Genomic DNA, 57,671 nt, shown 5'->3' on the forward strand with positions numbered 1-57,671 from the left:
CGACAAACTGGCAGCCAACTTCCTCGCCATGATCCAACTCGCCTCAATGCGACTGTGGCTTCGCGCTTATGAGTCTACGGCCTAGTTGATCGCCCTGCGCCCACATGAAAAGGAATGAAAACTGCACCCCGCGGCGCTTGGCTTTGGCCCGAATTCCGCGGCTGAGTAGGCGCAGCACCAGCCTCAGCATCAAATTCAGTCCCTTTTCCCTGGCAAATTCGGGATCCGGTGGACCGGAGATGGAGATGAGCTTGCCACCCGGTTTCAGCACGCTCAGGGATTTTTCCAGTGTTTTGGCGTCCTGGCTGTTCAAGACAACGTCGTAGCCCGACAGAACTTTCTCGAAGTCGTCTTTCCTGTAGTCGACGACGACATCGGCGCCGAGACTTTTGACCAGATCGGCACTCGCCGCGCTCGCGGTTGTCGCAACGGTCGCGCCGAGGTGCTTGGCCAACTGAATAGCAAATGTCCCGACGCCGCCGGAACCAGCCTGAATGAAGACCTTCTGTCCCTTCTTCAGGTTTGCCCTTTCGATGAGCGTCTGCCAGGCGGTGAGACCAACCAGGGGAATCGACGCCGCCTCTTCCATACTGAGATTCGCAGGCTTCAAGGCTACGTCGGCTTCATTCACGGCAATGAATTCGGCGAATGTCCCAATCCGGCCATCGCGCGGCCGCGCATAGACCTCGTCGCCGGCTTTGAACTTGCCGACCTTGGATCCCACGCGAACAACCTTCCCGGCCACGTCGTGGCCCAGGATGAAGGGCCGGTGATAGGGCAGGATTAGTTTAAATTCTCCGGTTCTGACCTTGGAATCGAGCAGGTTCACCCCTGCGGCATGGACCTCGATCAGAACATCGCTGTCCTGGAGCTCCGGCTCCGGCATTTCGGCCAGCCGCAGGGTGCCCTTTTTATTATACTTATCGACAACGAATGCCTTCATGGCAGTTACTTTCTAAGAATGTCTGTTGCTGTTCGGGACGAAACAAGCCGAACGTTTTCAGCGCGTAGCCGCCCTGCGGCAAGGCCTCAGCCTCGAGGAAGGATAGGGCTTTCGGGACAAAATCGGCGTAGTTCTGAAACACCCCGCCATGCCCGGCATCCGGATAGATAACCAGATGCGCCCCAGGGATACGCCCGGCGAGATCGTAGGTATTGCTGCTCGGCACCATCCTGTCCTGGTCGCCATTCGCAACCAAAGTGGGAATGCGGATGGCGCTCAGGTCTTGTGGCGGCTGCAGCCCGTAGGCCTTGATCGCCTTGAGTTGCGCGCCGAACGCGCTGAGCGATACCGCCTTGTCCCGGTTATTCCGGCGCTCCTTCAGCCGTCCCAGAAACGCGTTTGCGGCGCGGCGCCCATTCGGCGTCCTTGTGAAGAAGAGATAGTATTTCGGATCCCGCAAAGTCAGTGCGCCCTTGATCATGTCCACGATCGTCAGCTGCGTCACCTTGTCGATGCCTTGCCCACCGGCCGGCCCCGTGCCAGCCAGGATGAGTTTGCGCACAAGCTTGGGCTCAGTCAGCACAATCTCCTGCGCCACGAAGCCGCCGAGTGAAAAGCCGAAGAGATCGACTTCTTCGAACCCCAGCGCCCGGATAAAGGCGATTGCATCCCGCGCCATGCCGGAAATGGTCGACGGAGTTTTGCCTCCCGAAGCGCCGACCCCGCGATTGTCGAAGGCAATCACCCGCCGGGTCGCAGCGAGGCCATCGACAATGCGCGGATCAAAATTGTCCAGCTGAGCAGCCAGATGGTTGAGCAGGATCACCGGCACGCCCGCCCTGGGCCCGAGTTCCCTGTAAGCAAATGCTGTGCCGCCGACATCGATCGAGAGCGTTGGCGCGTCCTGGAATAATGCCGGTGAACGCTGCGACCGATTGGATGTATGTGTCATGTTTGGCGCCTCCGTCTCGTAGGGCCTGGCCAAATGTGTTGTGGTTGCTAGTCGCATGTGCGTGAAATCCTCTGGCTCGCTGTCGTTCAGACCGGCAGTCGGAACTGCTGGCGCAGGCTCTTGTCGAAAATCCCCGCGGGGGCAAAGCGGCGCAGCAGGCTGACCTGGCGCGCTGCCTTGCCAGCGGTATAGCGCCGTCGCGGACGGGCATCGGTCGCTGCCTTGACAACCACATCCGCCACCACTTCCGGCCGATCGGCCTTGGGCATCACATCGCTCAGCAGCGCCTTGAGCCCGGCTCGAGCCCGATCGTATTCCTTCAACAGCGAATCCGGCTCGATGCCGTTCTGGTCGAAGACGGTGCGGACGAATGCCGGCTCGATGACGGAAACGCGGACGTTGAAGGCGCGCACCTCGTGGTCAAGCGATTCCGAATAGCCCTCGAGCGCGTGCTTGACCGCCGAGTAATGAGCTGAGTATGGCGCGGGTACCAGTCCCAGAATCGAGCCGATATTGATGATGCGCCCTTCGCCGCGCCGCCGCATCGACGGCAACACCGCATTGGTCATCCGCATGACGCCGAACAGATTGACGTCGAACAGGGCTTGTACCTGTGCCACCGAGGATTCCTCGGCGCCGCCTAGCAGGCCGACACCGGCATTGTTGACCAGGAGGTCGATCCGGCCGGTCTGCGCGAGCACGGTGGCAACGAGCGCATTGACGGCCGCATCATCGGTCACGTCGCATGCCAGCATGGTCACTCCATTTGGGCCATTACTGGTCTTGCGGCGACTTGTCCCGAAGACAGTGAAACCCGCCCGCGCCAAGACCTCGGCGCTGGCGCGGCCGATGCCCGAGGAGGCTCCGGTCACGATTGCGGTTTTTTCAGAATTCCCATTCATTTTTGATGTTCCAGGTTCGAGAGGTCTAGCTTATTTCCACGAATTGAATTATGGTCGTAATATCAGATTATGAGCATAATGCAATAGCAGGACAGGAAAGACCATGCGCTACGAAAAGGGCCGAAAAGACGCGTCACGCAGCCGGATCATGGAGGTCGCCGCCGAACGTTTTCGATCTGACGGCATCGCGGCGTCCGGGCTGGCAACCATCATGAGCGACGCCGGGCTGACGAACGGCGCCTTCTATCCGCACTTCCAGTCCAAGGCGGAGCTCGTCCGTGAAAGCGTAGCGGCGGCCTTGGACGCTCAGTCGCATCAAGTGCAGGAAGCATTGGCCGCCGGCGGCCCGGAAATGGCCATAGAGACGTATCTGTCGGCCGAGCACCGGGACAATCCTGGAAAGGGCTGCGCTTCGGCCGCGTTGTTGCCGGAAATCGCGCGGCAGCCGCCTGAAACGCGGGCCCTCTACGCCGAGCGCATTCAATCCCTGGTGCGCCAGATAGCCGAAGCTCTGCCGCCGACCAATGATCCCGAGGCCGCTGCGTTGGGCATGTTTGCAACGCTCATCGGCGCTCTTCAACTCGCGCGCGCCGTGGAAGGGACGGAATTGTCGGATCGCATCCTAGCGGCGGGAGCAGATGCCGCGAAAGCGCTGATCCGGCCGGTTCAAGACAAGGTGGCCTCCTGAGGGCAGCCCGGACTATTCGGCCGGCTCGAATCTGCCTTGCACCAAGACTGTCTCCACCGGCCCAAGCGGATTGATGATCCGGCTCTCCAGGACTTCGATAAGTTTGCGTCCAACACCAGCCATATCCACGGAATGAACTCCGATCTTTGCCGGCAGGAAGCGTGCCAGCCGCGTGCTGTCACGGGTGACGATGTGGACGTCGCGGCCTGGTGTAAGACCCCGCTTGCCGAGAGCGTGCAACGCTCCCAGAAGGCCCAGTTCGTTGGCGCACGCCAGGCCCGTTGGCGGATCCGACGACGCCAGCAAGCGATCGAACCAGCCTGCGCTCGATTCCATGGTGAACATGCCATGACCGATCAGCGATGGGTCGATCGGAATACCGGCCTCGGCCATTGCCCTTCCATAACCGGAAAGACGCATGGCGCTCGCCTGGTCCTCCGGAACGAGAAGTTGCAGCGCAATGCGTCGACAGCCCTTATCCATGAGCCGCCGGGTCGCCTCGTAGGCAATCTGTTCATTGTCGACATCGACATAGGGATACGCGATATCCAGGTCGGTTCTTCCAAACGCGACGAATGGCATGCGATTATCCAGCAGCAGCTTGACGCGCGGATCAGCCGACACCAGGCGTGTGATGATCAGGCCGTCTGCGCTGCGCGCCTGAAGCTGCCGCTGCACACTCTCAACGGGATCGTCGTCGGGAGTGGTGGAATAGATGGACAGACTATAACCGGCTTGCCGCGCCGCCAGCGTCATGCCTTCGATTAAAGGAAGCTTCAACAGATCGGACAGATGGTCTCGTGTTTCCATCGGGAGTACGGCAGTCAGCGTCTGCGTTCGACCGGTTTTGAGCGCGCGACCATGATGATTTGGCAAATAGCCGACCCGCTTAGCCGCCTCCTTGACGCGGGCTATGGTCGAGGGCTGCACTTCCGGCCCATCCTTCAGAGCGCGGGACACCGTGGTCACCGAGAGGGAAAGTTCCGCGGCGATCTGCTTTAGATTGGCCATTGTTCGCCCGACTTCATTTGCGAAAGCGCCGGCTGATTTTGCTGACCGCCAACGTTACCGGATTCGACATCCCGGTCAATCCAAACTCCCGTAGGAAGCAGCTTGACTCCAGCGTATTCAGGTGCAATCGTAACGTTACGATTACAAAATAATGGCTCTTTCAAGCGATATTCCATAAAAGTTGGGGAGGAGAACCTATGTCCTGGCTACGCATTTCCTTAACAGCATTCGCAATCTCGGCTGCCCTGCCCGTACATGCGCAAACGGTCACCATCACGACCGCAGGCGGCGACTATGGCAACGCCATAAAGGAAGCCATGTGGGGCCCCGCTGCAAAAGAGCTTGGCTATGATGTCCGCGAGGAGACGCAGAGCGACGGCCTGGCCGCCCTGAAGATGCAGGTTACCTCGGGTGCAGTCACGACCGATATCGTCCACCTGGGTTCGCCGGAAGGCGCGCAGGCTGCCGCACAGTCGCTGCTTGAGCCACTCGACTACAAGATCATCGATCCGAAATCCGTGCCGGAGGGTGCAAAGTCCGACTACTGCTATCCGTTCGACTCCTATGGCACCGTCATGTCGTGGAACACCAAGACCTATGGCCAGAACCCGCCGAAGACGTGGGCGGAATTCTGGGATGTTGCCAAATTTTCTGGCCGTCGCGCGTTGCGCGCCAATGCGCAAGACTCGATCGAGATCGCGCTTCTCTCCGACGGCGTGGCACCGGCGGACGTCTATTCCGTGCTCAGCACGCCGGAAGGGCTAGAACGCGCCATCAAGCGGCTTGAAGCGATCAAACCAGATGTCGCCGTGTGGTGGACCTCGGGAGCTCAATCCGCGCAGTTGCTGAAAGACGGTGAGGCGGATTTGGTCATTACCTGGAACGGACGGGCCCAAACCGTGAAAGCAGATGGCGGCGCGGCTGACTACACGTTCAAGGGTTCGGTCATCGGCACGGACTGTCTTGGGGTGCCGAAGGGAGCGCCGAACAAGGAAGCCGCGATGAAGCTCATCGCAGCGATGACGCAGCCCGCGCGCGTTGCCAAGCTGACCGATTTCATTGCCTACGGCCCAGTCAATCCTGCGGCATATGAGGGTGGCCTTATTCCCGAGGACCGTCTGAAGACCCTTGCGACCGCGCCTGAAAATGCTGGCACTTCGGTGTTTTCCAATTCAGAATGGTGGGTCAAGAATGGCGAGGCTGCCCAAAGAGCCTTCGATGAAATGATGGCCCGCTGACTCTCAGCTCTAATGCATGTCGCGCAAAAATGTGCAGCGCGCGACAACGACATGCATGAAAACAAGAACCTAAAGCGTATCGCGCGAGGCCGGTCGAACGCGACGCGCTTCAAGGCTGGAGCATATGATGAAGTCGCTCGCGATCACCATCGAAAGCGTGCACAAGGCTTATGGGTCCTACGTCGCACTGGATGATGTTTCGCTCGACATTCAGGCTGGCGAATTCCTCACGCTACTAGGGCCATCGGGATCGGGCAAAACCACGTTGCTCATGGCTCTGGCCGGTTTTGTCCGGCCGGATTCCGGTAAACTTTTCTTGGGCGACCGAGACATCACCCGCCTGCCGCCCAACAAACGAGACATCGGCATAGTATTCCAGAATTACGCCTTGTTTCCGCACATGAACGTCCTGGCGAACGTCGCGTATCCGCTGGTGCTGCGCAAGATACCGAGAGCGGAGGCGCGTCAGCGGGCGCTCGATACCTTGGCCCGCGTGAAGCTGGATGGTCTGGCGGAGCGCAATGTTGCCGCACTATCCGGCGGCCAACGTCAACGGGTGGCATTGGCGCGGGCTATCGTCTTCGAACCGCGCGTGATGTTGATGGACGAGCCGCTGTCGGCGCTCGACAAGAATCTGCGCGAGACCATGCAGTATGAGATCCGGCGTCTGCATGATCATCTAAAGATCACCACAATCTATGTGACCCACGACCAGCGCGAAGCGCTGATTATGTCTGACCGGATTGCGGTGATGAATTCTGGCCGCATCCAGCAGATAGATACGCCGCAGCGGATTTATGATCGTCCATCGACCCGCTTCGTCGCGGAGTTCATGGGCGAGGCTAACATTGTGGCCCCGGGCTCAGCGCGCAGAATCGATGGCGCCGAAGCATCACGCGAAACTCTGATGATCCGCGCCGAAAGCTTCCATCTTGATGCGAAGCTCGTCGGGGGAGACGGAGTGGCTCTCGAAGGAATACTGCGCGCCAAAGCGTTCCGCGGCGAGAACTGGCTTTTGACGCTGGCGCTTGACGGCGGGCAAGAGGTTCTTGTCTGCATTCCGGCAGCGCTGGCCGGCGGCTGCGCCGAGCTTGCCGCCGGTCAGCGGATGATTGCATATGCACCAGCAGCGAAGGTACACGCGATACCGGGAGCGATGGCGTGACCGTCGTCCGGGATCCGGCGCTCGCGGCGGATGCGCGGCGCGAGCGGCGGTTTTTTCTTTCACTTTCGCTCCCGGCGCTGTTCATCGTTGGACTGGCGGCGATACTGCCCATCCTTTGGATCATCCGGCAATCCTTCCTGACCACCGGGGGTGAGTACACCGTCGGCAATTACCAGAAGGTCCTTTCGAGCGGACTGACATGGTCGGCGCTCGTCACGACCCTCGAACTGTCCTTGGGTACGCTGGCGGCCTGCATTGTTCTCGGCACCCCTCTGGCGCTGGCTCTGGCCAGCGTCAGACCAAGGCTGGCCAACGTGCTCATGGCGTTCGTCATGCTGCCGCTGTGGACCTCCATTCTGGTGCGTACCTATGGTTGGCTGGTGCTCTTGCGGCGCGATGGCCTGATCAACGCGGCTTTGACCGGTTCAGGCCTGACGGCGGAGCCATTGCCGCTGGTCTACAACTTCACGGGAACGCTCATCGGCATGGTTCACTACATGCTGCCGCTCTTTCTGCTGCCTGTTTATGCTGCGATGCGCGATATCGACCCAAATCTCATTCGCGCGGCAGCGAGCATGGGAGCCACTCTCAGGCAGGTCGTCCGCACAGTCATTATGCCGCTTTCGGCGGGCGGCATCTTCTCGGGTTCGATCATCGTCCTCATCTACGCCATAGGTTTTTTCATCACGCCGGCGGTGCTTGGCGGCGGCAAGGTAAATCCGCTCTCTACCCGGATCGAGCGTACACTATCGACCTTTCAGGACTGGGGGTCGGCGAGCGTCCTGGGCATTCTGCTCCTCGTTCTTATGGCGCTGATCGGTGTGATGTTGCTGGCGGCACGCCGCCTGATGGCCCAGAACACGGTGGAAGCCTCCCATGCTTGAAGCCTATCCGCAAAACAGGCTCGCCCGCATTTTGCTCTGGAGCTTTGCCGCTCTTGTCATGGCATTTCTGATGCTGCCGACGCTCGTGGTGGTGCCGCTTTCGTTTTCGGCGTCGAATCTCCTCGAGTTTCCGCCGCACGCCTACTCGTTGCGCTGGTATGAGAACTTCTTCGGCTCGGCAACGTGGATGGCTGCGCTCAGAACGAGTTTGATCCTTGGGACGTTGACGGCGTTGATCACGGTGCCATTTGCGCTGCTCGCCTGCATTTCGATGAATCGGCTGGGCGGAAAGACCGCTGCGACGATCCAGAGCGTCCTGCTAACCCCCTCGATCACTCCAGGAATCCTGCTTGCGATCGGCCTCTTCTTTGTGTTGGCTGCACAACATCTGATCGGAACGCTATTCGGTGTGCTGGTCGGACATGTGGTGCTGGCCGTTCCGGTCGCCTGCATTGTGTTGCTACCCGCGCTCGCCCGCTTTGACTGGAACCAGGTTCAGGCGGCGCGCAGCCTCGGTGCAAACTGGGCCAGAGCCATTGGCGGAATAATCGTTCCGCAACTTCGGATCAGCTTGCTGTCGGCGACATTGATGGCGTTCCTGACTTCGCTTGATGAGTCTGTGATTTCGATCTTCGTCGCAAGTGGTCGCAACAGCACGATGCCGAAGCTTATGTTCCTGTCGCTGCGCGATCAGATCGATCCGACCATTGCGGCGATATCGACATTGTGGACCGTCATCGTCGTGGCCGTCGTCCTGATTGTGACCCTTCGCCAAAAGTCCTGACCGAGACTGGAAACATGCCCACCAATCACCACGCAGCCGACGATCTGACGGATCATTCGACCGACATCCCTCAGGTAGGGTTGGCCATCATCACCGGGTCGGCAAACTGGGGGCTTGCCTTCCCGGAAGATGTCGAATTCGATGGTGTGCGCACCTTGCGGCGCGACATGAGTTTTGAAACGCCTTTCGGTCGCACCGACAACTGGAAGCTGCTCGAGTTCGATGCGTCGATCACCGCCGAAGGGAGAGCGAAGCGCGCGCTGTGCATGTATTCGCACGGCAATCCCCGCGACCGTATCGACCATTCCTGCCATCGCCGCGCGTTCTGGGTATTGATGCGGGCGGGTGTACGGCAAGTTCTCGCCTGCTCGACTGTAGGCGCCGTCAACAAGGCGATCCAGCCGGGCGACATGGTGGTGGCCGCCGACATCATCGAACTGACGCAGACCCCGTTTTCACTGCTTCCAGACCGCCAGAGCTTCGACTGTTCGGGCAAGCAAATCGTGTGTCCAAGATGTGCGGCGGTTCTGGTTGAAACGGCCCGCCGTCATTGGCCAGCCGAATGCCGCGTTTATGGCATCGAACAGCAGTTGGTGGCTGCCCATTGTTATGGACCCCGACTGACAACGCCAGCCGAAGCCTTGGCGTATCGGGGCATGGGGGCGGATGTACTCAACCATTCCATCGCCCCTGAGGCGACCCTGTCGCGCGAGATCGGCGCGTGTTTCGTGCCTTGCGCATTCGTGACGGCGGGCTTCAACGACTATATGGATCGCAATCGCCAGAAATTGCTGCAGGAGGACGTGCTGCCCAATCTCTCCATGACAGCCTCGCGGGTCGCCCTGGAGACCGCCGCGCGACTTCCCGCTGACCCGGAATGCTCCTGTCACGGCTTGAAGTCGCCTCAGCCGCAAGAACGCTCCAGCCGGTTCTGAGATAACCCTGGTGCGCCGGATAGCTGAAGCTCTGCCGCCGACCACGGACCCCGAGGGCGCTGCGCTGGGCATGTTCGCGACGCTCATCGGCGCGCTTCAACTGGCCCGCGCCTGGAAGGGACGGAATTGTCGGATCGTGTCCTTACAGCGGGAGCAGATGCCGCAAAGGCGCTGATGCGGGCGGGTTCATGACGAAGTGGCGTCCCGAGAGCCGTGGCCAAGGCCCGCGCAACCGAAGCGCAGGCCGCCATGCTCGAGGCGCTCGCCGCCGCCTAACGGCAAAACTCAATTAGCCACCTGCCGCCAATGGCCGAAATGGCCGAAACCTGTCGTTTGAATTGTCGTCAGAAACCATTCAGAGCACCAGGAGCGGACACGCCGTTGCCATCGGCTTCCGGCCCTTTGGCGTACATTGACTTGCCTCCTCCTTGATGGTTTCTGGTTTCCCGGAGGATCGAGATGGGTCTCTCAGCAGTGGTCTACAAGAGCGCCTCGGCTTTGGAAAAAGAGTTCCCCGGATATCACTTTCGGTGTGAACCGACGTCGGGAGAATGCGAGGTTATTTATCCTGACGGTGCACGAATTCCTCAGGATACCGTAACTGCCTGCGAGCGAAGGTTTGGGAACATCTCTCATATTGGAGTACTAAGGGAGACGATATTTGGATATCTCGGCAAGGGATCGGCTTTGGAGCGGCTTGTTCTCTATTCCGGCAGCCATGCCGGGGACGTGATCAAGGGTGCAAGCTTCGACGACCTTGAAGGAGAACTGAGACTTATCGAATCCAGCCCCGAAGCAGGTGTCAGGGAATTCGCCGATGAATTACTGGCGTTGATCAGCATGGCACGGCTTGAACAAAACCCCATCGTGTTTGTGTGAGCCGCCCAGCGTTGCAATCCTCTCAAACCGCTTTTTGACCCACTTGAGCCGTCGAGTGCAGGTTCGTGAATGTCCGCACTGGGTCAACTTGCGTCGCCAGATCAAAAGGTCCGACAAGAGTTCGAATTCGGTCGTTCGCTAAGGCAGCCTGAACCGGTATTCCGTCACATGATGGTAGATCTGGCCCGGCCATAGCGTGGCTTGCGGGAAATACGGCCGGTTCGGCGCATCCGGCCAGATTTGCGGCTCCAGGCAGAAGCCTGAAAACGCCTTGTACTGGCGTCCGCCCAATCCAGGCGAGGACGGCGCCAGATACTGGCCGGTATAGAGCTGGACGCCCGGCTCGGTGGTCCAGAGTTCCATCTCGACGCCGGAATTCGCCCCTTGCGCCCACGACGCCTGCTTCAGCGGACCGCGCGTCGAGGCGAGGCAGAAGTTCTGGTCGTAGGGGAGCTGCTCGCCTTCGGTCTCCATGCGCAGCGGCCGTGCCTGGCGAAAATCGAAAGGGGTGCCGTCGACCGGTTTGACCGTGCCTGTCGGGATCAGATCCGCGTCGACCGGCAGATAGGCGCCGGCATTCAGCATCAGCCGGTGGTCGAGAATGTCGCCGGTGCCGCCGTCATCCAGGTTGAAATAGGAATGCTGGGTGAGGTTGCAGAGCGTCGGCTCCTCGCAGGTGGCGGTCAGTTCGACGCTGAGCGTGCCGGGGATCTTCAGCCGGTAGGTGCAGGTCACGTCGAGCGCGCCGGGAAAGCCCATCGTGCCGTCCGGGTCATGCAGGGTCAGCGTGACAAAATCCCTGCCATGCAGCGAAACCGCCCAGGCGCGGCGCGAAAAACCTTGCGAACCGCCATGCAGCGTGTGCTTTTCGAGGAAATTTCGCTCGGTCTGGTAGCGTTTGCCGGCAAGCGTGAAGCGACCGTCGCGGATACGGTTGGCATAGCGCCCGACGACAGTGCCGAAGAAGGCGGTATCCGTCTCATAGTGCTCGAAACGGTCATAGCCGAGCACCAATGGCGCCTCGTGCCCGGCCAGGTGCAGATCCTGGATGATCGCGCCCAGGCCGATAATGTTGGCGGTGAGGCCGCCGCCACGGATGGTGAAGCGGCGGACTTCCTCGCCCGCCTGCGTCGTGCCGAAAACCTCGCCGTCCTTCATTGCCATGCTCGCAAGTTCGTTGCTCGATGCCAGCCTGGCCTTCCGAAGCGGCCCAGGATCGTTTTCGGCATTACCGCATGAGGCTTCTAGAGACCAAGTCCGCCGATACAGACATATTTGGTGTCGAGATAATCCTCGATGCCCTGATGTCCGCCTTCCTTGCCGAGGCCCGATTCCTTGACGCCGCCGAACGGTGCCTCAGGCGTGGTGATGAGCCCTTCATTGACGCCGACCATTCCGTACTTCAACCCTTCCATGACCCGGAAGGCGCGGCCGAGATCGCCGGTGTAGAAATAGCAGGCCAGGCCGAACTCGGTATCGTTGGCGAGTGCCACGGCCTCTTCCTCGGTCTCGAACTTGAACACCGGCGCCACCGGGCCGAAGATTTCTTCCTTCATGAAGCGCATCTTCGGCGTCGCATTGGCGATCACCGTCGGCTGGAAGAACGAGCCGCCGAGCGCGTGGCGCTTGCCGCCGGCGACGACCTTGCCGCCCTTGGCGGTAGCGTCGGCAATCAGCTCCTCGACCTTCTCCACCGCCTTCTCGTCGATCAGCGGTCCCTGCTGGACGCCGTCTTCGAGGCCGGAACCGACCTTCAGCCCGTTGCTGGCAGCAGCCAGCTTTTCGACGAACTGGTCATAGATGCCGGCCTGCACCAGGAAGCGGTTGGTGCAGACGCAGGTCTGGCCGGAATTGCGGTACTTGGCGGTGATGGCGCCAGCGACAGCCCGCTCGAGGTCGGCATCGTCGAAGACGATGAACGGCGCATTGCCGCCGAGCTCCATCGACACTTTCTTGACGGTCACCGACGACTTCTGGATCAGGATCTTGCCGACCTCGGTCGAGCCGGTGAAGGTGATCTTCTTGACCAGCGGGTTGGCACAGATCTCGTCGCCGATCTCACCGGCGGCGCCGGTCAGGATATTGATCACGCCATTGGGGAAGCCGACTTCCTCGGCAAGCGCGCCCCAGGCAAGGCCGGAATAAGGTGTCTGCGACGCCGGCTTGACCACGGCGGTACAGCCGGCGGCAAGCGCCGGACCGAGCTTGCGGGCCAGCATCGAGGATGGGAAATTCCACGGCGTGATGGCGGCGATGACGCCGACCGGCTCCTTGGTCACCAGGATGCGGCGGTCCGCCCAGGGTGACGGGACGACGTCGCCATAGGTGCGGCGGCCCTCTTCGGCGAACCACAATATGTAGGACGCGGCCGAGCCGATCTCGCCCTTCGATTCGAACAGCGACTTGCCCTGCTCGATGGTCAGCAGTTCGGCCAGCACGTCCTGATTGTCCATCATCGCGTCGTGCAGCTTGCGCAACAGCTTCGAGCGTTCGAGCGCGGTGGTCTTGCGCCATGTCTTGAAGGCAGCGTCGGCGGCTTCGATGGCGCGGCGGGTCTCGGCCTTGCCCGATTTCGGCACGGTTCCGATCTTGAGGCCGGTGGCAGGATTGTTGACGTCGACCGTCTGGCCTGAATCGGCCTGCACCCATTGGCCATTGATGAGATTGGCCTGCCGCATGAAATGGCTGGTTTTCTGAAGCATGATCTCGCCTCCGTTCGGCACCTGGCGGGCCGGTCGCTGATTTCGTGAATGGACGTGCGCGATAGCATCGCTAGAGCCACTGCTCTTAGCCCAGGGCAAGCCCCGCAAGCAATCACAAGATGGCATATAGGGTTTGGGCCAGCCAAAGCGAGAGCGATGCAGCCAAGGCTCCAGGGTATGTTGAGATTCAGGTCAGGCCGAGTCGAGAATGGTGGGTTCCGAGAACCGGAACGGAGCGGACATTGGGTCCGTGAGTACCGGAAGCGCAGGAAACCGCCGTTCGCAGGCCGGCATCACCTGAATATCAACATGCCCTACCCAAAAACATGGACGACCACGGTCAGCCAAAACGCAGTGGTCACGACCGCACAGGCGGTGGCGATGGTCATCTGGTTCGATGCCAGCGCCTGGCCGGTGTTGAACTGCACCGCGATGAGATAGGAATTGATGCCGGACGGCAACGCTGCAACCATGACCGCTACCTTGGCCGTCAATGGCGGCAGGCCGATCAGCCAGACCAGGCCGAGAACCAGCGCCGGCATCAGGAACAGTTTCAGCGCCGACAGCGCCAGCGCCGGCTTTACATTGCCGGAAATGCCGAAACGGCGCAGGCTGAGCCCCATGGCGAACAGCGCCACCGGGGCGGCCGTGCCGGCCAGCGCGTCGCTCAGCCGCGTCGCAAGCGCCGGCAGCGGCGCACCGGTGAAGCGCCACGCCAGCCCAGCCAGTATGCCGATGATCAGCGGGTTGATGAATACCCTCCTGAGAAAGCTCCTGACGACGCGGAGCGGATGCACAGGCTCGCTGCCGCCGCGGCCGAACATCTCGAACAGGATGATCGAGGCCATCATCATCACCGGCAGGTGAATGGAAACGAGCAGTGACAGCACTTCGAACCCGGCCGGCCCGAACACGCCGATGATGAAGGGCGCGCCGAGCAGGACAACGTTGGAGTAGGACGACGACACGCCGCCGACGACGCCGGCGCGGGCGTCTCGCCCGAAGACGCGCGTAATGACCAGATGGCCGGCGGCCCAGGTGAGCGCGACCGCCGCGAAATAGGCGCCCCATAGCGACCACGGCGCCACGCCGTGGAAATCAGCCTTTATCATGGTCTGGAACAGCAACAGCGGCATTGCCACGTTGATGGCGAATTCGGATACGCCCTCGCCGCTCGCCGGCTTCAAATAGCCGGTGAACCCGGCAAGATAGCCGAGCCCGACGAGACTGAAGACGAAAAGGACGGTTTCGGTAAGCGGAGACATTTTTCCCGTGATAGGCGAGCCCTGATCGCGGCGCAATCGCCCTTCCCTGACGAATGTACCGGCCAACAATCCGGCCGCTCGGATCTTGCCCGAATTTGCTCATGGTTGGATGCCAGCGCTATACAGGGCTGTAGGGGGAACACGCGGCGAATGGGCGCTGTCGGAAATCGGCATTTCTTCAAGCAGGGATGGCTGACGGCCTTCGTCGGCGCCCTGCTTTGCCTCGTGGTGGCCTCGGCTCATGCTTCGGAGCCGGCGAGCCTCAAGGGCGTGGCGCTGATCGTCGGCCAGTCGAGATACCAGCACATAGCGGCTCTTCCCAACCCCGCCAACGACGCCCGCGACATCGCCAAGATGCTGACCGATCTCGGCTTCGACGCGCGCAGCGTCACCGACCGCGATGCGGCAAAACTGAAGCGCGACCTCGAACGTTTCGCCGAGGATGCCGAGGACGCCGACGTCGCCTTGATCTACTATTCCGGCCACGGCATCGAGGCCGGCGGCGAAAACTATCTGGTGCCGGTCGACGCCGACGTTTCTTCATTGAAGGACGCCGATCAGGCCCTGGTGCCGATTTCCGCCGTCATGGACGAACTGAAGACGACCGTGCCGGTAACGATCATGCTGCTCGATGCCTGCCGCACTAACCCGTTTCCCGCGGATGCGGTGCTGCGCCGGGCGCCCACGGCCTCGGCCTCGCCGATCGGCGCCGGCGGGCTGGAGCCGGTGCGCGGCGCCAGGGCACTGGCGGACGCGACCGCGACGGAAAATCTGGGAACGGTGATCGGCTTTGCCGCCGAGCCAGGGCGGCCGGCACTCGACGGCATCGTCGGCGAAAACAGCCCCTACGCAGCGGCACTTCTGCGCCACCTCGCGGCAATGAAGGGCACAGAGTTCGGCTCGGTCATGCGCATGGTGACCGAGGAGGTCTATCTCGACACCAAGGCAAAGCAGCGGCCATGGGTCAATGAAAGCCTGCGCCGGCTGCTCTATTTCGGCGTAGCACCGCAGGAACCGACCGGCGACGACGGGCTGATCACCGGCGAGCGGCGGCAATTGCTGCTGACGATCGCCGAGTTGCCGGACCCCAAGCGGGCACAGGTCGAACTGGCCTCGCTGCAGGACGGCGTGCCGCTCGACGCGCTTTATGGCGTGTTGAAGGCGCTCGGCACCGAAAAGATGCCGGAGGACCCCACCGACCTGCAAAAGCTGCTCGATGCTCAGGCCGAGCGCCTGAAGAAGATGATCTCCGAGCGCAACGCGCTGCGCACCGACGACCCCGAGATCAGCCGCCTTGTCGCCTCGGCCGACAAGGCGATCGGCCAGGGCGCTATCGTCACTGCGCGCAACTTGCTCGACCAGGCAGTGGGCCGGGTCGAGCAGGCCAGCGGCGTGGTCGACCAGGCAGAGGATCTGGTCAGGCAGAAGCGTCTTGCCGACGCGGCGATCTATGCCAGGCGCGCCGACGCTTCGGCGCTGGTCTTCGACTATCTGTCGGCCGCCAACGACTACGGCAAGGCCTTCTCGCTGGTCGAGAAATGGGACGACAGACTGCGCTGGAACTACAAGAACCAGGAGGCGGAAGCGCTGAATGCGCATGGCAACGCCACCGGCGACAGGCAAGCGCTGCAGCGCGCCATCGACGCCTACCGTGTCATCCTGAATTTCATCGCCAGTGGCGAGCAGAACCGCGATTGGGCGATCACCCGCAACAACATGGCTGTGGTGCTGCAGACGATCGGCGAGCGCGAGCGCCAGACCGACCGGCTGGAAGAGGCTGCGAAAATCTTTCGCGATTCGCTTGCCGTGTTCGAGCGCGAGAAGGACGATCTCAACTGGGCGGCCGCCCAGAACAACCTGGCCAATGTGCTGCTGAAGATCGGCGAACGCGAGAGCGACCCGAAACGCCTGAACGAGGCAGTGGTGGCGATGCGCGCCACGCTGGAGAAGCGGCCGCGCGACAAAGTCCCGCTGGACTGGGCCGCCTCGCAAAGCAACCTTGGCCTTGCGCTTTACGCGCTTTCGGAACGCGAACCGGGTGGCGAGCGCCTGACCGAGGCCGAGGCCGCCTACCGGCTGGCGCTTGAAGAATACACGCGCGAAAAGGCTCCCGTTCAGTGGGCGATGGTTCAGAACAATCTCGGCAACACGCTGGTGTCGCTCGGCACGCAACGCAACGACAAGGCGAAAATCGACGAGGCAGCCGACGCCTTCCGCGCCGCGCTCGAAATCCGCACCCGCGACACCTTCCCGCTCTCCTGGGCGAGCAGCCGTCTCAATCTGGGTAATGCGCTGAGCAGCGCTGCCCGTTTCGACCTCGGCACCGGCCTGCTCGAAGAGGCGGCTGCCGCCTATGGCGACGCGCTGACCATATTCACACGCCAGCGTTTTCCGATGGATTGGGCTTCAGCGGAGAACAATCTCGGCTCGATCTATCAGACGCTCGGCCAGCGCACCCGCGACGCTGCCAAACTTGAGCAATCGGCCGCCGCATACCGGGCGGCACGGCGGGTCTATACCAAGAAGCAGTTTCCGCTCGACTGGGCGATGACCCATTACAATCTCGGCAACACGCTGCAACTGCTCGGCGGCGTGACCGACAAGCCGGTGCACTATGAGGAGGCGATCGAGGCCTATCGCGATGCACTGCGCGAATACAAGCGCGAGACGACGCCGCGGCAATGGGCGCTGGCGCAGGCCGGCCTCGGCTCGGCGCTGCAATGGCTGAGCATGAGCGAAGCCGATCCCGGCAAACTGGCCGCTTCGATCGCCGCGCGCCGGGCGGCGCTGGAGGTGCTGACCTTCGAGGCCTCGCCCGTCGACTGGGCGAACGCGCAGAACGGCATCGGCATGAGCCTGATCAATCTCGGCAATCTCGAACGGACCGGCAAGTATCTGGACGAAGCCGAAGCCGCCTTCGAGGCGACAATCAAGGTCTTCACCCGCGAAGGCCAGCCGATGCAATGGGCCTTCGAGCAGAATAATCTCGGCGACGTCCACTGGAACCGCGGCAGCTATGGCGGCGGCAATGCCGAATACCACAAGGCGATCGAATTCTTCGAGAACGCCAAGCAGGGCTTTACCGAAGCCGGCTACACAATCCCCATCCCGCTGACCGACCGCAAGATCGATCTGGTGAAGAAGCAGATAGCGAAGAAATAGGCGTTTCGGCCGCAGGTTGCACTCGGCTTGTCTTTCAGCCGGCTTTGCCGTCCCTATATGCCGGTCACCGGGGACCTGCCTGCCGGTCACCCGAAAAGGATGTCTGATGCTTCGATTTGTGCTGGCGCTGCTGTTGCTTGCCGTTTCCGCCACAGCCCATGCGACGGAAGCCGGCTGGGCGCTGCTGCGCGATGGCGGACATGTGGTGCTGCTGCGCCATGCCATGGTCACCGGCACCACCGATGCGGCCAATTTCGACCTCAGCAAATGCGCCACCCAGGTCAACCTCTCGGAGCGCGGCAAGCAACAGGCGCGCAAGATCGGCGCGCTGTTTGGCGCCCGCGCGGCACCGGTCGAGCGCGTGCTGTCCAGCCGCTATTGCCGCTGCCTCGAGACCGCCCGCATCGCTTTCGAAAGCGAGCCGGAGCCGTTCGCACCGCTTGACCTGCTGAAGACCGACGAAAAGGAGAAGGCCGCCCAGATCGCCGCGATCGTAGCCGAAATCCGCGGCTATTCCGGATCCGACAATCTGGTCATGGTCACGCATCTCGAAAACATCAAGGAACTGACCGGCATCTCGCCGCGTGAAGGCGAAGCCGTGATCGTCGAGCCGCAGGGCGACGGCCTGCGGGTACTCGGCCGCGTTACGTTCTGAGGCGTCGTCGCTCCTCACGTCGAGCGAGATAGCTGTTGCCGAAATGCCACTGCCACGAGAAGTCGTGGTTGGATTCCGATCTCATCTTGCTCTGCCTGGGCAGCCAGCCCATCTGCGCGCGGCGTATCAGGCCTTTTCCTGCCCGGAAAAACCGATTAGACAGCGCCAAACACATGCGGACAGATTCCGCCCGCAATCGAAGGAAAAGCCCTTGTCCACCACGTTCGACAAAGTCGCCAAGATCATCGCCGACACCAGCGAGATCGATATCGAGACGATCACGCCCGAAAGCCACACCATCGACGATCTCGGCATCGACAGCCTCGACTTCCTCGACATCGTCTTTGCCATCGACAAGGAATTCGGCATCAAGGTGCCGTTGGAAAAGTGGACGCAAGAGGTCAACGACGGCAAGGCTTCGACCGACGACTATTTCGTCATGAAGAACCTGTGCGCCAAGATCGACGCGCTCGTCGCCGCCAAGAACGCTACCTGAGCACAGCGCTTGACGCGCCCGACCCACAACAGCCGCCCATGAACCCCCACGACGTCGTCATATCAGGCATCGGCCTTGTCTCGTCGCTGGGCGAGGGTCCGGATGCGCATTGGCAAAAGCTTGTCCAGCCGCGCCTTGAGCCGGTTCTGGAGGCCTCGCGCTTCTCGCCCTATACAGTCCATCCGCTGCCGGAGATCGACTGGAACCTGCAGATCGCCAAGCGTGGCGACCAGCGGCAGATGGAGACCTGGCAGAGGCTCGGCACCTATGCGGCCGGCCTTGCGCTCGACGATGCCGGCATCAAGGGCAATGACGAACTCTGCGCGACCATGGACATGGTGGTGGCCGCCGGCGGCGGCGAGCGCGACGAGGCGGTCGACGCGGCCATTCTCGCGGCATCGGAAAGCCGCAACGACCGCGACGTGCTGCTCAACGAGAAGCTGACCACAGAATTGCGCCCGACGCTGTTTCTGGCACAGCTTTCCAACCTGCTCGCCGGCAACATCTCGATCGTCCACAAGGTGACGGGATCGTCGCGCACCTTCATGGGCGAGGAAGGTGCGGGCGTCGCCGCTGTCGAGACGGCGGCCGCGCGCATCCGCTCCGGCCAGTCGACGCATATACTGGTCGGCGGCGCTTTCCAGACCGAACATTCCGACATGCTGCTCGGCTATGAACTGGCCGGCTACCTGCATCGCGGCCCGTGGCGGCCGGTCTGGCAAAGGCAAGGTGCCGAAGGTGGCGGTGTGGTGACCGGATCCGGCGGCGCGTTTCTCGTCCTGGAGCAGCGCGAGCACGCGGAAAGCCGTGGCCGGAAGATCTATGCGGAACTCGGTCCGGTCTTGTCCGGCCGTGCCAGGCGCAGGCGGGTCGAACTCGACGGTGAGATCGCAGCGCTGCTGAAGCAAGCCGCATTGCCGGACGGCGAACTGCTGGCGATCTCCGGCGCTTCGGGCGCCCATGCCGCGACCGTCGCCGAGAAATCGGCACTCGAGGCCAATCCGGCGATCGCCGCACGCGGCTTTTCGACGCTGACCGGCCACATGAAGGAAGCGCAGTTCCCCTTTGCCGTGGCGCTGGCGGCCCTGGCTGTCGACCGCAAGGCCGCCTATCCTGTCTTCGACGCCACAGTCGAAAGACCGTTTGCCGGCGTCCCGAAGACCGTCCTTGCAACGGCGATCGGCTATCACCAATTCGAGGGCATGGCGCTGATCAAAGCCGCCTAGAGCATCGGACAGAAAAGTGTGACGCGGTTTTCGGGCGATCCGATGCTCCAAGAGAAACAGGTTTTTGGACAACAAATGGCCAATCTGAATGACCACATGGGCAGGCCCATCGTCGCCGTCACCGGCATCGGCGTGGTGACGTCGCTCGGTGTCGGCAAAGCCGACAATTGGGCTGCACTGACATCAGGCAAATCCGGCATCCATCCGATCACCCGCTTCCCGGTCGATCATCTCAACACTCGCATCTCCGGCATGGTCGATTTCCTGCCGTCGAGCTCCAAGGGCGCCAGTCTCCTCACCTATGAGCTTGCCGAAACCGCCGCCCAGGAAGCGATGTCGGAGGCGGGCCTCGATGCCGGCGATTTCGGGGGACCGCTGTTCCTCGCTTCGCCGCCGGTCGAGCTCGACTGGAGCGAGCGCTTTTCGCTCTACAATTCCGACACGCACGATACCGGCGCCGAGAGGCTGCTGCGGGTGGCGCGCGGCCTCAGGGAACTCGACATTTTCGAGACTACCCAGTTCGGTTCGATCGCCGACCGGCTTGCCGACCGTTTCGGCACGCGCGGCCTGCCGATTACGCTGTCGACCGCCTGCGCTTCGGGCGCCACGGCGATCCAGCTCGGCGTCGAGGCGATCCGCCGCGGCGAATGCGACAGGGCGCTGTCGATTGGCGCCGACGGCTCGGCGACCGCCGAGGCGCTGATCCGCTTCTCGCTTCTATCGGCGCTCTCCACCCATAACGACATCCCTGAAAGGGCCTCAAAACCCTTCTCCAAGGATCGCGACGGCTTCGTGCTGGCCGAAGGTTCGGGCGCCCTTGTGCTGGAATCGCTGGAGGCAGCACTTGCCCGCGGCGCCACCATTCTCGGCATATTGCGCGGCTGCGGCGAAAAGGCCGACGACTTCCATCGCACCCGCTCCAAGCCGGACGGTTCGCCGGCGATCGCGGCGGTGCGCGCCGCTCTTGCCGATGCCGGCCTGAGCGAGGACGGGATCGATTATGTCAACGCCCATGGCACCTCGACGCCCGAAAACGACAAGATGGAGCATTTGTCGCTGTCGACGGTGTTCGGCGAGCGGATCTCGTCGATGCCGGTCTCGTCCAACAAGTCGATGATCGGCCATACCCTATCGGCTGCCGGTGCTGTCGAGGCTGCATTTTCGCTGATGACGATGCGCGAAAGCGTCATTCCGCCGACCATCAACTACGACAATCCCGACCCGGCGATCGTGCTCGACGTGGTGCCGAACACCAAGCGGAACGCCGAGGTCGGCACGGTCCTGTCGAACTCCTTCGGCTTCGGCGGCCAGAACACCTGCCTTGTCATGGCGCGGGAACCGGTCTAAGCGACCGTTCCGCTCTAGCACTGTTGTCGTGCGCATGGTCCTTTCCGAAACGGTTCTCGGTCCTGCGCAACCTGGGATCTGGCATGCGCGCATTGCAACTTATCGAGGATCGCCGGCTTGAAACGGTGGACCTGCCACCACCGCCGCCGCCTTCGCTCGGCGAGGTGACGCTGCGCATCAAGGCCGTGGCGCTGAACCACATCGACGTCTGGGGCTGGCGCGGCATGGCCTTCGCCAAGCGCAAGCTGCCGCTGGTCGTCGGCGCCGAGGCCTCGGGCGAGGTCGAGGCGGTCGGCCCCGGCGTTTCCAGCCTTGTGCCTGGGCAATTGGTGTCGATCTATGGCGCCCGCACCTGCGGTCTTTGCCGCGCCTGCCGCGAAGGCCGCGACAATCTTTGCGAGCATGTTTCGGGCGTGCACGGCTTCCATCTCGACGGCTTTGCGCAGGAAAAGATCAACCTGCCGGCGCGTCTTCTGGTCGCTGCCCCGCCCGGCGTCACCGAGATCGGCGCGGCGGTGGCGCCTGTCACCTTCGGCACGGTCGAGCATATGCTGTTCGACAATGCCCGGCTGCAGCCCGGCGAGACGATACTGATCCATGCCGGCGGTTCCGGCATCGGCTCCGCCGCGATTCAGCTGGCCAAGAAGATGGGCTGCACGGTCATCACCACCGTCGGCTCGAACGACAAGATTGACAAGGCCAAGGCGCTCGGCGCCGACCACGTCATCAATTACCGCGACGACCGCTTCGAAGGCGTCGTGCGCAAGCTGACGAAGAAGAAGGGCGTCGACGTGGTGTTCGAGCATGTCGGCGCCGACACCTTTGCCGCCTCGATGCTGTGCCTCAAACGCGGCGGCCGGCTGGTCACCTGTGGCTCGACCTCCGGCGTGTCGACACAGATCAATTTGATGCAGTTGTTCCAGCAGCAACTGAAGCTGCTCGGCTCGTTCGGCTGCCGCATGGAAAACATGGCCGACGCTATGCAGAAGATGGCGGCGGGCCTGGTCGCGCCGGTGATCGACACCGAGGTCGGCTTCGACGGCATCGATGCGGCGCTGAAGCGCATGGAAGGCCGCGACGTCTTCGGCAAGATCATCCTGCGCGTCGGCTGAAATGATCGGCAACGCCTTCAGGAAGATCCGCAGGGACGTGGGATTCCGCTATGGCAGGCGGCTTCGCCAGTTCAACTACTGGCTGGTCGCGCGCGTCGCGATGATCATCATCTCCGCGCTGCGCCTGCTGCCGCCCGACAGGGCGGTCAATTTCGCCGACAGCGCTGCCCGCCGCATCGGCGCTTGGGTAGCGCGCCATCAGGTTGCTGTCGACAATCTGCGCAAGGCCTATCCCGAAAAGAGCGACGCCGAGATCGAGGCGATCGCTTCCGACATGTGGGGCAACATGGCTCGCCTGGCCGCCGAATATATCTTCCTCGATGCTCTGTTCGACTACGATCCCGCTGCGACGAAGCCGGGCCGCATCGAGGTCAGGGGCGTGGAGCATTTCGTGCGCATTGCGGGCGAGGACAAGCCGCATATCGTCTTTACCGGGCATCTCGGCAATTTCGAGTTGCTGCCTGTCGCGGCCGCCACGTTCGGCATGAACATCACGGCGCTGTTTCGCCCGCCCAACAACCCTTACCTCGCCGACTACATCCTCTCGACCCGCCGCTCGAGCATGGGATCGCTGCTGCCGTCTTCGACCGGTGCCTCGTTCGCACTTGCGGCCATCCTCGAGAAAGGCGGCAATATTGGCGTGCTGGTCGACCAGAAATTCACCGGCGGGCTCGAGACGACATTCTTCGGCCGCCCCTGCGAGAGCAACCGGGTTCTCGGCACCCTGGCGCGCCACTACGATTGCGATGTCTACCCGGCGCGCTGCGTGCGCCTGCCGAACAACCGTTTCCGGCTCGAAATCGAGGACAAGCTCACCCTGCCGCGCACCGCCGGCGGCAGTGTCGACGTCCGCGCCACCACCCAGCTTCTCAACGACGTGGTTGAGCGCTGGGTGCGCGAAGACCCCGGCCAGTGGATGTGGTTCCACAAACGCTGGGAGATCAGCGGCCGCAAGAAGCGTCGGCCGGCGACAGTGCGCGACAAAGCCGCCTGAGCGGACCATCTTTTTGGGCACAAGCCTTATTTTGTTCTTGCTTTGTGCCGGCAGCTATGCTACTAATCTCGGTATGGTGCATCTCGCGCCGACGAACCCGCCGCTCCGGCGGGTTTTTTATTGCGGGCCGAGGAGCAGGCCCTAATTCGTCACGAGGATCCGCGTATTGCCGAAGCCGGCTTTGCGTACCATCGAATAGAACGCGGCGGCGTTGCTGGGGTGGAGGCGCACACAGCCATGCGATGCCGGGCGCCCCAATTGCCGGATCGCGCCGGTGCCGTGGATGGCATAGCCGCCGCGGAAGAACACCGAATAGGGCATCGGCGACATGTCGTATTTGCGCGAATACCACATCCGGGCCGTCCGCTGTGGACGATAGCTGCCGCGCGGCGTGATGTAGCCTTTGCGGGCGGTGGAAACGCTCCACCGGTAATACGAAAACCCGTATCTTACCGTCATCGTCTGTGAGGAAATATCGATGTTCGCGACCAGGCTGGCCGCCCGGCTCTCGAACGACGAACCGAGCAGCATCGCCATTAATGCCGCTGCCATGAGAACAGTGTTTTTCATGCAATCAAACCCCTTTGATGCCCCTTGCCTGCCCGCTGTCACGCTGTTCTCCAGCGTTTTGATGGCAAGCCAGCGAGCTAACACCTACTCCCTGACGATTTCACCAATCCAAAGCAGCGAATTTGAACGATTTCCCGCAATAGTTGCCGTAACGACACGCAATCGCCCGGCAATTCGCCATTGGGCTTGCAAAATCGCCTCATCCGCTGCTCAATTCACCGAATGACCGAACGGAACGAACGGCTCCTCAAGGCAATCGATGACCGAGCCGATGATCTGGTTGCGCTGACCGCGGATCTGATCCGCTTTCCGACCATCAATCCGCCGGGCGAAGCCTATCGGCCATGTGCCGAATATATCGGCGCGCGGTTGAAGAAGCGTGGTTTTGAGATCGAATTCATTCGTGCCGAAGGCACGCCCGGCGACACTGATCGTTATCCGCGCGTCAACGTCGTCGCCCGCTTCGATGGCCGGGCGCCGGGTGCTTGCGTGCACTTCAATTCGCATATCGACGTGGTCGAGCCCGGCGACGGCTGGAGCCTCGATCCGTTCGCCGGCATCGTCAGGGATGGCAAGGTCTATGGGCGCGGCGCTTGCGACATGAAAGGCGGGCTTGCCGCCTCGATCATCGCCGCTGAAGCCTTCATGGAGGTCTTTCCCGATTTTCCCGGCGCTATCGAGATTTCGGGCACGGTCGACGAGGAGTCCGGCGGCTTTGGCGGCGTCGCGCATCTGGCGAAGCTCGGCTATTTCTCCAGGCCGAAGGTCGACCACGTCATCATTCCCGAGCCGCTCAACAAGGACCGCATCTGCCTCGGCCATCGCGGCGTCTGGTGGGCGGAGATCGAGAGCAAGGGCGAGATCGCGCACGGCTCGATGCCGTTCCTCGGCGACAATGCGGTACGCCATATGGGCGCCGTGCTGCAGGCCTTCGAGGACGAATTGTTTCCGGCGCTCGACCGCAAGATGACGCGCATGCCGGTCGTGCCCGAAGGCGCAAAACGCTCGACCATGAACATCAACTCGATTCATGGCGGCCAGACGGAGGATTTCCGGCCCGGCCTGCCCTCGCCCAACGTGCCCGATTCCTGCCGGCTGACCATCGACCGCCGCTTCCTGCTCGAAGAGGATCTCGCTACGGTCAAGAGCGAGGTGACCGATATCCTGGAACGGCTGAAGCGCGAGCGCAAAAAGTTCGATTACGAAATCCGCGATCTGATGGAGGTGCTGCCGCTGATGACCGAGCGCGATGCGCCGGTGGTTAAGGCGATCGCGCAAGGCATCATGGAGATATTCGACCGCGAACCGGATTACGTGATTTCGCCCGGCACCTACGACCAGAAGCACATCGCCCGCATCGGCCACATCTATGACTGCATCGCCTATGGCCCGGGCATTCTCGACCTCGCCCACCGGCCCGACGAATGGGTCGGCATTGCCGACATGCTGGACTCGGCAAAGGTGATGGCGATCGGCCTCGACGTTCTGCTGAGGGGCGCCGGCCCGCGATGATCCGGCCATGGGCGGAAAAACATTCCTCCCGGCGTCGGCGGGCGGTACGAAACGCAATTTACTCGGCGGCGAATTCACGCTTCTATCCGCCCGGGTTTGAGCACGTATTTTAGATATGGGGAGTTGCACGATGAAATTGTGGAAAACCATTCTGGCCGCCGCGGCGCTGGCGTTGGTCGCTGGAACCTCGGCGATGGCCGCGCGCACCGACCTGGTCATCGGCATTACGCTCGAACCCCCGCATCTAGACCCGACCGCGGGTGCCGCGGCGGCGATCGACGAGGTGCTCTATCCCAATGTCTTCGAGGGCCTGACCCGCATCGGCCCGAACGGCGAAGTGCTGCCCGATCTCGCCGAAAGCTGGAGCATTTCCGACGACGGCAAGGTCTACACTTTCAAGCTGCATACCGGCGTGAAATTCCATGACGGCACCGACTTCAACGCCGACGACGTGAAATTCTCGCTCGACCGGGCCCGCGCCGACAATTCCGTCAACGCGCAAAAGGGCCTGTTTGCCGCCATCGACAAGGTCGAGGTCGTCGATCCCACGACGGTGACGGTCACGCTGAAGAACCCGCAGGGCTCCTTCCTCTACAATATGGGCTGGGGCGACGCGGTTATCGTGGCGCCTGAGACAGCCGACACCAACAAGGAAAAGCCGATCGGCACCGGCCCGTTCAAATTCCAGAACTGGGCCAAGGGCTCATCGATCACGCTGGTCAAGTCGGACAATTACTGGGGCGCCCCGGTATTTCTCGACAAGGCCGAGTTCCGCATCATTCCAGATGCTGCCGCCGCCGTTCCGGCGCTGCTTTCCGGCGACGTCCAGGCCTTTCCGTTCTTCGACCCCGACAGCGTCGCCCAGGTCAAGGACGACCCACGCTTCAAGGTGGTGATCGGCTCGACCGAGGGTGAAACCATCCTGTCGATCAACAACAAGAAGCCGCCCTTCGACAAGCTGCAGGTCAGGCAGGCGATTTCTTTTGGGCTCGATCGCAAGGCGATCATCGACGGCGCCTCGGCCGGCCTCGGCGTGCCGATCGGCTCGCACATGTCGCCCGCCAGCAAAGCCTATGTCGACCTCACCGGCCTCTATCCGCACAATGTGGAGAAGGCCAAGGAATTGCTGAAGGAAGCCGGCCTGGAGAATGGCTTCAAGGCGACGCTCAAGCTGCCGCCGCCCTCCTACGCGCGGCTTGGTGGCGAGATCATCGCCTCCGAGCTTCGCGAAATCGGCATCGATCTCGAGATCATACCGGTTGAATGGGCGCAATGGCTTGATCAGGTCTTCACCAAGAAGGATTACGACCTGACCATCGTTTCCCACACCGAGCCCAATGACATCGATATCTATTCGCGCAAGGACTATTACTTCAATTACGACAATCCGGCCTTCGACAAGATCATCGACGAGCTGAACCTTACCTCCGACGAGGCCAAGCGCATGACGCTGCTCGGTGAGGCGCAGAAGGTCCTGGCCGACGACGCCGTGGTCGGCTTCCTCTACGAGCTGCCGAAGGTCGGCGTCTGGGACGCCAAACTGCAGGGCCTGTGGGAAAACGCCCCGATCCAGGCCAACGACCTGACCAAGGTGAAGTGGACGGAGTGAGGGGTCGCTGGGCAAAGAGGCGAAGCTTGCGTTCCCGCCCACCCCCCTCTGCCCTGCCGGGCATCTCCCCCTCAAGGGGGGAGATTGGCAGTTTCCACGCTGGCACTGTCCTTGCAACGCTAGTGGTTAGCGAAAGCGGCGATGAGGGCTCAATCTCCCCCCTTGCGGGGGAGATGTCCGGCAGGACAGAGGGGGGTGGGCGGGAACGCAAGCTTCGCCCGGTTTTTGCGTCCGGCAACACAGCGGTTCCTCAACGTCCATGACCGCCTACCTCCTCAAGCGCCTCGCCATCGCCGCCGTCACGCTGGTTCTGGCCTCGATGGTGGTCTTTGCCGTGCTGGAGATCATTCCCGGCGATCCGGCGCGGCTGATGCTTGGCCTGAACGCCAGCGCCGACCAGATCGAATTGCTGCGCAACCAGATGGGTCTCAACGCTCCCGTCGTGCTGCGCTATCTGCATTGGGCCGGCGGCTTGCTGAGCCTCGATTTCGGCCGTTCCTACACCTATTCGGTGCCGGTCATCGATCTGGTCCGTGAGCGCCTCGTCGTCTCTCTGCCGCTGGCACTGATGGCGCTGGCGCTGTCCACCGTCATTGCCATTCCGGTCGGACTGTTTTCCGCCAGCCGGCGCGGCCGCACCGGCGACACGATCGCGATGGGTGCCGCCCAGCTTGGCGTCGCCGTGCCAAATTTCTGGTTTGCGCTGATGCTGATCTATCTTTTCGCCGTCTGGCTGCGGCTGGTGCCTGGCGGCGGCTTTCCCGGCTGGGGCGCCGGCGTCTGGCCGGCGCTGAAATCGCTGCTTCTGCCGGCGGTCGCTCTCGCTCTGCCGCAGGCGGCAATCCTCGCCCGGGTCACTCGCTCGGCGCTGATCGAAGTGCTGAACGAGGACTACATCCGAACCGCCCGCGCCAAGGGCCTGCCCTACCGCCTTGTCTTGTGGCGGCATGCGCTGCGCAACGCCATGATCCCGGTGGTCACCATTCTAGGCCTGCAATTCGCTTTCCTGCTTGCCGGCACCATCATCATCGAGAACGTCTTCTATTTGCCTGGCCTCGGCCGGCTGGTGTTCCAGGCGATCAACCAGCGTGACCTGATCGTGGTCGAGAGCGTCGTCATGCTGCTGGTTGCCGCCGTCATCGTCGTCAATTTCGTTGTCGATCTCTCCTATGCGGTGGTCGATCCGCGCCTGAGAGGCAGGCAATGACGCTGCTGGCCAAGGCGTTTCGAAACCGTTCGTTCCTCGCCGGCTTCGTCGTCACCGCACTGGTGGCTGCGGTCGCGATCCTCTCCTTCTTGTGGACGCCTTACGACGTCACCAGGCTGGTCATTTCCGACAAGACCCAGGCGCCATCGTTGGCGCACTGGTTCGGCACGGACCATTTCGGTCGCGACATCCTGTCGATGATCATGGTCGGCGCCCGCAATTCGATTGCAGTGGCTCTGGTGGCGGTCGGCATCGGCATGGGCATCGGTGTGCCGCTCGGCGCCTTTGCCGCGGCGCGCGGCGGCTTCGCCGACGACGTGCTGATGCGGCTGAACGACCTGGTCTTTGCCTTTCCGGCGCTGCTTTCGGCAATCATGATCACCGCCATCTTCGGGCCGGGCGCGTTCAACGCCATCATTGCCATCGGCATCTTCAACATCCCGGTGTTCGCGCGCGTGGCCCGGGCCGGCGCCTTGGCGATCTGGCCGCGCGAATTCATCCTCGCCGCCCGCGCCGCCGGCAAGAGCAGGACGCTGATCAGCATCGAACATGTGCTGCCCAACATCGCCACCTTGCTGCTGGTGCAAGGCACCATCCAGTTCGCGCTGGGCATACTGGCCGAAGCCGGGCTTTCCTATGTCGGGCTGGGCACCCAGCCGCCGATGCCGAGCTGGGGCCGCATGCTGTTCGACGCCCAGACCCGCATGGTGGTGGCGCCGTGGATGGCGATCTTTCCTGGCATGGCGATTGTCGTCACCGTGCTTGGCCTGAACCTGCTTGGCGACGGCATCGCCGACATCCTCGATCCGAAATCGCGGCGGCAGCGATGAGCCTGCTCGAAATCGACAAGCTGTCGCTGACCATCGGCGACACCGCTATCCTCAGAGACGTCGATTTTTCCGTCGCGGCCGGCGAAGTGATGGGGCTGGTTGGCGAATCCGGCTCCGGCAAATCGATGACGGCGCTTACGGTGATGCAGCTTCTGCCCTGGGCGGCACACGCCAGCGGCCGCATCACCTTCGACGGCATCGACATCCTTGCCGCCAGCGAGGACCAGATGTGCGCACTGCGCGGCGACGACATCGGCATGGTGTTCCAGGAGCCGATGACGGCGCTCAACCCGGTCAAGACCATCGGCGAGCAGGTCGCCGAGGGTATTCGCTGGCACACCAGGGCGAGCCGCGCCGACGCCGAGGAACGAGCGCGAAAAATGCTCGACCGGGTCGGCCTGCCGGCAGCACAATTCCCGCTGTCGCGTTATCCGCACGAACTCTCCGGCGGCCAGCGCCAACGCGTTGTCATTGCCATTGCCTGTGCACTGAAACCCAAGCTGCTGATCGCCGACGAGCCGACGACGGCGCTCGACGTGGTGCTGCAGGCGCAGATCCTCGACCTGCTGCGCGACCTCGTAGCGGAAAACCGCATGGGCCTTCTGCTCATCTCGCACGACCTCGCAGTGGTGACCGAGATGGCGGACCGCATCACCATCCTGCGCCATGGCGAGGTGATGGAGGCCGGCGATACCGCGTGCACGCTGTCCGAACAGCTTCATCCCTACACGCGACAGCTGGCGCAGGCCTCGATGCATGTGCCCGCGCGGGCCAAGACACATGAGGTCGGGCAAGGTAAACCTCTTCTTCAGGTAGACAGCGTGACGCGCGATTATCCGGGACGGCGCATAGCGCTGTTGAAACGCGCAGCTCCGATCCGCGCCGTCGACGATGTCTCGTTCTCGATTGCGCCCGGCCAGTCGGTGGCGCTGGTCGGCCGTTCCGGCTGTGGCAAGTCGACGCTTGCCCGCATGGTCCTGGCGCTGGATAGGCCGACCGCCGGGACGATCCGCTTCCGTGGCGACACCCTCACCGGCAAGAGCGAAGCGGAGCTGAAGCCGGCACGGCGCGACATGCAGGTCGTGTTCCAGGACCCGTATGGCTCCTTCGACCCACGCCAGAAGGTCGAAAGATTGGTGGCAGAGCCGCTGTATGTGCTGGAGAAGACGCCGGCGCCCGCCGCGCGGCGCGAGATGGTGGCGCGTGCGCTGCACGAGGTCGGCCTCTCACCAGGCGACATGGACAAATACCCGCACGAGTTTTCGGGCGGCCAGCGCCAGCGCCTGTCGATCGCCCGCGCCATCATCACCCGGCCGAAGCTGGTCGTCGCCGACGAGCCGGTCTCGGCGCTCGACGTCTCGATCCGCGCCCAGATTCTCGACCTGTTCGCCGAGCTCAACCAGAAACTCGGCATCGCCTATCTGTTCATCACCCATGATCTGACCGTCGCCCGCGCCATCACCGACGAAGTGATGGTCATGCATGACGGCAAGATCGTCGAGCGCGGCAGGACGAGCGAAGTGCTCGACCACCCGCAATCCGAAGCGGCCAAGGCGCTGGTCGCCGCCGCTCCCGATTTGCATCGGGCAATTGCGAAAAGACTGCAGGAACAGGGGTGAGCAGACTTTATTCGCTCGGCGCACGGGCGGGAGAATGGTCATTGACAGCAAACGGTTATGAAAGGCGCGACGGGCCGGAGCCTGATCGGGTTCCTCCGCTGGCCCTGGGCGGCTCCGCTGCTCTGTTCGGCGCGGGTGCCCTGCTGCTGTTCCTGACAACGCGGGTAGCCGTCCCGGCGTTCGTCTCCGCCACGGGGGCAGAGCCTGTGGCGATGTGGTTCCTGGCCGCAAGCATCGTCCTTTTTGGCCCTCTGCTTCTCGCAGCTGCCCTGCTGTTGTATCGGGAACGGCGTCTGCCGGGGTCGTTGGCCGCGCGGCTATGGCTTCGCCCGATGAATGGCGGCGACTGGCTCTGGGCTGTTGGAGGGCTGGCGGCCGTCGGCGTGCTGACCGGCGGCATCGGCGGCGCGCTCCGGATGCTGCAAGACGGGGCGAATTTCAATCCCTCGTTCATGGCTTTCGAGCCGCTCGGTCCCGGCCGCTACTGGATCCTCGGCGCGTGGCTTCCGTTTTTTGTGCTGAACATCGTTGGGGAAGAGTTTGTCTGGCGGGGTTCGCGCTGCCGCGGCAAGAGATTGCTTTCGGCAGGCGAGCCTGGCTGGTCAATGGGATCCTGTGGTTGCTGTTCCACGCTGCCTTCCCCTGGCAAGTCCTGTTGACCCTTGTGCCGATCACGTTGCTGCTGCCCTATGTCGTCCAGCGGCGGCGCAGCACATGGGCCGGGATCGTTATCCACGCCGGGTTCGGAGCGATGGGCTTCCTGGTCCTGGCATTCGGGCTTGCTTAGCGCCCCCGACCTGCACCGGGCGATCGCGAAACGGCTGCAGACGGCAAGGTGTTAGAACTATTGGCGACTTCTTTGGATGGTGAGTAAAACAATGTCATTAAAAAATATGGTTGTTAAGTTCACGTCAACGGAGGATACAAGTATAAGTTTGGTCAATAAAATTGAGTCTAACTTAGGTGACAATTTTGGTGACGACGGTTTTATACAAGAAACAATAGAGATTCTTGCTAGATATAGGCCTGGTGGTGGAGAATTTCTTTTTGACGTCGAGTTTGTTAGAAAGCGACTGATTGAGACAATGTCGTATTTGGAAAGAAAGTCTCCAATGTAAACAGCCTGATAGACGTTGCGAATATTTCAGGAGAAAAGTTTTCCAACACAATCTGTGTTGGCGTGCAGTCGAAGGCTGCAGATAAAACGTTGTCTGAATTACGGTGACAATGCACTTTTTTGCTGTGGTCGCTATCGCCGTGTAGACTGACCGTATGGCTCGAGTTGCATTGCTGCGTCGCCGAAATCGGCATCTGGGCGTAGTGCCCGATGCAGAACCGTGTGCGGCTGATCCTGATGTCGGCCGGGCCAAAGCCTGAGGCGCGCTTGCCAAAATGCACCGTACGTCCGACACCCGATAGCGTTACGAATGTCAAAGGAGAACCGGCTGTCATCGTAGGCGGGACTGTTCGATTTGCCTGAAAGGCCGATAGTATCGGTTGGCCGGTCGGCAGCGACGCATTTTTAGACCGGATTGCCGAGCAAACCGGATAAGCTGTGAAACAGGAAAGACACGGCTGCCGGGAAAGGAAAAGTGCACTGTCACCGTAATTCTTATGTGAGTCTGGGGCCGGATGGTCCTGTCACTACGGGGACGACGGCGACGTTGGCGGGTGTGTGGAGAGGCTTTGATTTTGGTGGGCGTGTTGACCTGTCGCCCGATCCTGTGGGGGCGAAAGATGGTGACGATACTGAAGTGGATTGCCATCGCTGTACTTGGGCTGCTGGCATTGATGCATGCGGCACTGACTGCTTCACTGATCTGGCACATGTTCCGCTACGATGTACCCGGAGCTTGGATTGGGGAGCCCGAATTAGTCAGGCAATACCTGATTCCGCTGGCTTCCATTTTTGGTCTCTTGATACTGATGCGATACGCCAAGCCGACCGAAAGAAAGGCGTGCATCGCAGTTCTCGCTGCCGTTACTGTGTCCTTTGCGCTGTTTCTATTGTTGCATTTAACCGGTCGATTGACGATCAAATAGAGAGGACACCTGGGGCCCGCGCAGCGATTTTTGGCTGTTCTGCATGCTGATTTTTGCCTCTGATAGTGCTTCGCGCGGGTAGAATTTTGCGTTCGCGGCCTGCAAATTTTGTCATCGAATCCGGTTTGCGCGCACGAAATTTGGGCTCTCGCGGACAGTGGATTTTGCTCTTTCTCCGCTGCTTTTTTGTGTCGCTGTTTTGCTGCCCTGAGTGAACTTCCGTGAATTACGGTGACAGTGCACTTTTATCGCGTTCGCCCAGCTGATGCCTCAGTCTTGCGGCTTCACCACATCGACCGGACTGATGTCGAGCAGGTCGAGCGTGCGGCGCAACAGCTGCATCTCGCTCCCGGCAAGTTGCGAATCGGCCTTGGCGATCTCGGCCATGTGGCGGGCAAGCAGCTTGCGCCGCTCGACGTCGAGGTCGCGAAACTGGGCGACGGCCTGCGAGCCGTTGGTCTCGTAGCCGAACTCGTTGAGATATTCGATAACGCTGTCGATGCTGGTTTCGGGAATGCCGAAGGCGTCCCGGCAGATACGCCTGAAGGCGGTCATTTCGCTTTCGCTGACCGACCCATCGGCCAGGATCATGCGGAACAGCATCAGCAGCTCTGCCGACAGCACCGGATCGTCCGCGACTTTGCGCACGCCGGGATCGCCGTCGAAGATCGAGCGTATCTGGTCCAGCAATCCCATCGCCGTCAGCCCCTTCCGATTCGTCGGGAAGGTAGCGCGGAATCGGCTTGGCGCAAACGGGGTGCGCATGGTGGAACCCGCCATATTCTGTCGCCGGAAACTGCCGGCCAATCCGGCAAGCCGGCTGCGTGGGCTCATTGGTGTGTGACCGCGCGACTGATACTATGCCGCTGTACGAATCATGTTGAGGAGGGACCGAACATGAATCTTAGTGCGCCTACCCAGCTTATTTTCATCATATCCCTTGTCATCGCCATCATCGGCGTTCTCGCCGCGCTTGGCGTCCTTGCGTTCATCCCTTTGAATGCCGCGTGGATTGTCGTCATCGCCTACATCGTGCTGGCCGCGGGCTGCCTGATGCGCGGCGCTTAAACAATTCAGAATCTCCCCCAACTCGGAGCGCCCGGCCAAACCCCGGGCGCTTTTGATTCTGCAGGATGGTCTGTTAGAATTCCTGGACGAGGGAAAGCACATGCCCGCCAGCGAAGACGGCAGCCGCCACGACGGCCCAGGGCTCGATCGGTTCGAGATGGTGCGGCGCGCGCCCAGTCATCGGCTTCAGGGCGCCGTCACCGACATATGCGGCTTTCGCGAAACCATGCCAGGCCATTTCCGCGCCGTCGAATATGCCTCGCTGACCGTGCCGCTGGTCATCAGCTTTGCCGAACCTTTTGCCATCGGGCTTGGCAAGGACCCAAGCGACAATGACCGCTTCGCCAGTTTTGCCGCCGGCCTCTACGCCGGGCCGGTGGTGATCGAATCCTTCGGCGGCGCCTGCTGTGTGCAGATCAATTTCACCCCGCTCGGCGCCCGTCGCTTCTTCGGACGGCCGATGAGCGAACTGACCGAACGCATGGTCGGCCTGGATGACGTTCTCGGCGTTGAAGGCATCGCGCTGCGCGAAAGGCTCGGCAATGCGCCGGATTGGAGTGCACGCTTTGCCATCGCCGAGGCCTTCGTCGCGAACCGGTTGGCAACCGCAGGCCGCACTCAAGCCGAAATGGTCTGGGCCTATGAGACGATCGTCTCGACGCGTGGGCGGACCCGCATCTCGACGCTGGCCGAAAAGCTTGGCTGGAGCCGCAAGCATCTTACCGGAAAATTTTCGGACGCGGTCGGAACCGGCCCAAAAACGCTGTCGCGAATTGTCCGCTTCAACCATGCGCTTGGCCTGTCGAGACAGGCCAACAGCGATTGGGCCGACATTGCCGCCGACTGCGGCTATGCCGACCAGGCGCATCTGGTGCGGGAGTTCCGCGACCTCGCAGGCGTCACGCCAACCACTGTCGCCGTGAGGTAACATTTCTTCAAGACGCGCAACCGGCCTTCGCGCAGACTGGGTTGATCGACCAACCCGCTGAAGGAGATCAGCCATGCCGAACACCACCGAACCACCGCGGCTTTATCCGGCGTTGCGCTACAGGAATGCCGGCAAAATGATCGATTGGCTGTGCGAGGCCTTCGGCTTCAGCGTCCGCGCCCGCTATGGCGAAGGCGACGTGGTACACCATGCCGAACTCGCATTCGGCTCCTCGATCATCATGCTCGGCACGGCGCGCGACGATGCCTATGGCAAGATGGTCGGCGCGCCGGGTTCGGGCGGCGGCAAGTCGATCTACGTTGCGGTCGCTGACGCAGACGCGGCATATGCGCGGGCAAAGACCGCCGGCGCCGAGATTCTGGAAGAACTCACCGACCGCGACTATGGCAGCCGCGAATTCATCTGCCGCGATCCGGAAGGCAATGTCTGGTCGTTCGGCACCTACTGGCCGAAGGCTGACGGACCCGCCAGCTAACGCGCCAGCCGGAAAATCGCGTCGCAGTCGAGGTGGGTTTCCAGTTCGGCTGCGATCTCGTCGAGTGCCCGTTCGACCTCGGCGCGGTAGTCGATGCCGCCGCCCTTGACGCCGAGGCTTTCGAGGAATTTCGCCCGGAAGGCATCGGCGGAAAACAGCCCGTGCATATAGGTGCCTAATACCTTGCCGTCGACCGAGATAGCGCCGTCATCGATGCCGTTGATAACGGCGGACGGCCGCAGCATATCCGGACCGGTGGTGCGGCCGAGATGGATCTCGTAGCCCTCGAGCGGCAGATCGAATTGCACCGAGCGCGCGCTGACGTTGCGCACCGTCTTTTCCGGCTCCATCACCGTTTCGACGTCGAGCAGCCCGAGGCCTTGCGTCTCGGTAGCGCTGCCCTCGACGCCGTCGGGATCGCGCACGATATGACCGAGCATCTGGAAGCCGCCGCAAATGCCGACGATATGGCCACCGCGTTTCCTGTGCGCGGCAAGGTCGCGGTCCCAGCCGTTCTCGCGGAATTTCAGGAGATCGCCGATCGTCGACTTCGAGCCGGGAATGACCACCAGACCTGCATCCTGCGGCAGGCGCTGGCCAGGCGGCACGAACACCACCTCGACCTGCGGTTCGGCCTTGAGCGGGTCGAGGTCGTCGAAATTGGCGATGCGCGAGAGCACCGGCACGGCGATCTTCAGCGCGCGCTTCTCGCCGGACGACAGCCGTTCGAGCACGACGGAGTCTTCCGACGGCAGCCGCGCCGCCGCCTTCAGCCACGGCACGACGCCAAAACAGCGCCAGCCGGTGAATTTTTCGATCGCCTCGATGCCATCGTCGAACAGCGAGATATCGCCGCGGAACTTGTTGATGAGATAGCCGACGATCATGCGGCGGTCCTCGTCCGGCAGGATCAGGTGGGTGCCCGCGACCGAGGCGATGACGCCGCCGCGATCGATATCGCCGACCAGGATCACCGGCACGCCGGCGCGCGTCGCAAAGCCCATATTGGCAATGTCGCGGCTCCTGAGATTGATTTCGGCCGGCGATCCCGCGCCCTCGACAATGACCAGATCGGCGCCCTTGCCAACCTTTGCCCAGGAGTCCAGCACCGCATCCATAAGCCGGCCCTTCAGCGCCTGGTAGTCGCGCGCCCGCGCCTCGCCGAACACCTTGCCCTGCACGACGACTTGAGCGCCGACATCGGTCTGCGGCTTGAGCAGCACCGGGTTCATGTGGATGGTGGGCGGCACGCCGCAGGCGATCGCCTGCAGCCATTGGGCGCGGCCGATCTCACCGCCGCCTGAAACGCCGGGAATATCGGCGACGGCCGCGTTGTTCGACATGTTCTGCGGCTTGAACGGCCGCACTTTCAAGCCACGCTTCTTCGCCGCGCGGCAGAGGCCGGCGACGAGCACCGTCTTGCCGACATCCGAACCCGTGCCCTGCAGCATGATCGCCTTGGCCATATCAGCCCCTGCCCTGCGCAACGGTTCCGGTGATCGTCGACTTGGCCGCCAGTGGCCCACCGCGCCAGAGATAGAGCGCCAACAGCGGCTCCCTGCAGGTGCGCATGGCGTGGCTGACGTCAGAGGCATGGTGGATCACCTCGCCCGCCGATCGAAGGTGAAAACCGCCATCGCCCATGCGCCATTCGGCGCCGCCGGTCAGCGGGATGTAGATCTCCTCCGCGACGTGGTGGTGATCGGGGTAGACGATGTCGGGTCCAAGGATCAGCAGACCGCCGGCGACCTCTTCATTGACGAAATGGCCGCGTGTGCCGAACACCTCCAGCCAGCCGTAATTCTCCATGAAAATCCTGCCGAAATCCGCTTCACCATAGGTCTGGCCCCAGCGCAGATCGCCGCGACGCCCCGCAACCAGCCGCGCCAGCGGCTTGGCCGCAGCGGGAGCGAGTTCGACGATCCGGTCGAGCTGGACGAGACAAGGCAGTGCATGCGGCTCGAGCGGCCGGGCCGGCATGTCCCAGCCGATCCGGGCCACGGCGTCGCGCACCAGCGCATCGTCGAACGTCTGGAGATAGGCATGGAAGCGTCCAAGCAGTTCGTCGAAATTTGTCGTCACACTTTGCTCCAAAGCGCATCCGCGCACAGCGGCTGAGCAGACGGTCGGGTTGCGCGGCGGCATCATTGGTCTAGATTGGACTGAGCGCAAAGCCAAAAACGACAGGCCAGAAGGCCGGAAACATCAGGGAGCACGCCATGGACGCCGCTGTCGATGCGGGCACCAGCCAGTTCGAACTCAACGAGGACCAGCGCGCCATCCAGGAGATGGCCGAGGCCTTCGCCGCCGACCGTGTGGCGCCGAACGCACTCGACTGGGATCGCAACAAATATTTCCCCGCCGATGTGATCCGCGAGACAGGCCCTCTCGGCCTTGGCGGCATCTATGTCCGCGACGATGTCGGCGGCTCGGGACTCGGCCGGCTCGACGCCGTGCTGATCTTCGAGGCGCTTTCGCGCGCCGATCCGGCGTTTTCCGCCTTCATCTCGATCCACAACATGGTGGCATCGATGATCGACCGCTTCGGCAACGACGAACAGCGCCGGCGCTTCCTGCCCAAACTGACCTCGATGGAATGGCTCGCCAGCTACTGCCTGACCGAGCCGAGCTCGGGCTCGGATGCGGCGGCGCTGAAGACGCGCGCGACAAAGAGCGGCAGGGACTATGTGCTGAACGGCGCCAAGCAGTTCATCTCCGGCGCAGGCGACAGCGATCTCTATGTCGTCATGGCGCGCACCGGCGCCGACGGGCCGAAAGGCATTTCCACCTTCGTCGTGCCGAAGGATGCGCCCGGCCTTTCCTTCGGCGCCAACGAGCACAAGATGGGCTGGCACATGCAGTCGACGCGCCAGGTCGTTTTCGAGGATTGCAAGGTGCCGGCGGAAAACCTGCTCTCAGTCGAAGGCGCCGGCTTCGGCATCGCCATGGCCGGGCTGGACGGCGGCCGCTTGAACATCGCCGCCTGCTCGCTCGGCGGCGCGCAATCGGCACTCGACAAGGCGCTCGCCTACACCGCCGAGCGCAAGGCTTTCGGGTCGAAGATCAACCAGTTCCAGGCGCTGCAGTTCAAGCTCGCCGACATGGAGACCGAACTGCAGGCAGCGCGCATTTTCCTCTACACCGCCGCTTCGAAGCTCGACCGCAAAACACCGGATGCCTCGAAATGGTCGGCTATGGCCAAGCGCTTCGTCACCGACACCGGCTTCAACGTTGCCAACGACGCCCTGCAACTGCATGGCGGCTACGGCTATCTGCATGATTACGGCATCGAGAAGCTGGTGCGCGACCTGCGTGTCCACCAGATCCTCGAAGGCACCAACGAAATCATGCGCGTCATCATCGCTCGCGCCCTGATCGGACGGTAAGGCAGTAGGCAGAAAGATGACCGCCAAGACCAAGGGCATCGGAAAAATGCTTCGCCAACTTATTAGCAAACTTGCGCCCGAATAGGTCGCCTACTGCCTACTGCCTACTGCCTTACCCAAACCACGGAGCGCCATTATGACCACCATCGCCTTCATCGGCCTCGGCAATATGGGCAATCCGATGGCCGCCAACCTGGTCAAGGCCGGGTACGCCGTGCACGGCTTCGACCTGGTGCCGGAGAACCTCGTCATCGCCAGGGAGCACGGCGTCGTCATCATGGCCAATGCCGTTGCGGCGGTAAAGGATGCCGATGCGGTCATCACCATGCTGCCGGCCGGCAAGCATGTGCTGTCGGTTTACGCAGACATCGCGGCCAAGGCGAAAAAAGGCGCGCTGTTCATCGATTCCTCGACCATCGACGTCGAGTCGGCCCGAAAGGCCCATGCCATCGCCGCCAAGCATGGCTTGCTGACGATCGACGCGCCAGTCTCCGGCGGCACCGGCGGTGCGGCGGCCGGCACGCTGACCTTCATGGCCGGCGGTTCGAAGGACGCCTTCGCCAAGGCCGAACCAATCCTCAAGCCGATGGCCGGCCGCATCGTTCATTGCGGCGACGACGGCGCCGGACAGGCGGCGAAGATCTGCAACAACATGATTTTGGGCATTTCGATGATCGGCGTTGCCGAGGCCTTCGTGCTGGCGGAAAAGCTCGGTCTGTCGCACCAGGCGCTGTTCGACGTCGCCTCGACCTCGTCCGGCCAGTGCTGGTCGCTGACCACCTACTGCCCGGTGCCAGGCCCTGTGCCAACATCGCCCGCCAACAATGGCTATAAGCCCGGGTTTGCAGCGGCACTGATGCTGAAGGACCTGAGACTGTCGCAGGAGGCCGCACAGAGCGTCGGTGCGGTAACGCCGCTCGGCGCCGAGGCAGCCCAGCTCTATGCGCTGTTCAACGCACAAGGCAATGCCGGTGCGGATTTTTCCGGCATCATCAATTTCCTGCGCGGTGACCCTGCGTAAGCTCCACTTTCGCAGGTTTTCTATCTGCCCAAAGCGGAAAGTCGGCAAATTTAGGTTTGCTTAAGCTCTTGCTAACCCTGCAGTAACGATGTGGGTTTAAAACGGATTGCGAGGCGGACATCCGCCCGGCGCTCCGGATCAGGTCTCGCGTACCGGAGCCCGTAAGTTTCGCCGTAAGTTTCGCAAGTGTATTGTTGGCGAAGCGCCATGCGTATCTGGCAAAGCCGCGTTCCGATGGGGCGCGGTTTTTGCGTTTCGGACCCTTCAAGGACAGTGAGACGATCGCCCTGGCGCGACTCCAGATGATCGTCGGCCTCGTGGCGGCGGTCCTGACCTACGTTGACGACCGGCGCGTGAGCTGCGCTACTTGCGTGCGAGCAAGACGTGAGCCTCTTGGGGGAATATCAGCTCCCCTCCAGTTGAATAGATTGTCAGTGAAGAACTTACATCAGCCGTGATCGCTGCGATGATTGCGTCCCGATGTCCGGCCTCCATTCCGCTGACCAGCCCAGCCTGCGGAGTCGCTGCCAGCTGTAATCGCACGTATTGCTTTGACGAGGGGAACCGGATGTTCTGTGTCGTCGTGTGGATGGTCACCTGACGAAATCCCGCCCCGGCCACCAATCGGTAAAGCTCGTCGGCATCGGCGAGTGAATGCTCGGACCGTTTCGTTGCCGAAGCGCCCGGACCGAGGTGTCGATCCAAGGCATCCGCCAACGCCTTGGCCGCGGGAGTGTGCTCGATAGCGCTGAAAACGTTTAAGACCAGTCGGCCGTCAGGCACCAGAACCCGGAACATCTCACGTAGCGCACTCGATCGGTCCGGAAAAAACTGCAGTCCGAGCTGGCAAAGAACCAAATCAAAGGTGGAGTCAGGGAACGGCATTTCGAGCGCGCTTCCCTCGTGCCAGTCGATATGCGGTCCAGCACCTCTCGGGAGCGAGCGAGCAACGGCAAGCATGCCCGTGTTGATGTCGAGGCCGACGACCTGCCCATTTCCCATACGCTCGGCCGCCGAGCGTGCCACCACGCCGGTGCCGCAAGCTACGTCCAGAATCCGCTCACCAGATTGAGGCGCAGCACGATCCAAAAGGTCGGCAGCCCACTGGGATGTGATTGCCGGGACCAGGTAGCGCTCGTAGAGTTCCGCAGCGCTGCCTTCCAGCTGCCACTGCTCTTGCTGGGCCATAGCGTCCCTCCCGGACCAGCCGTTCGGGCAACGGGCCGATCGGCGCTTCAAGCAGCCATCTTAAAGCACGTGTCTGTCAACTAGCAACCGGACCGGGAGACATGGATACAGAGCAGATCGCTAGGACGATCCGCCCGCCACCCTAACGAGACCTTTACTGCTGCTCGTTTCCATCGACGAGACGAATGGCAACGTTCCACCCACAGCCGAATCCAAACCGAGGCACCATTCGCCTTTCGGATCACTTGTTGAAGTCGACAGGACACGAACTCTTGGCCGCCGACAGTGAGGCTGTGCAACCGCCATTCGAGATCGCGGTCGGGCGGTGCGCCCGTGTCCGCGATCCTTTCGGCAACATAGTTGTGATCTTGGACCAATCGAAAGGGATGTTGGTCACTGACGCGAAGGGGCACGTCATCGGTGTCAAGGCGGGCCAGTGATCACGCGTGGTCGTCGATTACCCCCAACAGCCTCGCCTGGCGAACTCTTCGCCATAAAGCGGCATTCAAACTCCGGGCGCCCGATTACCGGACGCCCCGCGATCGTTCACCGCTTGCGCAGATCTGCTTCCGCCAGATCGAGCGCCCTGGCGATGCGGTCGCAGGCGATGTCGATCGTCTCGCGCGTCCAGATCAGCGGCGGCGACAGGATCATCGTGTCGCCGGTGGCGCGCAGCATCATGCCCTGGGCAACTGCATGGTCGCGGACAAGCACGGCCGCGCTGCCGGCCGGCAGGAAGCGCTCCTTGGTTGCCTTGTCCTTGACGATCTCGATCGCTCCCATCAGCCCGAACGAGCGCACCTCGCCGACCAGATCGTGGCCGCCGAGACGTTCCTGCAAAGCCCTGGCGAAGTAAGGCCCGGTATCGTTCCTGACGCGCTCGACCAGACCTTCGCGCTCGATGATCTCGAGGTTCTTCAGCGCCACCGCGCAGGCCACCGGATGCCCGGCATAGGTGTAGCCGTGATAGAATTCGCCGCCCTTTTCGACCAGCGTTGCCGCGATGCGGTCGCCGACCAGCAGCGCCGACAGCGGCTGATAGCCAGAGGTCAGCGCCTTGGCCGTGGTGATGGTGTCGGGCTCGACATCGAAGGCCTGTGCGGCGAACCACTCGCCGGTGCGGCCATAGCCGGTGATGACCTCGTCCAGCATCAGCAGGACATCGTATTTGCGGCAAATGCGCTGCACTTCCGGCCAATAGCTCATCGGCGGGATCTTCACCCCGCCTGCCCCCATCACCGGCTCGCCGATGAAGGCGGCCACCTTATCGGCGCCGGCTTCGAGGATCGCGTCCTCGACGGCCTTTGCCGCGCGCAGGCCGAAATCATGGTCGCTTTCGCCGGGCAGTGCGAGCTCGTACGCATAGGGCATCATTACATGGACGATGTTGGGCACGGCGCCGCCGAGCTGCTTGTGCATCAAATCCATGCCGCCGAGCGAGGCGCCGGCGATGGTCGAGCCGTGGTAGCCCATCTTGCGTGAGATGATGCGGTTCTTCTCGGGCCTGCCTTCCAGCACCCAATAGTGACGGACCAAGCGCAGCGCCGTGTCGTTGGCCTCCGAACCGGACGAGCCGTAGAACACCTGGTTGATATGCTTCGGCGCGATCTCCGCCAGTTTCTTGGCAAGCAGAACCGGCGTCGGCGTCGAGCATTTGAAGAAGGAGTTGTAGTAGGGCAATTCCTTCATCTGGGCGTAGGCGGCGTCGGCCAACTCGTCGCGGCCATAGCCGACATTGACGCACCACAGCCCGGCCATGCCGTCGAGGATTTCCGTCCCTTCGGAATCGTAGATGAACGGCCCGTTGGCGTGGGTGATGATGCGCGAGCCGGTCTCGCGCATCTCCTTGTGGTCGGTGAACGGATGAAGGTGATGCGCGGCATCGATCTGCTGAAGCTGCTTCAGCGAATAATTCTGGTAGGTCATGTCTGATCTTTCCTCTTGAACCAATCCGGCAGCTTTTGCGCCGGGGCGGATTCGTCAGAGGACAGCGGGCGGCGAATAGCCGATGCGGGCGCAGAGCCGCAATAGCTCGGCGCGAAGCGTGCGTGACGACGGCGTCACCGCCACCCCAAATGCGCAACCCGATTTCGCCAGCCGAGCCATGCATGTACCTTAGGCTGCCTCCAGCCCTCAGTTCAAGCCGTGCCGGTCAAGCGACGCCGGTCAATTGGTGCCAGTCAGGGCCCGTTGCAGGAAGACGTACTTCATCGCCGCCTGTGCGGCCTGCGGCCGCCGATCGCCGCGTCCACCATGGCCGCCCTCGGTCTCCTCGAAGAACAGCGTCTTGCCGTGGCCGGCCGCCTGCAGCCGTGCCGCCATCTTGCGGGCATGCCCGGGATGGACGCGATCGTCGGCGGTCGAGGTCGTCAGCAACACCGGCGGATAGGCTGCATCCGTGTCTACATGCTGGTAGGGCGAATAGGCGGCGAGCCAGGCTGCCTCTTCCGGTTTCGCCGGATCGCCATACTCGGCCATCCACGACGCGCCGGGCGGCAGCTCGGTGTAACGCAGCATATCGAGCAGCGGCACGTCGATGATCACCGCGCCGAATAATTCCGGGCGCTGCGTCAGCGAGACGCCGGTCAGCAAGCCACCATTCGATCCGCCCTGGATGCCCAGCGTGGCCGGTGTGGCGATGCCGCGTTTGACCAGATCTTGCGCGACCGCGGCGAAATCGTCGAAGGCATTCTGGCGATTGGCCTTGAGCGCGGCCTGGTGCCAGTTCGGGCCGAACTCGCCACCACCGCGGATATTGGCCTGCACAAAGGCATTGCCCTTCTCCAGCCACAGCCTGCCGCGCACGCCGGCATAGCCGGGCAGCAGCGGCACTTCGAAGCCGCCATAGCCGTAAAGCAATGTCGGCACGGGTCCATCCAAGTCGCGCCGCCTGACGACGAAGTACGGGATCATCGTGCCGTCCTTCGAGCGTGCCTCGAACTGTTCGGAGACCAGGGACGACGCGTCGAAGCGCGCCGGCTGCGATTTCACCGGTGCCAGCGTCGCGGCATTGTCGTCCGACCAGATGATCGAGCTCGGCGTCAGGAAATCGGTGAAGGAAAAGGAGACGCTGGAGCCGAAATGCTCGGCATGGCTGATACCGACATTGCCGTTTTCGGGCAACGCCACGGGCTTGAACTCCCAGCCGCTGTCGCTGCGTTCGCCGGCGATGACCTTGCCGCGCACATTGTCCATCAAATTGATGAACAGCCGGTCCTGCGTGCGGGCAATGCCGGCAATCGAGACACGGTGCGCCGGCTCGAGCACGGTATCGATGGATCCGAATAGCCCGGTTTCGATCCAGCGCTCGAAATCGAGTGAATAGAGCCCGTCGGGCTTGCACAGCGTGCCGTCCGGCGCCGTCCATGGGGAACGCACGCCGAAGACAAGCTGGCCCTTGAACAGCGCTGTATCGGTGACGTCGTCCGGCAACGGGATGCGCCTGTTTTCGCCGGAAGGCAGCCGCAGGAAACTGTGCGAGGCGAAGAAGTCGAGGGTCCGGGCGAGGAAGACATGACGCTTATCGCCGTCGAATTCGACGGACCCGCCGGCGGCAAGATCCTGCTTCAGCGCCTGGAAGATCGGCATCGCCGCTTCCAGTGGCGTGCCGCGCCGCCAAAGCTTGACCACGCGCGGATAACCGGACTGGGTCTTGTCGTCCTCCTCGAAGGCGGCGGCAACGATAACTGTGTCCTCGTCCAGCCAGCTAAAGCTCGATTTCGAGGCAGGAGCCCGAAAACCGCCATCGACGAAGGACCTGCTTTCGATATCGAATTCGCGCATCTCGCTGGCATCGCCGCCATCCGGCGACAGGCTGAGCAGGCAGCGGCTGAAGTCGGGATAGAGCCGGCTCGCGCCGCTGAACACCCATTTCACCCCCTCTTCCGCCGCCAGGCTGTCGAAGTCGATGATCGTCTGCCATTCCGGCTTGTCGGTCTTGTAGGATGCGACCGTGGTGCGCCGCCAGAGGCCGAGTACGTTCGTCCGGTCCTGCCAGAAATTATAGACATAGCCGTTGATAGCGGCACCGACGGCGATGTTATCCTCGGCAGTCATCAGGTCGAGCGCGGTCTCGAACGAGGTCTGATAGGACGGATCACGCTGCAGCTCCCCGACCGTGATCGCATTTTGGCGATGCACCCAGTCGAGCGCCTGCTTGCCTCGTCTGTCCTCCAACCAGAGAAACGGATCTTCGGCCGCCGAATCCGGCTGGCCCTTGGTATTCGATTTGGTCATGAGGTCTCCGGTTGAGTCGGACGTCGGTACCGCCCAGATCGACATGGGGCCGCTTATATTCAAGTCATCGCGTCAGGAACGGCAACCTTCTGGCATTCACACCATCCGCCTTCGAATAGCGGTTACAACCGCCAGCGCCAGGCAAATGGCACCGAGCGTCATCGGCAGACCGCCTGCCCCAAGGACATCCATGGCGCTGCCCGCCAGCGGCGGCACGGCGATCCCGCCGACGCCCCACATCAGCGAGAAGGCGGCGTTGCCGGCGACCAGTGCCGAGCCGGTGAACCGCTCGCCGAGCTCGATGATCGACATTGTGTAAATCCCGTAGGAAACCGCGCCCCAGATGAAGACGCATGGCCAGATCAGCGGCGTCTCGATGAGAACCGGCAACAGCACGCATCCGAGCACCGTCACCGAAACACAGATGAACCGCACCAGCCGCGCCGTCAGCCGTTCCGCCAACAAGCCGAGCGGCACCTGCATAGCGATATTGCCGGCGATCATCACTGACAGCAGCGCCGACATGCGCGCTTCGGCGATGCCGTAATGTGTTCCATAGACCGGCAGTAAGGCGAGCACCGCCTGTTCAAAACCGGCGGCCACGACGACCGCCGATAACAACAGCCAAGCCTGCGGCACGAATCCCAGGACCGAAACCCGGTGCCCGCTCTCGTCGACCTTCGGCAGCCGTGCCAGCACAGAGGCTAGGCAGGCGCCGCAAAACAGGAAAGCGCCGATGCCGACCAGAAACGGCGGCCATCCCACGGTGCCGACCGCAAGCAGGCAAAGCGGCCCCGCCGCAAAGCCCGCCGAAATGATCGTCGAATAGATGCCCATGACGCGGCCGCGGCGTTCCGGCGGCGCCAGTGCGATCACCCAGACTTCGCTCAGCACGTAGAGCGGGTTGGTGACGGCGCCGATCAAAAAGCGCAGCGGAAACCACAGATAGACATTTTGCGTCCAGCCGATCAGCGCCAGCACCAGCGCGGAAAGTGCCGCGCAAATAAGCGCGGTGCGCCCTGCCCCGAAACGGCGCGCCAACGCCGGAACGAGCGGCGAAGAGACGATGAAGCCGATCGGCGTCATTGCCGCCGACAGTCCGATCATGGCCGGCGAGACGCCCTGGCGCTGCAGGATGAAGCTCAACAGCGGATAGCTCAGCCCTTGCGCGATGGCGAACACCGAGACGGTGGCGATCACGCCGGTGATCGCCGCCCATTGCACTGTCTCGCCGCTGCTTTGTTCCGCCCGCGCCATGATCCACACCAAATATCGGGCTGCAGCATTAGCGTTTCGGTTCCGTCACAGTAAGCACCGGCAACGAAAACCGCTTGCGCCAGCCGGAACGCGATCAAGAGGCTGACGATCCCGCCGGCTGCCCCCAGGGCATGTCGCTTCCCTCGTCCTAGTGGTCGCCGCCTCCGCAATGGCCGGCCAGCCGGCAGTCCATTATGCCGCCGCATTGCCGCAGCGTACGAGGACTATCATGACCGCCGCCCTTCAGCCCGCCGAACCGGCATTGGCAAACGATCGCGCCCGTCGCGGCGGCCGCGCGGGGAAGCGTGCCGGCGGATCGGCGGCGTTCGAGCAGCCGCCGTTTCGGCAGTTGAAGAACCCGCTGGCGCCGACCCGGCTGGTTTCCGACGACGAGCTGGAATCCATCCACCTCGCCTCTCTGCGCGTGCTGAGGGAAATCGGCGTCGACGTGCTGCATGACGAAGCCCGGCGCATCATGAAGGCGCATGGCGCCGATGTCCGCGAAGGCAGCGAGCGGGTGCGCTTCGACAGTGACATGATCCTGGAACTGGTTGCGCACTGCCCGCCGGAATTCACCATCCACGCCCGCAACCCGGCGCACAACGTGCGCTTCGGCGGCGATAATCTGATCATCTCGATGATGGCATCGGCGCCCAATTGCTCCGACGTCGACCGCGGCCGCCGGCCGGGCAACCAGCAGGACTACCGCAACTTCCTCAAGCTTGCGCAGATGCACAACATATTGAACTGCACGGGCGGTTATCCGGTCGAGCCGATCGACATCCATCCGTCCGTCCGCCACCTCGAATGCATCCGTGACCTCGCCACGCTGACCGACAAGATGTTCCACATCTATTCGCTCGGCAAGGAACGCAATGTCGACGGCATAGAGATCACCAGGATCGCACGCGGCATCAGTCATGAGCAGCTGCTCGCAGAGCCGTCGGTGTTCACCATCATCAACACCAATTCGCCTCTCAAGCTCGACGTGCCGATGATGGAAGGCATTATCCAGATGTCGAGCAAGGGCCAGGTGGTCATCGTGACGCCGTTCACCCTGTCCGGCGCCATGGCGCCGGTGACGATTGCCGGCGCGCTGGTGCAACAGAATGCCGAGGCGCTGTCCGGCATCGCCTTCGCGCAGATGGTGCGCAAGGGCGCGCCTGTCGGCTACGGCGGCTTCACCTCGAATGTCGACATGAAGTCCGGCGCGCCGGCCTTCGGCACGCCGGAATATATGAAGGCGCAGCTGGTCGGCGGACAGCTCGCCCGCCGCTACAACATCCCCTACCGCACCTCCAACACCTGCGCCGCCAACACGGTCGACGCGCAGGCCGCCTATGAAAGCGTGTTCTCGCTGTGGGGCGCCATCCAGGGCGGCGGCAATCTGATGATGCATGCCGCCGGCTGGCTCGAAGGCGGCCTGCGCTGCTCCTATGAAAAGACCATCCTCGATATAGACCTGTTGCAGATGGTCGCCGAGTTCCTGACGCCGCTCGATCTTTCCGACGAAGCGCTCGGTTTCGACGCCATCCAGTCGGTCGGCCCCGGCGGCCATTTCTTCGGCACCCAGCACACGCAGGACCGCTACAAGACCGCCTTTTACGCGCCAATCATTTCCGACTGGCGCAATTTCGAGAGTTGGGCGGAGGCCGGGTCGCCGACGGCACTCGAAAAGGCCAATCGCGTCTGGAAGGAACGGCTGGCGTCCTATGAAGAGCCTTACATGGATCCGGCGATCCGCGAGGAGCTCAACGCTTTCGTCGACAAGCGCCGGGCCGAAGGCGGCGCGCCGACCGATTTTTGATCATCTGATGAGTAGTCGACCCCCACTCCGTCTTGATGGCAGGCTGGCCGAAAACATCGCCGTTTCCGATCTCCGCTTTGTTTTCGCGCCCCGCTCACTCGATTCAATCTCTTCAAAAACGGAACTATCTTCATGAAATCTCACGCAAAAGCGGTTGTTATCGGCGGCGGGGTCGTTGGCTGCTCGGTGCTCTATCATCTGGCCAAGGCTGGCTGGACCGACATCATGCTGATCGAGCGTTCGGAGCTCACTTCCGGCTCGTCCTGGCATGCGGCGGGCGGCTTCCATACGCTGAACGGCGATCCCAACGTCGCCAAGCTGCAGGCCTATACGGTGCAGCTTTACAAGGAGATCGAGGAGATTTCCGGCCAATCCTGCTCGCTGCACCTGACCGGCGGCGTGATGATGGCCGACACACCCGAGCGCATGGACTTCTTGCGGCTCGCCCACGCCAAGGGCCGCTATCTCGGCATGGACACCGAACTGATCACGCCGTCCGAAGCCAAGGCAATGTTCCCGCTGATGGACGAGACGAATTTCGTCGGCGCCATGTGGGATCCAGTCGAGGGCCATCTCGACCCTTCCGGCACCACCCATGCCTATGCCAAGGCCGCCAGGAAGCTGGGCGCCGAGATCGTACTGCGCAACCGCGTCGTGGAACTGACGCAGGAGGTCGACGGCACGTGGAACGTCGTCACTGAGCAAGGCACAGTCAAAGCCGAGCATGTGGTCAACTGCGGCGGCCTGTGGGCGCGCGAGATCGGCCGCATGGTCGGGGTCGAACTGCCGGTGCTGGCCATGGAGCACATGTATCTCCTGACCGAGCCGATGCCGGAGGTCGAGGAATTCAACAAGTCGACCGGCCGCGAGATGATCGGCGTGCTCGATTTCAAGGGCGAGATCTATACCCGCCAGGAGCGCAACGGCATCCTGCTCGGCACCTATGAAAAGGCCTGCAAGCCGTGGTCGCCGGTCAACACGCCGTGGGATTTCGGCCACGAACTGCTGCAGCCAGACATCGACCGCATCGCGCCGTCGCTGGAGATCGGCTTCAAGCATTTTCCCGGCATCGAGAAGGCCGGCATCAAGCAGATCATCAACGGCCCCTTCACCTTCGCGCTGGACGGCAACCCGCTGGTCGGCCCGGTGCAGGGCCTGACCAATTTCTGGTGCGCCTGCGCCGTCATGGCCGGCTTCAGCCAAGGCGGCGGCGTCGGCCTGGCGCTGTCGAACTGGATGGTCCATGGCGACCCCGGCTTCGATGTCTGGGGCATGGACGTTGCACGCTTCGGCGAATGGGCAACGCTGCGCTATACCAACGCAAAGGTGCGTGAAAATTATTCGCGCCGTTTCTCCATCCGCTTTCCCAATGAGGAATTACCGGCGGCAAGACCAGCGCAGACGACCCCGCTTTACGACACCATGCTCGCCAACAACGCCGTCATGGGCGACAGCTGGGGTCTCGAAACCCCCCTCTGGTTCGCGCCGAAAGGCTCGGAGCCGAAGGACATCGTGTCCTTCCACCGCTCCAATGATTTCGGCCCGATCGGCGAGGAGGTGCGCGCCACCCGCGAGAGGGTAGGCGTCACCGAGATCGCCAACTTCGCCAAATACGAAGTCTCCGGACCAGGGGCCGAAGACTTCCTCAACCGGCTGATGACCAATCGCATGCCGAAATCCGGCCGCATCGTGCTGACGCCGATGCTGAACGAGTTCGGCAGGCTGATCGGGGACTTCACCATCGCCAAGGCGGGCCCAAGGGGTGGGGAAGATCGCTTCATGATCTGGGGTTCTTCGGCAGCGCAAAAATACCACATGCGCTGGTTCGAGAAGCATCTGCCGAAGGACGGGAGCGTGCGCATCCACCGCTTCGACCAGACGCTGGTCGGCCTCTCCATCGCCGGGCCGAAATCGCGCGACCTGCTGCAGAAACTGGTCGATGTCGACATCTCGACCAAGGCCTTCCGCTTCATGGATTTCCGCGAGATGGCGGTCGGCGGCGCGCCCTGCATGGTCAACCGCATCACCTACACCGGCGACCTCGGCTATGAGATCTGGATGGCGCCTGCCTACCAGCGCCTGGTTTACAATGCGATCAAGGAGGCTGGCGAAGAGTTTGGCCTTGTCGATTTCGGCATGCGGGCTTTGCTCTCGATGCGCCTTGAGAAGAACTTCCCGACCTGGTTCCGCGAGTTACGTCCGATCTACGGACCGTTCGAAGGCTCGATGGACCGCTTCATCAAGCTCGAGAAGAACGACTTCATCGGCCGGGAAGCAGCGGCCAAGGAACAGGCAGAAGGGCCGAAACTGCGCCGTGTCTCCTTCATCGTCGATGCCGCGGATGCCGACGTCATGGGCGATGAGCCGATCTGGGCCAAGGTCGGCGGCAAGGATTACGGCACCGTGGAAAAGCCGCATGGCTATGGCGCGCCGCGCTTCGATGCGGGTGGTAACGAAGTGCGCGGCTCGAATGCCGCCGAAGGCGCGTCTGCCGTGCGCGGCATTGTCGACGGCGACTGGCGCGTGGTCGGCTGGGTCACCTCCGGCGGCTATGCGCATTATGTCGAGAAGTCGATGGCGCAAGGCTATGTACCGGCAGCGCTTGCCGAGAACGAGAGCGCCGGGCTGTTCGAAGTCGAAATTCTTGGACACCGGCGGCTGGCACGCATCAATGTCGAGCCGCCCTTCGACCCGAGCGGCGAAAAGATGAGGACGTAGGCGCAGCCAGCCGGTCGCATTGTGCGGAGCATACTCTTCATGCTAGCGCAGCCGGCAACACTCTGCTGGCAAGGGCGATGAGATTTCATTGAAGTACAATCTGAGATGGGCCGAGTGGCTGGCCGAGGGACGGATCGGCCCGTTCCCGGCGGCGATCGTCATGGTCACGGCTTACTTTGCCTTACAGACCGTCATACTATCCCTGTTGAGCTCTTGGGCGGGAACCGGCGTCGGCATCGATGATGCGGAGCAACTGATCTATGTTCCATATCTCTGGGCCGGATATGGCGGCTCACAACCACCCCTGTACACCTGGATCAACTGGCTGGCCGCGCATGTTTTCGGCACCAGTATCTTCACGCTGAAGCTCGTCAAATACTCCGTGCTGTTCCTTGCCGCCTGCAGCGTGTTCGCCGCCATGCGGCGGTTCGGCTACACCAAAGCGACAGCGGCGGCGGCCATGTTCGGCCTGTTTACGATCCCGCAGATCGTCTGGGAATCGCAGCGCGCCTTGTCGCATTCCGTCGCCGTCGTCGGCTTCTGCTCGCTGCTCCTGCTCGCCATGGCCTATCTTCTCGAGCGGCGAAGCATGATCGCCTATGCGGCGTTTGGCCTGGCCACCGCGGCGGCAATTCTTGCCAAGTATAATGATGTCTTCCTCGTGGTTGCCCTTGTTGCGGCCGTGCTGTCGCTGCGCGAATGGCGCAGCGCAATCCTTGATCCGAAGTTCGCCATCAGCATAGCGGTCGCGATATTAGTGCTGGCGCCAACCACCTATTGGAGCCTCATGCATCCCGCCGATTTATTGTCGAGAGGCGAGAAGTTCGGAATAGACTCGCAACAAGAGCGCATGGCGGCGGCCTTTATCGGCGCCGGCAAGTTTGTCATGGGGACCTTCAATTTCGCGGTCTTGCCGGTGCTCGTCTCCGCCCTGGCTTTCTGGCTGGCGAAGTTCCGTTTCTCCGAGCGGCACCCGAAACGTCCGGCCAGGGAAATTCTGTTGTGGCGTAGCTTGGCGCTCGGCTTGGCCATGCTGGCGATACTTGTGCTGGCCACCGGCGTGACGGTGGTCAAGGACCGCTGGCTGCTGCCGGTCCTGTTCATCTTGCCGCTGGCCATCGTCGCCACTATGGAACGGCTGGCGCCGCGCGGCAGGAATGCGCAGCTCCTGGTGATCTCGGCTGGAGCGATCATCGCCGTGCTGCTCGCCCCCGCCACCTGGTACGTCCAGATAAACGGGACCAGTGGACTGTCGCGCATGATCCGCGTGGATTACCCCGCCCTCTATCGCCAATTGACTGCGGACGGACCGGTCAAAACCGCAATATCTGATGGTGCATGGGTCGGAAATCTGCGGTTGGTCGACCAAAAACTGGTCGCACTTAACCAGGAAGTGCCTAATTTCGAAACGCTGATGCAGGAGCCGGCCGTACTCGTCTGGCTTGACCGCGACGATCCGCGGCCGGTCATTTTGGAGCAGCTCAAAGCGGCCGGCTATGAGCCGGACGGCCAGCCACGGCAAATGATGGTTCCGCTGTTGCGTGGCACCGACAAGTCCGCCCGGCCCGGCGCATTCGTCCGACTGAAGAGAATGGAAGGAGCCATGGCGCCCAAGAAAGGCGCTGGCGAAGGAGTCGAGGGTGGACAGGAACCCGACTGACCGGCCCCGTCATCATCGCAAGATCATGCCGTTCGAGCCGGACAGCTCGATCGATGCGCTGCGCAAAAAATCGCGCCTGAAGGCCGCTGAACTCAACCAGCATCTGCTGGGCTATGGGGCGCTTGCGGAAGCCGAGTGGCAGGCGGCGGGTATTGCCGCTCCTGACCTGCCCGCCATGCGCCGATACCGGCTCGAGCGCATCCGCGCCGAGCTGAAGCGCCGCGACTATGCGGGAGCCCTGCTCTACGATCCGGTCAACATCCGCTACGCGACCGATGCGACCAACATGCAGCTCTGGGTCGCGCACAATCCGACCAGGCATTGTTTCGTCGCCACCGATGGGCCGGTGGTGCTGTTCGACTATTTCTCCTGCGAGCACCTTTCCGATCATTCCGGCGTCGTCGACGAGGTGCGGCCGGCGGTGTCGTGGGCTTACCTCTACAGCGGTGAGCTGACCGGTCAAAAAGTCCGCCGCTGGGCAGCCGGCATCGCCGAGCTGGTATTGGAACGTGGCGGCGGCAATCGCCGTATCGCCGTCGACCATATCAATCCCGAGGGCATCGAAGAGCTCGCCCGTCTCGGCATTTCGACGGGCAATGGCGAGGCGGTGATGGAAAATGCGCGGCTGATCAAATCGCCCGACGAGATCCTTGCCATGCGCCGGGCGATCGTCGCTTGCGAGGCAGCGATGGGTGAGATGGAGCAGGCGCTGAGGCCGGGGATTTCCGAGAACGAATTGTGGGCCGAACTCCACCGCGGAAACATCGCGCGCGGCGGCGAATGGATCGAAACCCGGCTCTTGTCGTCGGGTCCGCGCACCAATCCATGGTTCCAGGAGTGTTCGTCGCGGACGATCGAGGCCGGCGATCTCGTCGCCTTCGACACCGACCTGATCGGTCCTTACGGCTTCTGCGCCGACCTTTCGCGCACCTGGCTTTGCGGTGACGCGCCGCCGTCGCAGGAGCAGCGCGGCCTGTTCCGGATCGCAGCCGACCAGATCGCCCACAACACGGAGCTGATGCGGCCGGGCATATCGTTCCGCGACCTCGTCGAGGGCTCGTCAGTGCCACCGGGAGACTGCTTCCCGGCCCGTTACGGGGTGCTCTATCACGGCGTCGGCCTTGCCGACGAATACCCGACTTTGCCGCATGCTAGCGACTGGACCGACGACACACCGGACGGCGTTCTCGAACCGGGCATGGTGCTGTGCGTCGAGAGCTATATCGGCCGGCTTGGCGGCTACGAAGGCGTCAAGATCGAAGAACAGATCCTGATCACTGAAACCGGCAACGAGAAGCTTTCGACCTACCCGCTCGACAATCGGCTGCTTGGCGGCTGAGCGAAGCTAATGCATGTCGCGCAAAAGTGTGCAGCGGTTTTGCGATAACGACATGCATAAAACAAGAATCTAAAGCGCGTCGCATGAGGCCGACCGAACGCGACGCGCTTTACGTGAGCGCCGCGATCGCCTCGCGCATCGCAGCGACGATCGTTTCCGGCGTCGTCTTGGCCGTGATGAACGGCAAGCCTTTGCGCCGCCTTGTCCAGCCGACGACCGTCACCTTCTGCGCCGCAGGCTCGAAACGCTGCGCCAGCGCCCAGCTCTCGCAGTCGATCGCCGCGACGTCGGCCCTGCCCTCGGCAACAGCAACGATCGAAGCACGGTGCCCACAGCTTTCGCTCAACGCGGAAAAGATGTCCAAACTCTCGCCCAATGCTTGCAGGTCGCGGGCTGGCGCGATGATGCCTGACATGGAATCGAGGCTGTTGAAGGTGAAGCGCTTGCTGCGAAGCTGATCGAGCGGAATGACGGCACCGCCGTCGGCCGGCGACCTTGCCTGCGGTGCCTCGCCCGCCCTCATGACGATGGCGCTCGAATAGAGTTCGCCCTGTCCACCCTCGAAGGCGTCGTAACGCGGCTGGCCGACGAGGTGGACACGCTGCGACAGGCCGAGTTCCATCGGTCCCCAACAGGTTTGCGCCAAGAGCAGCGCCGGATGCAGCCAGAGCTGGTGAAAATCCAGCTCGTCCGGCGGCAATGTCGCCGGATCGGGCGCGATGGGTTTTCCCTGATCATCGCGAATACCGCCAGGCACGGGGGGCAAATCGCCGGTGCGGCGGATGATCGTCTCCGGCGCATCGATGCCTTTTTGTCTGAAAGCATCGCGCAGCCGCGCCCATTGCGCGTCGACATCGTCCCGCGCTTCCGGCCAGTCGTACATCGGCAAAGCCGCAATGAATTCGCTCATGCCGGGATTTGACCGTTATGCGGGGAAATTGACAAGGTCAGGAAAGCGTCGTCCGCGCGGCACCGCCTGCAACAACGCAAGAATCATTCCTTCGGCGGCTCGGCGGGTACCGGTGCGCTGCCAAGCCCATTGAGGCTGCGTGCCCTGACGCGCGGCTTGAACGCACGTCCCGGTTCCGGCATGCGCCGCAGCACGGGATGGACGATCGGCTCCTTCGCCTTGAAGGCATAGGCCTTGAGCAGCGCGAAGTAGTTCGGATAGGCATAGCCATTGTTCATCCGCAGCCACTCGTCGCGGCGGTCGCGAAACAGCTTCGGCAGCCTGTACCAAGCCACCGTCGGGCTCTTGTGATGGACGAAATGCAAATTGTTGTTGAGGAACAGGAAGGACAGCGGCGAGCGCTCGACGATGATCGTGCGGCCTTCCGGATGTTCCGACCATTGGTGCTCGGCGTAGGTGCGGATCGAAATCAGCGACTGCCCAAGCCACACCGGCACCAGTATGTAGAGCCATAACGGCATGCCGAAGCCGAACTGCACGACAGGCAACACTACGGCGAGGCCGATCGCGTGCAGCAGCCATGCCTTGCGGATGGAATTGTCGCCCGCGGCAACCTGCCTGGCGTCGTCAATGAAAAAGCCGATGCAGGAAAGCCACGGACCGAGCACCAAACGCCCGAGCATCGTGTTGTTGACCTTGAGCAAGAATTTCATCGCCGACGGCAGCTCCTCGTGCTGCCAGAGCGCCTTGTAATAGCTTTCGGGATCGTCGAGCGGATCGGTCAGGCGCTCGTCTGCATGGTGGCGCAGGTGAATGGTCTTGAACCGGCGAAACGGCCAGACAAGGCCAATCGGCAGGAAAACAAGGGCTTCATTGAGCCGCGCGTTCCGGGTTGGGTGGCCGTGCAGGACCTCGTGCATCAGCGAGGATTGCAGCGCCGCAATCAGGGTCAGAAAGGCGAGTGCCAGCAGCGGGTAGGATGGCCAGAGCAGAAAGCCGGTAGCGAGCCAGCCGCCGTAGCAGAGAAGTGCGAGAAATACTGTCGGCCATTCGATGGCCGCTGCGCCGTGTCGCCTGTTGCCCATGCTCGTCATGCTATCGACCACTGCCTCCCAGTCGCCGGAACCCGTTTGATTCCTGACAGCATTGTGTCAGGAGCGTTGCATCGCTGCAACGCGATAAAGCGCACAAACTGTTGCGATTGCGCATTTTCAGCTGCAGATGTTATCTATTGTAAACAAGCTCGTAGATTCATTTGCGCTCGAAACGCCATGTAGACCGCTTCGGCGCAAAATTTTGCTCACGTCAGGGAGAGTAGAGATTTGGACAAGCGCGACCTGTCGACGATCTTTCGCGAGCGCCTGAAAATGCTCTTGACAAGGTCCGATTTGAACCAGTCGGCCTTCGCCGCCGCCGTTGGCATCGACCGTTCGGCGCTGTCGCAGCTGCTCTCCGGCGCCTCGACCCGCCTTCCCCGCGCCGAGACGCTGCTCAACATCGCCGCCGAATTCAAAGTCTCGCTCGACTGGCTGCTCGGCCTCAGCCAGGACGAGGGCGTCACCGGTGAAATCCGCGAGAGCCTTGAGATCGAGGAGGCGCCGGACGGCTTCGACCGCACGCTGCTGGCTCGCTGGCATGCCGAGGCGGCGGGAACGAAAATCCGCTACGTGCCGGCCGGCATTCCCGATCTTCTGCGCACCGAGGCGCTTGTCGACTACGAAGCCGTCATCGCCAACAAGAGCCGCGAAGCACAGGCCGGCGAAACGCAGTACCGCATCGACTACAACCGACGGCCCGAAACCGACATGGAAGTCTGTATGCCGCGCCACACGCTGGAGATCTTCGCGCGCGGGCTGGGCGTGTGGGACCGCTTTCCGGAGGCCGACCGCCACCAGCAACTCCTGCACATGGCGACACTGCTCGACGACCTCTATCCCACCTTCCGCCTGTTTCTCTATGACGGGCGGATGCGCTATTCGATCCCCTACACCATCTTTGGGCCTTATCGCGCCGCCATTTACGTCGGCGACATGTATCTGGTGCTGAACGCCACGCAGCCGATCCGCACCCTGACCAGCCATTTCGACAATTTGATACGCGCCGCGGACGTCAACGCGCATGAAGCGGCCAGCTTCACACGAAAGCTGGCGGAGATGCGATTTTGACCGGTTGCTCTCCGCGCCGACATTGACGGCACATAAAGAATTCTTTATATCCTTATCTCAGTTATTCTTCCGGGAAGGCGTATTTCACATGACCAGTCCGATCGACGCTCTGCTTGCCGAAAAGGGCGTCCTGCTCGCCGATGGCGCCACCGGCACCAATCTGTTCGCCATGGGTCTTGAGGCCGGCGAGGCACCCGAGCTCTTGAACGAGACCGCGCCCGACACAATCACCAGCCTGCACCAGAACTTTGTCGATGCCGGCGCCGACATTATCCTGACCAACTCTTTTGGCGGCACCCGCCATCGGCTCAAGCTGCACCATGCGCAGGACCGGGTCTATGCGCTGAACAAGCGCGCCGCAGAGATCGCAAGCGCCGTTGCAAAGAAGGCTGGCCGCAAGGTGATCGTGGCCGGCTCCGTCGGCCCGACCGGCGAGCTGCTGGTGCCGCTCGGCGCCATGACCTATGACGAGGCGGTCGAGGCCTTTGCCGAGCAGATCGAGGGCCTGAAGGCCGGCGGCGCCGAAGTCGCCTGGATCGAAACCATGTCGGCGCCTGACGAAATCCGCGCCGCCGCCGAAGCCGCCATCCGCGTCGGCCTGCCCTATACCTATACCGGCTCCTTCGATACCGCCGGCCGCACCATGATGGGGCTGCTGCCGAAGGACATCCACGGCGTCGTCGATGGCCTGTCGCAGACACCGCTCGGTGTCGGCGCCAATTGCGGTGTCGGCGCCTCCGACATTCTCGCCTCGCTGCTCGA

General features: G+C 62.4%; 49 protein-coding genes and 2 pseudogenes (1 of these 51 running past the window's edge). 34 read left to right on the plus strand and 17 right to left on the minus strand.

What is annotated here, in order from left to right; translation table 11 throughout:
• Window positions 1-85 (plus strand): annotated as a pseudogene (locus tag NKI95_RS23735) (IS5/IS1182 family transposase); the annotation flags it as partial.
• Here the strand turns inward: NKI95_RS23735 and NKI95_RS23740 are convergent.
• The 3 genes and pseudogenes from NKI95_RS23740 to NKI95_RS23750 form a co-directional block, all read right to left on the minus strand.
• Window positions 77-943, minus strand: a pseudogene (locus tag NKI95_RS23740) (NADP-dependent oxidoreductase); the annotation flags it as partial. The pseudogenes NKI95_RS23735 and NKI95_RS23740 overlap by 9 nt on opposite strands.
• Window positions 921-1,895, minus strand: coding sequence for an alpha/beta fold hydrolase (locus tag NKI95_RS23745; protein WP_352719744.1), 975 nt, complete (start codon window positions 1,893-1,895; stop codon window positions 921-923). The gene NKI95_RS23745 and the pseudogene NKI95_RS23740, both read right to left, overlap by 23 nt.
• 86 nt (window positions 1,896-1,981) lie before the next feature.
• A complete protein-coding gene (locus NKI95_RS23750) occupies window positions 1,982-2,797 on the minus strand; it encodes an oxidoreductase (protein WP_352719602.1) in 816 nt (271 codons plus the stop codon).
• A gap of 103 nt (window positions 2,798-2,900) precedes the next feature.
• On the opposite strand from NKI95_RS23750, the gene NKI95_RS23755 reads away from it, so the two are divergent.
• Complete coding sequence (locus NKI95_RS23755; protein ID WP_352719604.1) at window positions 2,901-3,485, plus strand: TetR/AcrR family transcriptional regulator; 585 nt, start codon at window positions 2,901-2,903, stop codon at window positions 3,483-3,485.
• A 12-nt stretch (window positions 3,486-3,497) separates the two neighbouring features.
• On the opposite strand, the gene NKI95_RS23760 is transcribed toward NKI95_RS23755, so the two are convergent.
• Window positions 3,498-4,496, minus strand: coding sequence for a LacI family DNA-binding transcriptional regulator (locus NKI95_RS23760; RefSeq protein ID WP_352719606.1), 999 nt, complete (start codon window positions 4,494-4,496; stop codon window positions 3,498-3,500).
• Window positions 4,497-4,693: 197 nt separating this feature from the next.
• On the opposite strand from NKI95_RS23760, the gene NKI95_RS23765 reads away from it, so the two are divergent.
• The 6 genes from NKI95_RS23765 to NKI95_RS23790 all read left to right on the plus strand — a co-directional run bounded on the left by NKI95_RS23765 (window position 4,694) and on the right by NKI95_RS23790 (window position 10,381).
• Window positions 4,694-5,734, plus strand: a complete 1,041-nt coding sequence (locus tag NKI95_RS23765) for an ABC transporter substrate-binding protein (protein WP_352719608.1) — start codon at window positions 4,694-4,696, stop codon at window positions 5,732-5,734.
• A gap of 127 nt (window positions 5,735-5,861) precedes the next feature.
• A complete protein-coding gene (locus NKI95_RS23770; RefSeq protein WP_352719609.1) occupies window positions 5,862-6,899 on the plus strand; it encodes an ABC transporter ATP-binding protein in 1,038 nt (345 codons plus the stop codon).
• The gene (locus NKI95_RS23775) at window positions 6,896-7,783 is read left to right on the plus strand and encodes an ABC transporter permease (RefSeq protein WP_352719611.1); all 888 of its coding nucleotides are present in this window, start codon (window positions 6,896-6,898) and stop codon (window positions 7,781-7,783) included. The genes NKI95_RS23770 and NKI95_RS23775 overlap by 4 nt, the downstream gene beginning before the upstream one ends.
• On the plus strand, window positions 7,776-8,567 hold the full coding sequence (locus NKI95_RS23780; RefSeq protein WP_352719613.1) for an ABC transporter permease: 792 nt from the start codon (window positions 7,776-7,778) through the stop codon (window positions 8,565-8,567). Before NKI95_RS23775 ends, NKI95_RS23780 begins: the two co-directional genes overlap by 8 nt.
• An 80-nt stretch (window positions 8,568-8,647) precedes the next feature.
• Entirely contained in the window at window positions 8,648-9,502 is an 855-nt protein-coding gene (locus NKI95_RS23785) for a phosphorylase family protein (RefSeq protein ID WP_352719615.1), read from the plus strand.
• A 459-nt stretch (window positions 9,503-9,961) separates the two neighbouring features.
• Complete coding sequence (locus NKI95_RS23790) at window positions 9,962-10,381, plus strand: hypothetical protein (protein WP_352719617.1); 420 nt, start codon at window positions 9,962-9,964, stop codon at window positions 10,379-10,381.
• Window positions 10,382-10,519: 138 nt separating this feature from the next.
• On the opposite strand, the gene NKI95_RS23795 is transcribed toward NKI95_RS23790, so the two are convergent.
• From NKI95_RS23795 to NKI95_RS23805, 3 genes are all read right to left on the minus strand, one after another.
• A complete protein-coding gene (locus NKI95_RS23795; RefSeq protein ID WP_352719619.1) occupies window positions 10,520-11,545 on the minus strand; it encodes an aldose epimerase family protein in 1,026 nt (341 codons plus the stop codon).
• An 80-nt stretch (window positions 11,546-11,625) separates the two neighbouring features.
• Window positions 11,626-13,083 (minus strand): NAD-dependent succinate-semialdehyde dehydrogenase, encoded by a 1,458-nt coding sequence (locus NKI95_RS23800; RefSeq protein WP_352719621.1) that lies wholly within the window; start codon window positions 13,081-13,083, stop codon window positions 11,626-11,628.
• 314 nt (window positions 13,084-13,397) lie between these two features.
• On the minus strand, window positions 13,398-14,348 hold the full coding sequence (locus NKI95_RS23805; protein WP_352719623.1) for an AEC family transporter: 951 nt from the start codon (window positions 14,346-14,348) through the stop codon (window positions 13,398-13,400).
• Between the two features lie 150 nt (window positions 14,349-14,498).
• Here NKI95_RS23805 and NKI95_RS23810 point away from each other — a divergent pair, with 150 nt between their 5' ends.
• From NKI95_RS23810 to NKI95_RS23840, 7 genes are all read left to right on the plus strand, one after another.
• A complete protein-coding gene (locus NKI95_RS23810) occupies window positions 14,499-17,510 on the plus strand; it encodes a caspase family protein (RefSeq protein WP_352719624.1) in 3,012 nt (1,003 codons plus the stop codon).
• Between the two features lie 106 nt (window positions 17,511-17,616).
• Window positions 17,617-18,165, plus strand: a complete 549-nt coding sequence (locus NKI95_RS23815) for a histidine phosphatase family protein (RefSeq protein ID WP_352719626.1) — start codon at window positions 17,617-17,619, stop codon at window positions 18,163-18,165.
• Window positions 18,166-18,376: 211 nt separating this feature from the next.
• A complete protein-coding gene (locus NKI95_RS23820) occupies window positions 18,377-18,661 on the plus strand; it encodes an acyl carrier protein (RefSeq protein WP_023719977.1) in 285 nt (94 codons plus the stop codon).
• A gap of 38 nt (window positions 18,662-18,699) precedes the next feature.
• A complete protein-coding gene (locus tag NKI95_RS23825; RefSeq protein ID WP_352719628.1) occupies window positions 18,700-19,887 on the plus strand; it encodes a beta-ketoacyl-ACP synthase in 1,188 nt (395 codons plus the stop codon).
• A gap of 75 nt (window positions 19,888-19,962) precedes the next feature.
• Window positions 19,963-21,234, plus strand: a complete 1,272-nt coding sequence (locus NKI95_RS23830) for a beta-ketoacyl-ACP synthase (protein ID WP_352719629.1) — start codon at window positions 19,963-19,965, stop codon at window positions 21,232-21,234.
• Window positions 21,235-21,317: 83 nt separating this feature from the next.
• On the plus strand, window positions 21,318-22,346 hold the full coding sequence (locus NKI95_RS23835) for a zinc-binding dehydrogenase (protein WP_352719631.1): 1,029 nt from the start codon (window positions 21,318-21,320) through the stop codon (window positions 22,344-22,346).
• A 1-nt stretch (window position 22,347) separates the two neighbouring features.
• Window positions 22,348-23,340, plus strand: a complete 993-nt coding sequence (locus tag NKI95_RS23840; protein WP_352719632.1) for a lipid A biosynthesis lauroyl acyltransferase — start codon at window positions 22,348-22,350, stop codon at window positions 23,338-23,340.
• Window positions 23,341-23,481: 141 nt separating this feature from the next.
• On the opposite strand, the gene NKI95_RS23845 is transcribed toward NKI95_RS23840, so the two are convergent.
• Window positions 23,482-23,910, minus strand: a complete 429-nt coding sequence (locus tag NKI95_RS23845; protein ID WP_352719746.1) for a L,D-transpeptidase — start codon at window positions 23,908-23,910, stop codon at window positions 23,482-23,484.
• Window positions 23,911-24,132: 222 nt separating this feature from the next.
• On the opposite strand from NKI95_RS23845, the gene NKI95_RS23850 reads away from it, so the two are divergent.
• The 8 genes from NKI95_RS23850 to NKI95_RS23885 all read left to right on the plus strand — a co-directional run bounded on the left by NKI95_RS23850 (window position 24,133) and on the right by NKI95_RS23885 (window position 32,730).
• Entirely contained in the window at window positions 24,133-25,422 is a 1,290-nt protein-coding gene (locus tag NKI95_RS23850; RefSeq protein WP_352719634.1) for an acetylornithine deacetylase/succinyl-diaminopimelate desuccinylase family protein, read from the plus strand.
• 130 nt (window positions 25,423-25,552) lie between these two features.
• Complete coding sequence (locus NKI95_RS23855) at window positions 25,553-27,031, plus strand: ABC transporter substrate-binding protein (protein WP_352719636.1); 1,479 nt, start codon at window positions 25,553-25,555, stop codon at window positions 27,029-27,031.
• 259 nt (window positions 27,032-27,290) lie between these two features.
• The gene (locus tag NKI95_RS23860; protein WP_352719638.1) at window positions 27,291-28,238 is read left to right on the plus strand and encodes an ABC transporter permease; all 948 of its coding nucleotides are present in this window, start codon (window positions 27,291-27,293) and stop codon (window positions 28,236-28,238) included.
• Entirely contained in the window at window positions 28,235-29,068 is an 834-nt protein-coding gene (locus tag NKI95_RS23865; protein ID WP_352719640.1) for an ABC transporter permease, read from the plus strand. The genes NKI95_RS23860 and NKI95_RS23865 overlap by 4 nt, the downstream gene beginning before the upstream one ends.
• The gene (locus NKI95_RS23870) at window positions 29,065-30,687 is read left to right on the plus strand and encodes an ABC transporter ATP-binding protein (protein ID WP_352719641.1); all 1,623 of its coding nucleotides are present in this window, start codon (window positions 29,065-29,067) and stop codon (window positions 30,685-30,687) included. Before NKI95_RS23865 ends, NKI95_RS23870 begins: the two co-directional genes overlap by 4 nt.
• A 41-nt stretch (window positions 30,688-30,728) precedes the next feature.
• Window positions 30,729-31,346 (plus strand): hypothetical protein, encoded by a 618-nt coding sequence (locus tag NKI95_RS23875; protein ID WP_352719643.1) that lies wholly within the window; start codon window positions 30,729-30,731, stop codon window positions 31,344-31,346.
• Window positions 31,301-31,474: a CPBP family glutamic-type intramembrane protease gene (locus NKI95_RS23880; protein WP_502909235.1), complete on the plus strand. Its 174-nt coding sequence runs from the start codon at window positions 31,301-31,303 to the stop codon at window positions 31,472-31,474. Before NKI95_RS23875 ends, NKI95_RS23880 begins: the two co-directional genes overlap by 46 nt.
• A gap of 950 nt (window positions 31,475-32,424) precedes the next feature.
• Entirely contained in the window at window positions 32,425-32,730 is a 306-nt protein-coding gene (locus NKI95_RS23885; RefSeq protein WP_352719647.1) for a hypothetical protein, read from the plus strand.
• Between the two features lie 270 nt (window positions 32,731-33,000).
• On the opposite strand, the gene NKI95_RS23890 is transcribed toward NKI95_RS23885, so the two are convergent.
• A complete protein-coding gene (locus tag NKI95_RS23890; RefSeq protein WP_352719749.1) occupies window positions 33,001-33,426 on the minus strand; it encodes a TerB family tellurite resistance protein in 426 nt (141 codons plus the stop codon).
• A 201-nt stretch (window positions 33,427-33,627) separates the two neighbouring features.
• Here NKI95_RS23890 and NKI95_RS23895 point away from each other — a divergent pair, with 201 nt between their 5' ends.
• The 3 genes from NKI95_RS23895 to NKI95_RS23905 all read left to right on the plus strand — a co-directional run bounded on the left by NKI95_RS23895 (window position 33,628) and on the right by NKI95_RS23905 (window position 35,222).
• Entirely contained in the window at window positions 33,628-33,798 is a 171-nt protein-coding gene (locus NKI95_RS23895; RefSeq protein ID WP_023676480.1) for a hypothetical protein, read from the plus strand.
• 100 nt (window positions 33,799-33,898) lie between these two features.
• The gene (locus NKI95_RS23900) at window positions 33,899-34,726 is read left to right on the plus strand and encodes a helix-turn-helix domain-containing protein (protein ID WP_352719649.1); all 828 of its coding nucleotides are present in this window, start codon (window positions 33,899-33,901) and stop codon (window positions 34,724-34,726) included.
• A gap of 73 nt (window positions 34,727-34,799) precedes the next feature.
• Window positions 34,800-35,222 carry a VOC family protein gene (locus NKI95_RS23905; RefSeq protein WP_352719651.1) on the plus strand — a complete coding sequence of 141 codons (423 nt, stop codon included), beginning with the start codon at window positions 34,800-34,802 and terminating at the stop codon, window positions 35,220-35,222.
• On the opposite strand, the gene NKI95_RS23910 is transcribed toward NKI95_RS23905, so the two are convergent.
• Entirely contained in the window at window positions 35,219-36,688 is a 1,470-nt protein-coding gene (locus tag NKI95_RS23910; RefSeq protein ID WP_352719654.1) for a cobyric acid synthase, read from the minus strand. The two genes, NKI95_RS23905 and NKI95_RS23910, sit on opposite strands and share 4 nt — an antisense overlap.
• Window position 36,689: 1 nt before the next feature.
• A complete protein-coding gene (locus tag NKI95_RS23915) occupies window positions 36,690-37,304 on the minus strand; it encodes a dimethylsulfonioproprionate lyase family protein (protein ID WP_352719656.1) in 615 nt (204 codons plus the stop codon).
• Window positions 37,305-37,441: 137 nt separating this feature from the next.
• Here NKI95_RS23915 and NKI95_RS23920 point away from each other — a divergent pair, with 137 nt between their 5' ends.
• Both NKI95_RS23920 and mmsB read left to right on the plus strand, forming a co-directional pair.
• Complete coding sequence (locus tag NKI95_RS23920) at window positions 37,442-38,608, plus strand: isobutyryl-CoA dehydrogenase (RefSeq protein ID WP_352719658.1); 1,167 nt, start codon at window positions 37,442-37,444, stop codon at window positions 38,606-38,608.
• A 136-nt stretch (window positions 38,609-38,744) separates the two neighbouring features.
• Complete coding sequence (gene mmsB, locus NKI95_RS23925) at window positions 38,745-39,629, plus strand: 3-hydroxyisobutyrate dehydrogenase (protein WP_352719660.1); 885 nt, start codon at window positions 38,745-38,747, stop codon at window positions 39,627-39,629.
• Between the two features lie 363 nt (window positions 39,630-39,992).
• On the opposite strand, the gene NKI95_RS23930 is transcribed toward mmsB, so the two are convergent.
• The 4 genes from NKI95_RS23930 to NKI95_RS23945 form a co-directional block, all read right to left on the minus strand.
• Window positions 39,993-40,817 (minus strand): methyltransferase domain-containing protein, encoded by an 825-nt coding sequence (locus NKI95_RS23930; RefSeq protein ID WP_352719662.1) that lies wholly within the window; start codon window positions 40,815-40,817, stop codon window positions 39,993-39,995.
• Window positions 40,818-41,363: 546 nt separating this feature from the next.
• Entirely contained in the window at window positions 41,364-42,743 is a 1,380-nt protein-coding gene (locus NKI95_RS23935; protein ID WP_352719664.1) for an aspartate aminotransferase family protein, read from the minus strand.
• A 240-nt stretch (window positions 42,744-42,983) separates the two neighbouring features.
• Window positions 42,984-45,053: a prolyl oligopeptidase family serine peptidase gene (locus NKI95_RS23940; RefSeq protein ID WP_352719665.1), complete on the minus strand. Its 2,070-nt coding sequence runs from the start codon at window positions 45,051-45,053 to the stop codon at window positions 42,984-42,986.
• A 96-nt stretch (window positions 45,054-45,149) separates the two neighbouring features.
• On the minus strand, window positions 45,150-46,310 hold the full coding sequence (locus NKI95_RS23945) for an MFS transporter (RefSeq protein WP_352719667.1): 1,161 nt from the start codon (window positions 46,308-46,310) through the stop codon (window positions 45,150-45,152).
• 229 nt (window positions 46,311-46,539) lie between these two features.
• Here NKI95_RS23945 and NKI95_RS23950 point away from each other — a divergent pair, with 229 nt between their 5' ends.
• From NKI95_RS23950 to NKI95_RS23965, 4 genes are all read left to right on the plus strand, one after another.
• Window positions 46,540-48,117 (plus strand): trimethylamine methyltransferase family protein, encoded by a 1,578-nt coding sequence (locus NKI95_RS23950; RefSeq protein WP_352719668.1) that lies wholly within the window; start codon window positions 46,540-46,542, stop codon window positions 48,115-48,117.
• Window positions 48,118-48,249: 132 nt separating this feature from the next.
• On the plus strand, window positions 48,250-50,835 hold the full coding sequence (locus NKI95_RS23955) for a GcvT family protein (protein WP_352719670.1): 2,586 nt from the start codon (window positions 48,250-48,252) through the stop codon (window positions 50,833-50,835).
• Between the two features lie 88 nt (window positions 50,836-50,923).
• Window positions 50,924-52,495 carry an ArnT family glycosyltransferase gene (locus NKI95_RS23960; protein ID WP_352719671.1) on the plus strand — a complete coding sequence of 524 codons (1,572 nt, stop codon included), beginning with the start codon at window positions 50,924-50,926 and terminating at the stop codon, window positions 52,493-52,495.
• Between the two features lie 25 nt (window positions 52,496-52,520).
• A complete protein-coding gene (locus NKI95_RS23965) occupies window positions 52,521-53,834 on the plus strand; it encodes a M24 family metallopeptidase (protein ID WP_352719751.1) in 1,314 nt (437 codons plus the stop codon).
• Window positions 53,835-53,943: 109 nt separating this feature from the next.
• Here the strand turns inward: NKI95_RS23965 and NKI95_RS23970 are convergent, their stop codons facing one another.
• Together NKI95_RS23970 and NKI95_RS23975 are read right to left on the minus strand one after the other, a co-directional pair.
• Entirely contained in the window at window positions 53,944-54,744 is an 801-nt protein-coding gene (locus NKI95_RS23970) for a phosphate/phosphite/phosphonate ABC transporter substrate-binding protein (protein ID WP_352719673.1), read from the minus strand.
• A gap of 83 nt (window positions 54,745-54,827) precedes the next feature.
• Window positions 54,828-55,838, minus strand: coding sequence for a fatty acid desaturase (locus tag NKI95_RS23975; RefSeq protein WP_352719675.1), 1,011 nt, complete (start codon window positions 55,836-55,838; stop codon window positions 54,828-54,830).
• Window positions 55,839-56,066: 228 nt separating this feature from the next.
• Here NKI95_RS23975 and NKI95_RS23980 point away from each other — a divergent pair, with 228 nt between their 5' ends.
• Together NKI95_RS23980 and bmt are read left to right on the plus strand one after the other, a co-directional pair.
• The gene (locus NKI95_RS23980) at window positions 56,067-56,909 is read left to right on the plus strand and encodes a helix-turn-helix domain-containing protein (RefSeq protein ID WP_352528189.1); all 843 of its coding nucleotides are present in this window, start codon (window positions 56,067-56,069) and stop codon (window positions 56,907-56,909) included.
• An 88-nt stretch (window positions 56,910-56,997) separates the two neighbouring features.
• Window positions 56,998-57,671: the 5' portion of a betaine--homocysteine S-methyltransferase gene (bmt, locus tag NKI95_RS23985; protein WP_352719677.1), read on the plus strand. It continues 343 nt past the right edge of the window; 674 of the gene's 1,017 nt are visible here — the first part of the coding sequence; it begins with the start codon at window positions 56,998-57,000; its stop codon lies off the right edge, out of view.

This window comes from Mesorhizobium sp. M0306, assembly GCF_040321655.1.
Taxonomy (GTDB): domain Bacteria; phylum Pseudomonadota; class Alphaproteobacteria; order Rhizobiales; family Rhizobiaceae; genus Mesorhizobium.

What these genes read in the sequence shown, in the direction of transcription:
- NKI95_RS23745 (WP_352719744.1), bottom strand. Translation starts at nt 1,895, where the DNA reads ATGACACATACATCCAATCGGTCGCAGCGTTCACCGGCATTATTCCAG.
- NKI95_RS23750 (WP_352719602.1), bottom strand. Translation starts at nt 2,797, where the DNA reads ATGAATGGGAATTCTGAAAAAACCGCAATCGTGACCGGAGCCTCCTCG.
- NKI95_RS23755 (WP_352719604.1), top strand. Translation starts at nt 2,901, where the DNA reads ATGCGCTACGAAAAGGGCCGAAAAGACGCGTCACGCAGCCGGATCATG.
- NKI95_RS23760 (WP_352719606.1), bottom strand. Translation starts at nt 4,496, where the DNA reads ATGGCCAATCTAAAGCAGATCGCCGCGGAACTTTCCCTCTCGGTGACC.
- NKI95_RS23765 (WP_352719608.1), top strand. Translation starts at nt 4,694, where the DNA reads ATGTCCTGGCTACGCATTTCCTTAACAGCATTCGCAATCTCGGCTGCC.
- NKI95_RS23770 (WP_352719609.1), top strand. Translation starts at nt 5,862, where the DNA reads ATGAAGTCGCTCGCGATCACCATCGAAAGCGTGCACAAGGCTTATGGG.
- NKI95_RS23780 (WP_352719613.1), top strand. Translation starts at nt 7,776, where the DNA reads ATGCTTGAAGCCTATCCGCAAAACAGGCTCGCCCGCATTTTGCTCTGG.
- NKI95_RS23790 (WP_352719617.1), top strand. Translation starts at nt 9,962, where the DNA reads ATGGGTCTCTCAGCAGTGGTCTACAAGAGCGCCTCGGCTTTGGAAAAA.
- NKI95_RS23795 (WP_352719619.1), bottom strand. Translation starts at nt 11,545, where the DNA reads ATGGCAATGAAGGACGGCGAGGTTTTCGGCACGACGCAGGCGGGCGAG.
- NKI95_RS23800 (WP_352719621.1), bottom strand. Translation starts at nt 13,083, where the DNA reads ATGCTTCAGAAAACCAGCCATTTCATGCGGCAGGCCAATCTCATCAAT.
- NKI95_RS23805 (WP_352719623.1), bottom strand. Translation starts at nt 14,348, where the DNA reads ATGTCTCCGCTTACCGAAACCGTCCTTTTCGTCTTCAGTCTCGTCGGG.
- NKI95_RS23810 (WP_352719624.1), top strand. Translation starts at nt 14,499, where the DNA reads ATGGGCGCTGTCGGAAATCGGCATTTCTTCAAGCAGGGATGGCTGACG.
- NKI95_RS23815 (WP_352719626.1), top strand. Translation starts at nt 17,617, where the DNA reads ATGCTTCGATTTGTGCTGGCGCTGCTGTTGCTTGCCGTTTCCGCCACA.
- NKI95_RS23825 (WP_352719628.1), top strand. Translation starts at nt 18,700, where the DNA reads ATGAACCCCCACGACGTCGTCATATCAGGCATCGGCCTTGTCTCGTCG.
- NKI95_RS23830 (WP_352719629.1), top strand. Translation starts at nt 19,963, where the DNA reads ATGGCCAATCTGAATGACCACATGGGCAGGCCCATCGTCGCCGTCACC.
- NKI95_RS23835 (WP_352719631.1), top strand. Translation starts at nt 21,318, where the DNA reads ATGCGCGCATTGCAACTTATCGAGGATCGCCGGCTTGAAACGGTGGAC.
- NKI95_RS23840 (WP_352719632.1), top strand. Translation starts at nt 22,348, where the DNA reads ATGATCGGCAACGCCTTCAGGAAGATCCGCAGGGACGTGGGATTCCGC.
- NKI95_RS23845 (WP_352719746.1), bottom strand. Translation starts at nt 23,910, where the DNA reads ATGAAAAACACTGTTCTCATGGCAGCGGCATTAATGGCGATGCTGCTC.
- NKI95_RS23850 (WP_352719634.1), top strand. Translation starts at nt 24,133, where the DNA reads ATGACCGAACGGAACGAACGGCTCCTCAAGGCAATCGATGACCGAGCC.
- NKI95_RS23855 (WP_352719636.1), top strand. Translation starts at nt 25,553, where the DNA reads ATGAAATTGTGGAAAACCATTCTGGCCGCCGCGGCGCTGGCGTTGGTC.
- NKI95_RS23860 (WP_352719638.1), top strand. Translation starts at nt 27,291, where the DNA reads ATGACCGCCTACCTCCTCAAGCGCCTCGCCATCGCCGCCGTCACGCTG.
- NKI95_RS23865 (WP_352719640.1), top strand. Translation starts at nt 28,235, where the DNA reads ATGACGCTGCTGGCCAAGGCGTTTCGAAACCGTTCGTTCCTCGCCGGC.
- NKI95_RS23870 (WP_352719641.1), top strand. Translation starts at nt 29,065, where the DNA reads ATGAGCCTGCTCGAAATCGACAAGCTGTCGCTGACCATCGGCGACACC.
- NKI95_RS23885 (WP_352719647.1), top strand. Translation starts at nt 32,425, where the DNA reads ATGGTGACGATACTGAAGTGGATTGCCATCGCTGTACTTGGGCTGCTG.
- NKI95_RS23890 (WP_352719749.1), bottom strand. Translation starts at nt 33,426, where the DNA reads ATGGGATTGCTGGACCAGATACGCTCGATCTTCGACGGCGATCCCGGC.
- NKI95_RS23895 (WP_023676480.1), top strand. Translation starts at nt 33,628, where the DNA reads ATGAATCTTAGTGCGCCTACCCAGCTTATTTTCATCATATCCCTTGTC.
- NKI95_RS23900 (WP_352719649.1), top strand. Translation starts at nt 33,899, where the DNA reads ATGCCCGCCAGCGAAGACGGCAGCCGCCACGACGGCCCAGGGCTCGAT.
- NKI95_RS23905 (WP_352719651.1), top strand. Translation starts at nt 34,800, where the DNA reads ATGCCGAACACCACCGAACCACCGCGGCTTTATCCGGCGTTGCGCTAC.
- NKI95_RS23910 (WP_352719654.1), bottom strand. Translation starts at nt 36,688, where the DNA reads ATGGCCAAGGCGATCATGCTGCAGGGCACGGGTTCGGATGTCGGCAAG.
- NKI95_RS23920 (WP_352719658.1), top strand. Translation starts at nt 37,442, where the DNA reads ATGGACGCCGCTGTCGATGCGGGCACCAGCCAGTTCGAACTCAACGAG.
- mmsB (WP_352719660.1), top strand. Translation starts at nt 38,745, where the DNA reads ATGACCACCATCGCCTTCATCGGCCTCGGCAATATGGGCAATCCGATG.
- NKI95_RS23930 (WP_352719662.1), bottom strand. Translation starts at nt 40,817, where the DNA reads ATGGCCCAGCAAGAGCAGTGGCAGCTGGAAGGCAGCGCTGCGGAACTC.
- NKI95_RS23935 (WP_352719664.1), bottom strand. Translation starts at nt 42,743, where the DNA reads ATGACCTACCAGAATTATTCGCTGAAGCAGCTTCAGCAGATCGATGCC.
- NKI95_RS23940 (WP_352719665.1), bottom strand. Translation starts at nt 45,053, where the DNA reads ATGACCAAATCGAATACCAAGGGCCAGCCGGATTCGGCGGCCGAAGAT.
- NKI95_RS23945 (WP_352719667.1), bottom strand. Translation starts at nt 46,310, where the DNA reads ATGGCGCGGGCGGAACAAAGCAGCGGCGAGACAGTGCAATGGGCGGCG.
- NKI95_RS23950 (WP_352719668.1), top strand. Translation starts at nt 46,540, where the DNA reads ATGACCGCCGCCCTTCAGCCCGCCGAACCGGCATTGGCAAACGATCGC.
- NKI95_RS23955 (WP_352719670.1), top strand. Translation starts at nt 48,250, where the DNA reads ATGAAATCTCACGCAAAAGCGGTTGTTATCGGCGGCGGGGTCGTTGGC.
- NKI95_RS23965 (WP_352719751.1), top strand. Translation starts at nt 52,521, where the DNA reads ATGCCGTTCGAGCCGGACAGCTCGATCGATGCGCTGCGCAAAAAATCG.
- NKI95_RS23970 (WP_352719673.1), bottom strand. Translation starts at nt 54,744, where the DNA reads ATGAGCGAATTCATTGCGGCTTTGCCGATGTACGACTGGCCGGAAGCG.
- NKI95_RS23975 (WP_352719675.1), bottom strand. Translation starts at nt 55,838, where the DNA reads ATGACGAGCATGGGCAACAGGCGACACGGCGCAGCGGCCATCGAATGG.